At 66.7% G+C, this 57002-nt stretch carries 49 protein-coding genes (1 of these 49 running past the window's edge); 18 read left to right on the top strand and 31 right to left on the bottom strand.

The genetic code is table 11. From position 1 onward, the window contains the following. The first annotated feature begins 235 nt into the window (after positions 1-235). A complete protein-coding gene (locus GIW57_RS13595) occupies positions 236-1210 on the top strand; it encodes an MBL fold metallo-hydrolase (RefSeq protein WP_236511528.1) in 975 nt (324 codons plus the stop codon). 118 nt (positions 1211-1328) lie between these two features. Here GIW57_RS13595 and yihA read toward each other — a convergent pair whose 3' ends face one another. Then, a complete protein-coding gene (yihA, locus tag GIW57_RS13600) occupies positions 1329-1931 on the bottom strand; it encodes a ribosome biogenesis GTP-binding protein YihA/YsxC (protein ID WP_100462756.1) in 603 nt (200 codons plus the stop codon). Positions 1932-2086: 155 nt separating this feature from the next. Between yihA and GIW57_RS13605 the strand changes: the two genes are divergently transcribed. The 4 genes from GIW57_RS13605 (at position 2087) to GIW57_RS13620 (ending at position 5353) form a co-directional block, all read left to right on the top strand. After that, a complete protein-coding gene (locus GIW57_RS13605) occupies positions 2087-2884 on the top strand; it encodes a c-type cytochrome (protein ID WP_099820952.1) in 798 nt (265 codons plus the stop codon). 106 nt (positions 2885-2990) lie between these two features. Further along, on the top strand, positions 2991-3641 hold the full coding sequence (locus tag GIW57_RS13610; RefSeq protein WP_093818001.1) for a thiol:disulfide interchange protein DsbA/DsbL: 651 nt from the start codon (positions 2991-2993) through the stop codon (positions 3639-3641). Between the two features lie 106 nt (positions 3642-3747). Then, positions 3748-4563: a thiol:disulfide interchange protein DsbA/DsbL gene (locus GIW57_RS13615; protein WP_236511530.1), complete on the top strand. Its 816-nt coding sequence runs from the start codon at positions 3748-3750 to the stop codon at positions 4561-4563. Between the two features lie 52 nt (positions 4564-4615). Beyond that, positions 4616-5353 (top strand): endonuclease/exonuclease/phosphatase family protein, encoded by a 738-nt coding sequence (locus tag GIW57_RS13620; RefSeq protein WP_218946652.1) that lies wholly within the window; start codon positions 4616-4618, stop codon positions 5351-5353. Between the two features lie 91 nt (positions 5354-5444). Here the strand turns inward: GIW57_RS13620 and GIW57_RS13625 are convergent, their stop codons facing one another. Further along, positions 5445-6320 (bottom strand): EamA family transporter, encoded by an 876-nt coding sequence (locus GIW57_RS13625; RefSeq protein ID WP_089236864.1) that lies wholly within the window; start codon positions 6318-6320, stop codon positions 5445-5447. Between the two features lie 72 nt (positions 6321-6392). On the opposite strand from GIW57_RS13625, the gene GIW57_RS13630 reads away from it, so the two are divergent. The 3 genes from GIW57_RS13630 to fhuE all read left to right on the top strand — a co-directional run bounded on the left by GIW57_RS13630 (position 6393) and on the right by fhuE (position 9793). Beyond that, positions 6393-6866, top strand: a complete 474-nt coding sequence (locus GIW57_RS13630; protein ID WP_165378087.1) for an Lrp/AsnC family transcriptional regulator — start codon at positions 6393-6395, stop codon at positions 6864-6866. Between the two features lie 43 nt (positions 6867-6909). Continuing rightward, complete coding sequence (locus tag GIW57_RS13635) at positions 6910-7479, top strand: M23 family metallopeptidase (RefSeq protein WP_100462592.1); 570 nt, start codon at positions 6910-6912, stop codon at positions 7477-7479. A 178-nt stretch (positions 7480-7657) separates the two neighbouring features. Beyond that, positions 7658-9793 carry a ferric-rhodotorulic acid/ferric-coprogen receptor FhuE gene (fhuE, locus tag GIW57_RS13640; RefSeq protein ID WP_100462589.1) on the top strand — a complete coding sequence of 712 codons (2136 nt, stop codon included), beginning with the start codon at positions 7658-7660 and terminating at the stop codon, positions 9791-9793. A 150-nt stretch (positions 9794-9943) separates the two neighbouring features. Here fhuE and GIW57_RS13645 read toward each other — a convergent pair whose 3' ends face one another. Together GIW57_RS13645 and GIW57_RS13650 are read right to left on the bottom strand one after the other, a co-directional pair. Next, on the bottom strand, positions 9944-12808 hold the full coding sequence (locus tag GIW57_RS13645; protein ID WP_236511531.1) for a TonB-dependent receptor: 2865 nt from the start codon (positions 12806-12808) through the stop codon (positions 9944-9946). A gap of 258 nt (positions 12809-13066) precedes the next feature. Then, positions 13067-13474: a biopolymer transporter ExbD gene (locus GIW57_RS13650; RefSeq protein ID WP_099820943.1), complete on the bottom strand. Its 408-nt coding sequence runs from the start codon at positions 13472-13474 to the stop codon at positions 13067-13069. A 151-nt stretch (positions 13475-13625) separates the two neighbouring features. Here GIW57_RS13650 and GIW57_RS13655 point away from each other — a divergent pair, with 151 nt between their 5' ends. Together GIW57_RS13655 and GIW57_RS13660 are read left to right on the top strand one after the other, a co-directional pair. After that, complete coding sequence (locus GIW57_RS13655) at positions 13626-15611, top strand: transglycosylase SLT domain-containing protein (protein WP_100462578.1); 1986 nt, start codon at positions 13626-13628, stop codon at positions 15609-15611. A gap of 93 nt (positions 15612-15704) precedes the next feature. Beyond that, positions 15705-16925 carry a multifunctional CCA addition/repair protein gene (locus GIW57_RS13660; RefSeq protein WP_100462575.1) on the top strand — a complete coding sequence of 407 codons (1221 nt, stop codon included), beginning with the start codon at positions 15705-15707 and terminating at the stop codon, positions 16923-16925. Positions 16926-16968: 43 nt separating this feature from the next. On the opposite strand, the gene GIW57_RS13665 is transcribed toward GIW57_RS13660, so the two are convergent. The 5 genes from GIW57_RS13665 to GIW57_RS13685 all read right to left on the bottom strand — a co-directional run bounded on the left by GIW57_RS13665 (position 16969) and on the right by GIW57_RS13685 (position 19569). Continuing rightward, positions 16969-17403: an SseB family protein gene (locus GIW57_RS13665; protein WP_236511533.1), complete on the bottom strand. Its 435-nt coding sequence runs from the start codon at positions 17401-17403 to the stop codon at positions 16969-16971. Positions 17404-17490: 87 nt separating this feature from the next. After that, positions 17491-17850: a transcriptional regulator gene (locus tag GIW57_RS13670; protein WP_100462573.1), complete on the bottom strand. Its 360-nt coding sequence runs from the start codon at positions 17848-17850 to the stop codon at positions 17491-17493. Continuing rightward, positions 17847-18149 (bottom strand): type II toxin-antitoxin system HigB family toxin, encoded by a 303-nt coding sequence (locus tag GIW57_RS13675; protein WP_100462569.1) that lies wholly within the window; start codon positions 18147-18149, stop codon positions 17847-17849. Before GIW57_RS13675 ends, GIW57_RS13670 begins: the two co-directional genes overlap by 4 nt. Before the next feature lie 46 nt (positions 18150-18195). Next, positions 18196-18534 (bottom strand): hypothetical protein, encoded by a 339-nt coding sequence (locus GIW57_RS13680; protein ID WP_236511535.1) that lies wholly within the window; start codon positions 18532-18534, stop codon positions 18196-18198. Positions 18535-18537: 3 nt separating this feature from the next. After that, positions 18538-19569: a S41 family peptidase gene (locus tag GIW57_RS13685; protein ID WP_236511537.1), complete on the bottom strand. Its 1032-nt coding sequence runs from the start codon at positions 19567-19569 to the stop codon at positions 18538-18540. Positions 19570-19942: 373 nt separating this feature from the next. On the opposite strand from GIW57_RS13685, the gene GIW57_RS13690 reads away from it, so the two are divergent. After that, positions 19943-20365, top strand: a complete 423-nt coding sequence (locus tag GIW57_RS13690; RefSeq protein WP_236511540.1) for a hypothetical protein — start codon at positions 19943-19945, stop codon at positions 20363-20365. A gap of 190 nt (positions 20366-20555) precedes the next feature. Here the strand turns inward: GIW57_RS13690 and GIW57_RS13695 are convergent, their stop codons facing one another. The 6 genes from GIW57_RS13695 to GIW57_RS13720 all read right to left on the bottom strand — a co-directional run bounded on the left by GIW57_RS13695 (position 20556) and on the right by GIW57_RS13720 (position 29612). Next, positions 20556-23690 (bottom strand): autotransporter domain-containing protein, encoded by a 3135-nt coding sequence (locus GIW57_RS13695; protein ID WP_100462552.1) that lies wholly within the window; start codon positions 23688-23690, stop codon positions 20556-20558. 268 nt (positions 23691-23958) lie between these two features. After that, the gene (locus tag GIW57_RS13700; protein ID WP_236511542.1) at positions 23959-25026 is read right to left on the bottom strand and encodes a DUF5009 domain-containing protein; all 1068 of its coding nucleotides are present in this window, start codon (positions 25024-25026) and stop codon (positions 23959-23961) included. A 2-nt stretch (positions 25027-25028) separates the two neighbouring features. Next, positions 25029-26177, bottom strand: coding sequence for an N-acetylglucosamine-6-phosphate deacetylase (gene nagA / locus GIW57_RS13705; RefSeq protein WP_100462546.1), 1149 nt, complete (start codon positions 26175-26177; stop codon positions 25029-25031). Beyond that, positions 26177-27205: an SIS domain-containing protein gene (locus GIW57_RS13710; protein ID WP_100462542.1), complete on the bottom strand. Its 1029-nt coding sequence runs from the start codon at positions 27203-27205 to the stop codon at positions 26177-26179. The genes nagA and GIW57_RS13710 overlap by 1 nt, the downstream gene beginning before the upstream one ends. Positions 27206-27212: 7 nt before the next feature. Beyond that, positions 27213-28280 (bottom strand): LacI family DNA-binding transcriptional regulator, encoded by a 1068-nt coding sequence (locus tag GIW57_RS13715; protein WP_099821016.1) that lies wholly within the window; start codon positions 28278-28280, stop codon positions 27213-27215. A gap of 39 nt (positions 28281-28319) precedes the next feature. Further along, positions 28320-29612 (bottom strand): sugar MFS transporter, encoded by a 1293-nt coding sequence (locus GIW57_RS13720; protein WP_236511544.1) that lies wholly within the window; start codon positions 29610-29612, stop codon positions 28320-28322. 385 nt (positions 29613-29997) lie between these two features. Between GIW57_RS13720 and GIW57_RS13725 the strand changes: the two genes are divergently transcribed. The 3 genes from GIW57_RS13725 to GIW57_RS13735 all read left to right on the top strand — a co-directional run bounded on the left by GIW57_RS13725 (position 29998) and on the right by GIW57_RS13735 (position 36288). Next, positions 29998-31014 (top strand): glucokinase family protein, encoded by a 1017-nt coding sequence (locus GIW57_RS13725; protein WP_236511546.1) that lies wholly within the window; start codon positions 29998-30000, stop codon positions 31012-31014. 143 nt (positions 31015-31157) lie between these two features. Further along, positions 31158-33821, top strand: coding sequence for a TonB-dependent receptor (locus tag GIW57_RS13730; protein WP_100462530.1), 2664 nt, complete (start codon positions 31158-31160; stop codon positions 33819-33821). 112 nt (positions 33822-33933) lie between these two features. After that, positions 33934-36288 carry a family 20 glycosylhydrolase gene (locus GIW57_RS13735; RefSeq protein WP_236511548.1) on the top strand — a complete coding sequence of 785 codons (2355 nt, stop codon included), beginning with the start codon at positions 33934-33936 and terminating at the stop codon, positions 36286-36288. A 125-nt stretch (positions 36289-36413) separates the two neighbouring features. Here GIW57_RS13735 and GIW57_RS13740 read toward each other — a convergent pair whose 3' ends face one another. Both GIW57_RS13740 and GIW57_RS13745 read right to left on the bottom strand, forming a co-directional pair. After that, complete coding sequence (locus GIW57_RS13740) at positions 36414-36806, bottom strand: hypothetical protein (RefSeq protein ID WP_100462524.1); 393 nt, start codon at positions 36804-36806, stop codon at positions 36414-36416. Next, positions 36803-37987, bottom strand: coding sequence for an SAM-dependent methyltransferase (locus GIW57_RS13745; protein ID WP_236511550.1), 1185 nt, complete (start codon positions 37985-37987; stop codon positions 36803-36805). The genes GIW57_RS13740 and GIW57_RS13745 overlap by 4 nt, the downstream gene beginning before the upstream one ends. A gap of 59 nt (positions 37988-38046) precedes the next feature. Here GIW57_RS13745 and GIW57_RS13750 point away from each other — a divergent pair, with 59 nt between their 5' ends. Continuing rightward, entirely contained in the window at positions 38047-38784 is a 738-nt protein-coding gene (locus GIW57_RS13750; protein ID WP_089236904.1) for a pteridine reductase, read from the top strand. Between the two features lie 33 nt (positions 38785-38817). Here GIW57_RS13750 and folK read toward each other — a convergent pair whose 3' ends face one another. Next, positions 38818-39318, bottom strand: a complete 501-nt coding sequence (gene folK / locus GIW57_RS13755; RefSeq protein WP_236511552.1) for a 2-amino-4-hydroxy-6-hydroxymethyldihydropteridine diphosphokinase — start codon at positions 39316-39318, stop codon at positions 38818-38820. Between the two features lie 93 nt (positions 39319-39411). Here folK and GIW57_RS13760 point away from each other — a divergent pair, with 93 nt between their 5' ends. Continuing rightward, positions 39412-40161, top strand: coding sequence for a 20S proteasome subunit A/B (locus GIW57_RS13760; protein WP_089236908.1), 750 nt, complete (start codon positions 39412-39414; stop codon positions 40159-40161). Between the two features lie 103 nt (positions 40162-40264). Here the strand turns inward: GIW57_RS13760 and GIW57_RS13765 are convergent, their stop codons facing one another. From GIW57_RS13765 to GIW57_RS13780, 4 genes are all read right to left on the bottom strand, one after another. Beyond that, positions 40265-41776 carry a hybrid sensor histidine kinase/response regulator gene (locus tag GIW57_RS13765; RefSeq protein WP_100462512.1) on the bottom strand — a complete coding sequence of 504 codons (1512 nt, stop codon included), beginning with the start codon at positions 41774-41776 and terminating at the stop codon, positions 40265-40267. A gap of 4 nt (positions 41777-41780) precedes the next feature. Then, the gene (locus GIW57_RS13770; RefSeq protein WP_025878695.1) at positions 41781-42221 is read right to left on the bottom strand and encodes a response regulator; all 441 of its coding nucleotides are present in this window, start codon (positions 42219-42221) and stop codon (positions 41781-41783) included. Next, positions 42218-44035, bottom strand: a complete 1818-nt coding sequence (locus tag GIW57_RS13775) for an ATP-binding protein (protein ID WP_100462507.1) — start codon at positions 44033-44035, stop codon at positions 42218-42220. Before GIW57_RS13775 ends, GIW57_RS13770 begins: the two co-directional genes overlap by 4 nt. Positions 44036-44237: 202 nt before the next feature. Then, a complete protein-coding gene (locus tag GIW57_RS13780; protein ID WP_025878697.1) occupies positions 44238-44621 on the bottom strand; it encodes a BON domain-containing protein in 384 nt (127 codons plus the stop codon). 188 nt (positions 44622-44809) lie between these two features. Here GIW57_RS13780 and GIW57_RS13785 point away from each other — a divergent pair, with 188 nt between their 5' ends. After that, on the top strand, positions 44810-45853 hold the full coding sequence (locus GIW57_RS13785; protein ID WP_236511554.1) for an oxidoreductase: 1044 nt from the start codon (positions 44810-44812) through the stop codon (positions 45851-45853). Between the two features lie 269 nt (positions 45854-46122). On the opposite strand, the gene gnd is transcribed toward GIW57_RS13785, so the two are convergent. From gnd to GIW57_RS13820, 7 genes are all read right to left on the bottom strand, one after another. Further along, a complete protein-coding gene (gene gnd, locus GIW57_RS13790) occupies positions 46123-47028 on the bottom strand; it encodes a phosphogluconate dehydrogenase (NAD(+)-dependent, decarboxylating) (RefSeq protein WP_176019582.1) in 906 nt (301 codons plus the stop codon). Positions 47029-47038: 10 nt separating this feature from the next. Beyond that, on the bottom strand, positions 47039-48277 hold the full coding sequence (locus GIW57_RS13795) for a hypothetical protein (protein WP_236511556.1): 1239 nt from the start codon (positions 48275-48277) through the stop codon (positions 47039-47041). A gap of 17 nt (positions 48278-48294) precedes the next feature. Then, the gene (locus GIW57_RS13800) at positions 48295-48936 is read right to left on the bottom strand and encodes a DUF2242 domain-containing protein (protein WP_236511558.1); all 642 of its coding nucleotides are present in this window, start codon (positions 48934-48936) and stop codon (positions 48295-48297) included. A gap of 175 nt (positions 48937-49111) precedes the next feature. After that, positions 49112-51289: a carboxy terminal-processing peptidase gene (locus GIW57_RS13805; RefSeq protein WP_108266575.1), complete on the bottom strand. Its 2178-nt coding sequence runs from the start codon at positions 51287-51289 to the stop codon at positions 49112-49114. 277 nt (positions 51290-51566) lie between these two features. Then, positions 51567-52577 carry a lipoyl synthase gene (gene lipA, locus GIW57_RS13810; RefSeq protein ID WP_089236928.1) on the bottom strand — a complete coding sequence of 337 codons (1011 nt, stop codon included), beginning with the start codon at positions 52575-52577 and terminating at the stop codon, positions 51567-51569. A 17-nt stretch (positions 52578-52594) separates the two neighbouring features. After that, a complete protein-coding gene (gene lipB / locus GIW57_RS13815; protein ID WP_236511563.1) occupies positions 52595-53239 on the bottom strand; it encodes a lipoyl(octanoyl) transferase LipB in 645 nt (214 codons plus the stop codon). Between the two features lie 56 nt (positions 53240-53295). After that, on the bottom strand, positions 53296-53574 hold the full coding sequence (locus GIW57_RS13820; RefSeq protein ID WP_032975372.1) for a YbeD family protein: 279 nt from the start codon (positions 53572-53574) through the stop codon (positions 53296-53298). A 281-nt stretch (positions 53575-53855) separates the two neighbouring features. Here GIW57_RS13820 and GIW57_RS13825 point away from each other — a divergent pair, with 281 nt between their 5' ends. Further along, positions 53856-54929: a lipid A deacylase LpxR family protein gene (locus GIW57_RS13825; protein ID WP_100462486.1), complete on the top strand. Its 1074-nt coding sequence runs from the start codon at positions 53856-53858 to the stop codon at positions 54927-54929. Positions 54930-55033: 104 nt separating this feature from the next. On the opposite strand, the gene GIW57_RS13830 is transcribed toward GIW57_RS13825, so the two are convergent. Together GIW57_RS13830 and GIW57_RS13835 are read right to left on the bottom strand one after the other, a co-directional pair. Further along, complete coding sequence (locus GIW57_RS13830; protein WP_100462483.1) at positions 55034-56251, bottom strand: D-alanyl-D-alanine carboxypeptidase family protein; 1218 nt, start codon at positions 56249-56251, stop codon at positions 55034-55036. A gap of 102 nt (positions 56252-56353) precedes the next feature. Then, a protein-coding gene (locus GIW57_RS13835; protein ID WP_100462479.1) for a septal ring lytic transglycosylase RlpA family protein crosses the window boundary here: on the bottom strand, positions 56354-57002 show its 3' portion. Its footprint extends 602 nt past the window's final position; the window shows 649 of its 1251 coding nt (coding positions 603-1251); its start codon lies off the right edge, out of view; it ends in the stop codon at positions 56354-56356.

Consider the following 57002-nt stretch of genomic DNA (forward strand, 5'->3'; position numbering starts at 1 on the left):
CGTATTCACGGCGTCCCCCGCAACCGGACCCACCCCGCCTCCCCACAGGAAGCCAGCTTCTGCTGTTGCTCCGGCCGTTGCCGTTGCCGTTGCCGTTGCCTCTGCGGGTGCAGGGCGCAGCCCTGCCGATAACCCCCCTTGAGCATTCCGCGCAGTGGTTTGAGCGCCGCACGCACGCGCAACACGGCACGCTGTGCGCACCGGGCCTGCCCATCACTCATCGAGAAGAACCGCCATGACCCTGCGCCACCTGCCACTGCGCGCCGCCCTGCTGCTGGCCCTGTCCTCCCTGCCGTTGGCCGCGCTGGCCGAGGCCACCTCGCCCGCTCCCACCCAACAGGTGCCGGGTGTGCAGCACCAGCGCATCGGTGCGCTGCAGGTCACCGCCCTGTTCGACGGCGTGGTCGCGCTCGGCCGACAGGAAGTGGTCGATGTGCCGCCAACACTGGTCAGCCGCCTGCTCGAAGGCCGCTACGTGCCCGAAGACAAGAAAGGCCTGCAGACCGCGATCAACGCGTTCCTGGTGCGCCAGGGCAAGCACCTGACCCTGGTTGATGCCGGCACTGCGCAGTGCTTCGGCCCTGACCAGGGCCAGGTGCTGGGCAACCTGCGCGCGGCGGGCGTGGACCCGGCCGAGATCGATGAGGTGCTGCTGACCCACGCCCATCCCGATCACCTGTGCGGCATCCTCGATGCACAAGGCAAGCCGGCCTATCCGAATGCGACGGTGTGGCTGTCCAAGGCCGATGCCCGCTACTGGCTCGACCCGGCCAGTGAAGCCACGGCGCCGCAAGGCGTGCGCTTCGCCTTCGCGCTGGCGCGCAACGCGGTGGCACCGTACCAGGCCGCCGGTCGCCTGCACACCTTCCAGCCTGGTGATGCCCTGCCCGGCCCTGCGGTGGCGATGGATACCCACGGCCACACGCCGGGGCACGTGTCCTATCGCTTCGACAGCCAGGGCCAGTCACTGCTGGTGTGGGGCGATGTGCTGCATTTCCACGCGGTGCAGTTCGCGCACCCGGAAGCGGCATTCGAGGCCGATTCGGACCGCAAGGCGGCTACGGCCAGCCGTCGCAGCCTGTTGCAGGAAGCCACCGCCAAGGGCTGGTGGGTCGCCGGCGCACACCTGCCCTTCCCCGGGCTGGGTCACGTGCGCAGCGAAGGCAAGGCCTATGCGTGGGTGCCGGCGGAGTTCTCGCCGTTGAAATGACCCCGTGTAGAGCCGAGCCCATGCTCGGCCATCAGGGTCTCGCCGCGCCAGGCGCGGCAGCCGAGCGGGGGCTCGGCTCTACAAAAGTGTCGCCGGGCAAGGCCCGGCGCCCTGTTCCTTATTCCAGCCCCAGCCAGCCGCCGATGATGCCGCGGGCTTCATCCACGCCCGTACGGGCGGCGCCGGAGAACACCTGCACGCTCACCGTATCGCCGAACGACGAATGCAGTTCCTTGCGCACTTTCTGCAGGGTCTGCATCTGCTGGCTGCGGCTCAGCTTGTCGGCCTTGGTCAGCAGCGCATGCGCCGGCAGGCCACGCTGCACGGCGTAGGCCAGCATCTGCCGGTCGTAGTCCTTCAGCGGATGGCGGATGTCCATCACCACCACCAGGCCCTTCAAGGCCTCGCGGGTACGGAAGTAGCGGTCGATGAAGGCCTGCCAGTGCGCCTGCAGGTCCAGCGGCACCTTCGCGTAGCCGTAACCGGGCAGATCGACCAGATGGGCGTCCGGGGTGACCTGGAAGAACACCAGCTGCTGGGTGCGGCCAGGCGTCTTGGAGACCCGGGCCAGGCTGTTCTGGCGGGTCAGCGCGTTGAGCGCGCTGGACTTGCCGGCGTTGGAGCGACCCGCAAAGGCCACTTCGGATCCTTCATCGGGCGGCAGCTGCCCCATGTTGTGGGCAGAGAGGTGGTATTGGGCGCGTTCGATGAGCAATGACATGCGCATAGGATCGCATGTTGCGGCGCCGCGCGCCCGGCCCGGGGCCTTCCAGCGGGAAAATGCTGCACTGCTGCGTTGACCGTGTACGGAAACGGCGTTGATAATCCGGGCGATGCCGGCCGCCGCCGCCCGGCCGGTCCATACGGAGCTTCAGCATGCGCCACGCTCGCGTTCTTGCCGTATCCGCCCTTGCTACTGCCGTTGTTGCCGCTGCTGCCTTTGCGCAGACCACGCTGACCCCGCTGCCCGACAACGGCCCGATCAGGACCGCCTCGCTCGAGGTGGATTTCAGCAAGACCACCTGGGGCGATGCCAAGGCCGGCCAGACCAAGGCCACCGCGTGTGCCGCCTGCCATGGTGCCGATGGCAATTCCACGGTGGAGATGTATCCCAGCATCGCCGGCCAGAGCGAGCGCTACGTCGCCCAGCAGATGGCCCTGATCGCCAACGGCCAGCGCAGTTCCGGCGCTGCTGTGGCGATGGTGCCCTTCGTGCAGAACCTCACCCCGCAGGACATGCGCGATATCGGCGCGTTCTTCGCCACCCAGAAGGCCAACGCCGGCATCGCCGACGACACGCTGGTGGCCGAGGGCCCGTACAAGGGCATGAAGTTCTACCAGATCGGCCAGCAGCTTTACCGCGGCGGCGATGCCCAGCGCGGGCTGCCGGCCTGCATGGCCTGTCACGGCCCCAGCGGCGCCGGCAACCCGGGCCCGGCCTACCCGCACATCGGCGGCCAGCACGCCAGCTATGTCGCCCGGCGCCTGCAGGAGTACCAGGCCGGGCAGACCAACGAGACCGACAAGGCGCACTTCCAGATCATGGCCACGGTGGCGCAGAAGCTGACCGAGCAGGAGGTGCAGGCCCTTTCCAGCTACCTGCAGGGCCTGCACAACAAGGCCGACGACCTCGCCGCCGAGGGCGCTTCGACGCGACCGGCCGCCGCCCCCTGACCGCCACTGGTCGGCGCGGGTCGCCACGACGGCCCGTCGCTGCGGTATGTTTCCTTCACGCCGGCGGCTGCGCCGGCGTTGTCATTTTCAACGGAGATGCGTGTCGATGAGGTTGATTCCCCGCCTTCTGCTGTCCCTGCTGGTGCTGCTGCCGTTGGCGGCCTGCGCCGCCACCCCCGCCAACGCCCCGCTGGTCGAAGGCAAAGACTACGAGCGCATCGCCCAGCCTGGCCCGTTCCAGCCGCTGGCCGGCAAGATCGAAGTGGTCGAGGTGTTCGGCTACACCTGCCCGCACTGCGCCCATTTCGAACCGCAGCTGGCCGCGTGGGCCGCCAAGCTGCCGGCCGACGTGCGCTTCACCCCGGTCCCGGCCGCCTTCGGCGGTGCCTGGGATGCCTGGGCCCTGGCCTACTACGCCGCCGACGAAGTGGGCGTGGCCAAGCGCAGCCACGCCGCCGTGTTCAAGGCCCTGCACGATGACGGCACGCTGCCGATGCAGAACGTCTCGGCCGATGAGCTCGCCAGCTTCTACAAGGCCTACGGCGTGACCCCGGAGCGCTACACGCAGGCCCTGCGCGGCGAGGCAGTACAGAAGAAGGTCGATGCCGCCCGTGCCTTCGCCCAGCGCACCCAGGTGCCGGGCACCCCGGCCATCATCATCAACGGCCAGTACCTGGTCCGTGGCAAGAGCTTCGACGACCAGCTGCGCATCGCCTCGGCGCTGATCGCCCAGGCCCGCGCCGCCCGCGGCCGCTGAACCAACACACACCATCGACACGGCGCTGTCGCCGCCGCATGTCATCATTTCCCTCTGGCCGGTGCCTGACGCCGGCCCCACCTTTCCAGATGCTGGAGACGTTTCCATGAAGACCCGTTTCGCCGCCCTCGCCCTCGCAGCGCTGCTGCCGATCCTGGCGGCCTGCAAGGCCGACGACGGCACTACCAACACCTCCGCCCCGGCAGAACCGGCCGCGACCCCGGCCAGCACCGAACCGGCTGCGCCGGCCGCAGGCGGCGAAGCCGCTGCACCAGTTGCCGAAGGTGACAAGACCGCCGCCAGCGCCGCCCCTGCTCCGACCACCACCGCGCTGACCGGCCCGGCCCCGGTGGAAGGCGCCGACTACCAGCTGATCCCGAACGGCCAGCCGTTCCAGCCGGCGGCCGGCAAGGTCGAAGTGGTCGAGATCTTCGGTTACGTCTGCCCGGCCTGCGCCGCGTTCCAGCCGCTGGTCGGCCCGTGGAAGGCCGGCCTGCCGAGCGATGTGAACTTCGTCTACGTGCCGGCCATGTTCGGCGGCACCTGGGACAACTACGCCCGTGCCTTCTACGCCGCACAGACCCTGGGCGTGCAGGAGAAGACCCACGAAGCGCTGTACTCGGCCATCCACTCGCAGCAGACCCTGAAGGGCGAGCGCGGTGCAGATTCGGTCGATGACATCGCCAAGTTCTACGGTGCCTACGGGGTCGATCCGAAGCAGTTCGCCGCCACCATGGGCAGCTTCGCGGTCAATGCCAAGACCAACTCGGCCAAGCAGTTCGCCCAGCGCAGCCAGATCAGCGGCACCCCGTCGATCATCGTCAACGGCAAGTACCTGGTGAAGGGCAAGAGCTTCCCGGACATGCTGCGCATTGCCGACCACCTGATCGCCCGCGAACGCGGTGCGGCCCAGGCTCACTGATCAAAGAGACGTTTTCCCGGCCGTGACTTCCCCCACAACACGGACCCTGCGCTTGCTGACGGCCAACATCCAGGCCGGCTCGAGTACCCGCCGCTACAGCGACTATGTGACCCGCAGCTGGTCACATGCGCTGCCGGCGGGTCGCAAGCGCAGCAGCCTTGACGCGATTGCCACTTTGGCGCGCGGTCATGACATCGTCGGCCTACAGGAGGCCGACCCGGGCAGCCTGCGCTCGGGCTTCACCAACCAGACCCATTACCTGGCCCAGCGCGCCGGCTTCAATTACTGGAGCCACCAGCCGAACCGGCGCATGGGTGGTGTCGCCTCAAGTGCTAACGGCCTGCTGAGCAAACTGGAACCGGTGGAAGTGCAGGACCATGCCCTGCCCGGCCGTATCGGCGGGCGCGGTGTGCTGTTGGCCAAGTTCGGCGATGGTCGTGATGGCCTGGCCGTTGCGGTGGCCCATCTGTCGCTGGGCGCAGGCTCGCGGATGGCCCAGCTCGGTTTCATCGCCGAGCTGTTGTCGGACCATCCCAATGCGGTGCTGATGGGCGACTTCAACTGCCTGGCCGAACGTCCGGAAATGCAGGTGCTGTACCAGAAGACCCGCCTGCAGCCGCCTGGCTGCATCGTGCCGACCTTCCCCAGCTGGCGCCCCGACCGCGCCATCGACCACATCCTGGTCAGCAGCGGTCTGCAGACCCGCAACGTGGAAGCGGTACCGGCCGCGTTCTCCGACCATCTGGCCCTGGCGATGGCGATCGACGTCCCCGCCGACGCCCTGCGCTGACGCTTCTGGCAGGTGCCCACCTCGGTTGGCACGCTGATCTGGTGGGTGCGGACCGTTGGTCCGCACGCTCTTCGCCGGGCATGGTCCGGCGCTATCCCGCCTGCGCCACCGGCACCTTCAACCGCCTTGCCGTCATCGTGCTGCCCACCGAGGCCAGCACCGTGCAGCCGATCGCCAGCCACTGCAGGCCATGCAGGTGCTCGTGCAGCAACAGCATCGCCCACAGCGCGGCCACCGCCGGTTCCATGCTGATCAGGATCCCGAAGGTCTCCTTCGGCAGGCGCTTGAGCGCCATCATCTCCAGTGACATCGGGATTGCGCTGGACACCAGCGCCACCACCAGCCCGGCCAGCAGGATCTTCGGCTCCAGCAACGCCGCACCGGCATGCACCACGCCCACCGGCACCACCACCAGCGACGCAGCCAGCAACCCCAGCGACACCGAGTGCCCGGCGTGTAGGTGGCCGGCGCGTTTGCCGAACACGATGTACAGGCCCCAGCAGGCCGCCGCGCCCATGGCGTACAGCACGCCCACCGGGTCCAGTGCCGGGCCGCCGCCGATCGGCAGCAACAACAGCAGTCCCACGGCCGCACAGCCCACCCAGAGGAAATCGATCGGCCGCCGCGACGACAGCATCGCCACCGTCAACGGGCCGGTGAATTCGATGGCCACCGCAATGCCGAACGGGATCGTCCGCAAGGCCATGTAGAACAACAGGTTCATCAGGCCCAGGGTGAGGCCGTAGCGCAGGATGGTGATCGCATCCACGCGGCTGGTCTTCCAGCGCCATGGCCGCCAGAACAGCAGCAGCAACAGCGCCGAGAAGCCCACGCGCAGCGCGCTGGTGCCCTGCGCACCGATCAACGGGAACAGCTGCTTGGCGTAGGAGGTACCGATGGCCAGTGCGGTGACCGAGCCGAGCACCGCCAGCGCCGGCAACATCGGCGCGATTCGAGAAGTCTGCATGCCGCCAGTCTATTGCGCCGACGGCGAGCACTTGGCTCAATTGACGGCCCGTCCGTGCAACTTCTGCTCACCATGGCCACCGCCCCCGTGCTGGACAGCTTCGACCGCGCCATCCTCGCCCTGCTGCAGCAGGACAACACCCTGCCGCAGCGGCAGATCGCCGAGGCTGTGCACCTGTCGACCCCGGCCGTGCAGCGGCGGATCAAGCGCCTGCAGGACAGCGGGGTGATCGCCGCCAATGTGGCGGTGATCGATGCCGCGAAGATCGGCCGGCCGCTGACCATCATCGTCGAGGTGCGCGTGGTCAGCGAACAGCGCGAGAAGGTCGCCCCGTTCCGCCGCCGCGTGCAGGATGATCCTGCCGTGCAGCAGTGTTACTCGATCACCGGTGATGGTGATTTCCTGCTGCTGCTCTCGGCGGCATCGATGGAAGAGTACGAGGCGATCACCGAGCGCTTGTTCGGTGCGGATGACAACATCGAGCGCTTCCGGACGTCGGTGGCGCTGGGCACGTTGAAACGTGGCTTCGACGTGCCGTTGTCATAGCGTAGATGTGTTCGAGCATGGCCTGCTCCTACACTGGCAACGCATGAATACCCCCGCCCCCTCCAATGCCAGACGCCTGCGCCGCTGGCTCCTGCGTGGCGCCATCCTGCTGATCCTGGTCATCGCGGCGATGGCCTTCTGGAACAGCCCGTGGGCCGCCGCACCGAAGATGCTGTGGACGCTCTCGCGCATGCCGCCGGCCACGCAGCTGCCGGTGCCGGTGGAAGGCGTGCGCCCGCGCCAGATCGCCGATACCTTCGGTGCGCCGCGCGGTCGCGACCGCAGCCATGCCGGCATCGACATCTTCGGCAAGCGCGGCACGCCGGTGCGCAGTGCCACCCTCGGCGTCATCGCCGACATCCGCGACGGCGGCCTCGGTGGCCGCCAGGTCTGGGTCATCGGCCCGGGACGCGAGCGCTATTACTACGCACACCTGGAAGACTGGGCCGATGGCCTGGCGCGCGGACAGGTAGTGCAACCCGGCGACCTGCTCGGCCATGTCGGCGACAGCGGCAACGCCAAGGGCACGCCGCCCCATCTGCATTGGGGCATCTACGGCGCCGATGGTGCCCGTGACCCACTGCCGCTGCTGCAGGGGCGGGACAGCCGCTGACTGCGGCGCGGGCCTCGCTCTGGATCCCCGCGTTCACGATTTGTAAATAGGAATAGTTCGTATTACCATTTCTTTCGTTTCCGGTGGTGCCAGGACGGCCTGCCCGCCCTTCCCCTACCCGTAGCGCCTCGCCTCCTGGATGCCGGCCGAACGCGCGTGCCCGCCCAGGAATCCCCCGATGATCCGTCCCGCCCTCCGTCCCCTGCAGCCGCAGCGGCTGTCCACCGCCGTGTTCGCCGCCCTCTGCCTGGCGGCCGCCCCCGCTGCCTTCGCCGAAACCGCCGCCGACCCGACCACCCTCGACAAGGTCGTGGTGAAGGGCGAGCGCGCCGAAGGCTATTCGGTGCGCCGTACCTCGGCCGGTACCCGCTTCGACCTGGCGCCGCGCGAAATCCCGCAGTCGGTCAGCATCATCAGCCACCAGCGCATCGAAGATCAGAAGCTGGACGACATCATCGACGTGCTGGGCAACACCACCGGCGTGACCAGCACGCAGTCGGACAGCGAGCGCACCGAGTTCTACGCGCGCGGCTTCTACATCGACAGCTACCAGTTCGATGGCCTGCCCACGCAGATGGTGCAGAACTGGAGCTACGGCGACTCCGGCCTGGACCTGGCCCTGTACGACCGCGTGGAAGTGGTGCGCGGCGCCACCGGCCTGCTCAGTGGCGCCGGCAACCCGTCGGCATCGGTGAACCTGATCCGCAAGCACGCCGACAGCGCCGAGCTGACCGGCAGCGTGTCGGTGAACGTCGGCAGCTGGGGCCGCACCCGCACCACCGTGGACGTGGGCAGCGCGCTCAATGCCAGCGGCACCGTACGCGGCCGCGTGATCGGCAGCTACCTGGACACCGACGCGCAGATGGACCGCTACAACCAGCGCAAGACCCTCGGTTATGCGGTGATCGATGCCGACCTGACCGCCGATACCCAGCTCAGCGTGGGCTACGACTACCAGCACAAGAAGGCCAGCGGCGCGACCTGGGGCGGCTTCCCGATGTGGTACGCGGACGGTAGTTCAACCCACTACCCGACGTCGTTCAATCCCTCGCCGGACTGGACCTACTGGGACACCACCAGCAAGCGCGCCTTCGCCACCCTGCAGCACGCGTTCGGCAATGGCTGGAAGTTCAAGATCGGCGCCACCCACGATCGCACCCAGGCCGATGACAAGCTGTTCTATCCGTCGTACACCGCCTTCGACAAGACCACCGGCGCAGGTGTAACGCCGATGGCCGGCTTCTACAACACCGAGCGCAAGGTCGATGGCATCGACGGCTACATCGATGGTCCGTTCCAGCTGTTCGGTCGCGAGCACCAGTTCATGGCCGGCCTGAGCTACAACAAGCGCGAGTTCGCCAACTACGGCGATTTCCAGATGGGTGGCCCGGGCTGGAACCCGTTCGATACCTACCTCAACTGGACCGGCAACATCCCCCAGCCGAACTGGAACCCACTGGCACTGGCCAGCGAAGGCACCATCACCCAGAAGGCCGGCTACGTGGCCGCGCGGTTGTCACTGGCGGATCCGCTGAAGCTGATCGTCGGTGCGCGCTACACCGACTGGAAGAGCGAAGACGAAGGCAATGATCGCTCGCACAAGGTCACCACGCCGTACGCCGGCCTGGTCTACGACATCAACGACACCTACTCGGCGTACACCAGCTACACCGAAATCTTCCAGCCGCAGACGCTGCGCAACAAGCAGGGCAGCTACCTGGACCCGGTGGATGGCAAGAGCTACGAAGTGGGCGTCAAGGGTGCTTGGTTCGACAGCCGCCTGAATGCCTCGCTGGCCGTGTTCCGCATCGAACAGGACAACGTCGGCCAGGCCACCATGGACAAGGTGGATGGGCAGCAGAATGAAACGGCCTATGTGGCCGCACGCGGCACGGTCAGCCGTGGCTTCGAGTTCGAGTTGAACGGCGAACTGGCGCCGGGCTGGAATGCCACCTTCGGTGCGTCGCGCTATGTGGCCAAGGACATCAACGACGCCGACATCAACACCAACCTGCCGCAGACCGCGCTGAAGCTGTTCACCAGCTACACCCCGCAGTCGCTGCAGGAACTGACCGTCGGTGGCGGCGCCAACTGGCAGAACCGCATCTACTACGCAGCGCCGGTGGTGGGTCGTTTCGAACAGGAAGGCTATGCGCTGGTCAGTGCGTTCGTGCGCTACCGCATCTCGCAGGAATTCAGCGTGCAGGCCAACCTCAACAATCTGCTGGACAAGAAGTACTACTCGCAGATCACCGGCTACGGTGCGTATGGCGATGGCCGCAACGGTTCGCTGACCTTTACCTGGTCGTTCTGAGCAGGCGCGGGGCACGATCGCCCCGCACCTGTAGAGCCGAGCCCATGCTCGGCTGCCTTTCGCAACGTTGTGGGCGATCGAGCCGAGCATGGGCTCGGCTCTACATCCACATGGGGACGCCGGGCTGAGCCCGGCGCCGCCGTCCTCACATCAGAACCGCAGGTCCGCGCGCAGGTACCAGTAACGGCCACGCGGAATGTCGTAGGTCGAGGCGTCATAGCCGTTCAACGAGCACGACAGGCAGATCGGCGGATCCTTGTCGAACACGTTGTTCAGGCCGGCCGTCAGCTGCAGCCCCTTCATCCAGTCGATCTTGTAGCCCACCTGCGCATCGTGGAAGGTGGTCGCTGACAGCGTGTTGGTGCCGGCAGCCTGGTTGCTGCACACCGGGAACGCCACGGCGTCACCGCAGTCTTCGGTCAGTTCGGAAATGTGGCGTACCGTCCAGTTGGCACTCCAGTTGTCCAGCGTCCAACCGATGCTGGCGTTGCTGGTCCATTCCGGAATCGAACTGTCGGCCACTTCCACGCCGGGCTTCTGCGGCTGCCGCTGGCCGGCCGCGCCGGTGGCTTCGTAACGGCCCACAAAGGTGTTCTTCCAGCCCAGCTTGAACTGGCCAATCGAACTCTGCGGCAACGTCCAGAACAGATCCACATCCCAACCGTCGGTCTTGATCGATCCCAGGTTGGTCAGGCGGTTGTTGAAGCTGCTGACCGCACCGGTGCTGGCACGGGTGATGCCATCGCAGTAGATCGGGTCCAGCGTATCCACGCACAGGTCCAGCTGGGTCTGCGCGTTGATCGCCTGGATCGCGCCATCGATGTTGTGGCGATAGAAGGTCACTTCCACGTCGAAGCGTTCCGACCACGACGCATCGTTGCCGAACCAGGGGCTCCACACGAAGCCGGCACTGAAGCTGCGCGACCGCTCCGGTTCCAGCTCGCGGTTGCCGCCGGTGGTCACCGAGATCTGCGAGTTGGCCTGCTGGAAGCCCGTAGGCACGCCCAGCGAGGCACAGTTGGCCGCGCTGCCACGCGGCGGTGTGCCACCCAGGCCCACTGAGCAGGGATCGAACAACTGCAGGTCAGCGCGCGCAGCCGAACCGTACAGCTCACCGATCGACGGTGCGCGGAAGCCTTCGGCGTAGGTGGTGCGCAGCACGAAGTCATCGGTCACCTGCCAGCGCAGGCCGTACTTGGGCGTGAACTCACCGCCGAAGGTCGAGTAATCCGAGTAGCGGCCGGCAAGGCTCAGGTCCAGCTTCTTGCCCAGTGCCGAGTCGGCGAAGATCGGCACGCTCAACTCCAGGTACGCTTCGTTGACGTCGTAGGAACCGGACGTCGGCTGCGACGGTACGCCGTTGTAGTGGCCGATCACCGTCAGCGGGTCAGGCTGGTACGAGCCTTTGTACTTGCGGTGTTCGAGGCCGGTGGCGAAGGACACCGGACCGGCCGGCAGGGTGAACAGATCGCTGGACAGATTGGCGGTGAACAGGCTCAGCTCGTTCTGGCTGCGGTCGCGCACCACCGGCTGGATCCAGCGCAGCATGTCCGGGGTGATCGAACCTGCACCACCGAAGATGTTCAGCGGCACGCAGCCTGGCGTGGCCGCGCACACGGCCGGATCGCCCAGCGCCATGTTGACGTTGTAGATGTTGTAGCTGCCGTAGTTGGTCTGCTCGGCCTTGTTCTTGCTGTACATGCCGTTGACGTCCCAGTACCAGCTGCGGTCGGCCGCCTGGAAGTTGCCGACCAGACCGGTGGCGAAGTACGTGGTGTCCACTTCCTGCTTGAACACGCGCGCGCCGCCTTCCACCGGGCGGCGGCCGATCAGGCTCATGTTGTCACCCGAGACCAGGTCGAAGCCGAACGGGTTGTATGGATTGAGCGCGGACACGGTGATGTTGTCGGCCAGCGGATTGCCGGTGGCACCATCGGGGCCGAAGAACAGCGGCTCCGGGCCGGCCTGGTTGGTCGACTCGCGGCGGTTGCCCAGTGCCTTGACGTACCACTGCACGTTGTCGGTGATGTCGAAGCGGAACTGGCCGAACAGACCCTTACGCTCCGACGGCGTCAGCACCATGTTGTACTCGGCGAAGTTGAAGCGGTCGGCGCTGGTGAAGCAGTGATAGTCATCGGTGCGCGCGCAGCCGGCGCTGCCGTCGTAGCGCGGGTTGCTCACGCCGGTATTGGGCACGATGTTCTGCACCGCGCCGGTGTTCGGGTCGGTGAACATGAAACGGCCCTGCGGAATGCCACCGCTGCCGAACGCCAGCCCGGTGCCGGGAATCGGGAAGCGCGACTGCTCGCGGTCCTTGGCAAACACCGGATCCTGCTTGGTCCAGCTGGCGCCCAGGAACAGGCTGAAGCGGTCGCCGCTCTTGCCCCAGGCCAGGTCCACGCCCTTCTGCGTGCCATCGCCCTTGCTGTATTCACCGTAATTCAGCGTCACCTGGCCGCCATCGAAATCGCGGCGGGTGATGATGTTGACCACACCGGCGATGGCATCGGAGCCGTACAGCGAGGACGCGCCGTCTTCCAGCACTTCGATGCGTTCAACGATCGCCAGCGGAATGGTGTTGAGGTCGGTGGCCGAGCCCACGCCCGAGGCCGAGGATTCGTTGACCCAGCGGATGCCATCGACCAGCACCAGTACACGCTTGGCACCCAGATGGCGCAGGTCCACCTGCGCCGAACCCGCGCCGACGCCACTACCGTCGGGCGGGAAACCGAAGTTGCCCGACGAATTGAATTTGGCATTGAGCGCCGAGCCGGAACCGGTGAGCTGTTGCAGCACTTCACCGATCGAGGTCAGGCCGGTGCGTTCGATGTCGGCGCGATTGAGGGTCTGGACCGGCACCTGGCCTTCCACTTCAGCGCGCTTGATGCGGGTGCCGGTGACTTCGATCGCGTCCAGATTGGTGGTGGTCGATTGGGCAGCAGCGCCCATCGGTGCCAGGGCGGTCACGCACAGCGCGACGGCAACCGCCAAGGGGCGGTGGTGCAGGTAATTCATTCGCTCTCTCTCCAAAGGAATGTCGGGACATGGACTGCCGCGCTCCCCCCTGCATGGCGGCAGCGTCTCCTTTGTAAACAAGCGGTAAAGATCGCGGCGTGATGCCCGACACTCTTTCACGCGGATTTGACGATTCTGAAAGCAGATAACGTCATTTGGCTACGTATTCACCGAAGGCGGTGATCTACATCGGCGCCCTTCCCAGCGCCTGCTGCCCAAGTGCGGCCCTCCATCAGGAAGGCCGCACCGGTGACCCGCTCACTGCACGAACGCAATGCGTTCCATGCCGGTGGCCTCGGCAGCAGCCAGGATCTTGGCCATGCCGTCGTACTCGGCCGACGGATCGGTGCTGATGCGCAGCTCCGGCAGGTTGCCGGCATGCTCGCTGGCCTGCGCCTGCAGGCGCGACTGCAGATCGCCGATGGCCATCGGCTGCCCGTCCCAGCTCAACTGGCTGGACGCATCCAGGCGCAGCTCGATCGGCGGTGGTGGCTCGGGGCGATCAACCACGCGATCGGTGGCCTGCGGCAACTGCACGTTGATCGGCCGCGACAACATCGGCGCGGTCACGATGAAGATGATCAACAACACCAGCATCACATCCACCAGTGGCGTGACGTTGATGTCCGCCAGTGGGCCGCTTCTTCCTGCGCTACTGAATGCCATGTGCCGCTCCCTGCAGCAGGGCCGGTCGCCCCAGCCCAAACCTACGCCGGGCAGCTGCCCTCGCGGCAGTGCGGATCACAACTTCATTCAGCTGTCGTTGCCCTCTGCTGCCGTGTACGCAATGAGAAACTGAATTCAGCCACTGCCCGCTATGCTGGTCGCCATGACCCGACGATCTTCGACCGCCCTGTCCCTGCTCCCGCTGGCCACCACGCTGCTGATCGGCTGCGCGAGTGCCCAGTCCCTCGATGCCCAGAACGCCCAGCTGAAGGCCGCCATCGCGGCCGCCGAACGTGGCCAGTTCGATCCCGGCCAGGCCGCCGCGCTCAGCCGCCATCCAGCGTATGGCTGGCTGGAGTTCGCCAACCTGCGGCGCAACATCGACACCGTGGATACGGCGCAGGCACAGGCCTTCCTCAAGCGCTACCAGGGCCAGGCCGTGGCCAACAGCTTCCGCAGCGCTTGGCTGCCCTCCGTGGCGCGCCGGCAGGACTGGCCGACGCTGCTGGCCAACTGGGTGCCGACCGACAACCTCGGCCTGCGTTGTGCGCAGCTGACGGCGCGGCAGGCCACCGGCAAGGTGGACCCGCAGTGGATTGGCGAGGCACAGGATCTGTGGCGCAAGAACGGCAAGTCACTGCCTGATGCCTGCGACGCCGTGTTCGCCGTGCTGCAGGCGCAGGGTGGCATGAGCGATGCACTGCGCTGGGAGCGCATCGATGCCGCTGCCGATGCCCAGCAACCGGCGGTGATGCGTTCGGCCGCCCGCGGCCTGCAGGCTGGCGATCTGGCGCTGGCCAACACCTACGCCGCCTTCGTCGACAAGCCCAATGCCAGTGCCCTGAACTGGCCGCGCAACGAGCGCAGCCGGCGCATCGCCACCGATGGCCTGGCCAAGCTGGCCAAGGCCGACCCGGACGCCACCGAACAGCAGCTGCCGCAATACGCGCAGGCGCTGGGCCTGAGCGCCGAACAGCAGGGCCAGGTGCGTTACCAGATCGCCCTGTGGACGGTGGCATCCTACCTGCCCGACTCTGCCCGCCGCTTGAATGCGGTACCCGATGCGGCCTACGACGAACGCCTGCACGAATGGCGAGCACGCGAAGCGATGTCGCGCGGGGATTGGCCGGCGACGCTGGCAGCGATCCGCAAGATGGGCCCGACCCAGCGCAACGATTCGCGGTGGCGCTATTTCGAAGGCCGCATGCTGGAAAAGACCGGCCAGGCACAGCAGGCGCAACCGCTGTTCCGCGAAGCTGCACGTGCGCCGACCTTCCATGGTTTCCTGGCGGCGGACAAGCTGCAGCAGCCGTACACGCTGTGCCCGTGGAAGCCCAACGACAGCGCGCAGGCGCAGGCCGTGGTGGCCCGCGATCCGGCCATCCAGCGCGCGATGGCGCTGTACCAGATCGACCGCGCCGGCTGGGCGGTGGCCGAATGGAACAACGCACTGTCGCGCTTCGATGACACCCAGCGTCGTCTCGCGGTGCGCGTGGCGCAGGACAACGGCTGGTTCGACCGCGCGGTGTTCTCGCTCGGTAAGCAGAAGCAGGAGCAGCGCCTGTACGACCTGCGCTTCCCGCTGCACCACGACGCCACGATCCGCCGCGAGTCGGCGCGCAATGCGCTGGACCCTGCCTGGGTGGCCGCTGAGATCCGTGCGGAAAGCGTGTTCAGCCCGCGCGCGCGTTCGCCTGCCAACGCCATGGGCCTGATGCAGGTGCTGCCGGCGACCGGTGCCGGCGTGGCCAAGTCCATCGGCCTGACCGGCTACGGCGGCGCTGACAGCCTGTACGACCCGGACACCAACATCGCCATCGGTACCGCGTACCTGCGGCAGTTGATGAACAAGTACGAGGGCCTGCCCTACGTAACCATCGCCGCGTACAACGCGGGCCCGACGCCGACTGCACGCTGGCAGACCCAGCGCCCGGGCTTCGATCCGGACCTGTGGATCGAGACCATCAGCTACAAGGAAACGCGCGAGTACGTTGCCCGTGTGCTTGCCTTCAGCGTGATCTACGACTGGCGACTCAATGGCGACGCACTGCCGCTGAGCGACCGCCTGATGGGCCGCCTGGTGGACAAGCGCAAGAGCTTCACCTGCGCCGCCGACGCCGACCAGGGCGGCGACTGATCGCCCGGTGACAGTAGCGCCGGGCCATGCCCGGCGGACGCCGCGATGTATCCCGCCGGGCATGGCCCGGCGCTACCGTGCCATCATCCCCCCATGAAGATCTATCTTGTCGGCGGCGCCGTGCGCGACCGCCTGCTGCAGCGCCCTGCCGGCGACCGTGACTGGGTCGTCGTCGGCGCCACGCCCGCGCAGATGGAAGCGCAGGGCTTTACCGCCGTAGGCCGCGATTTCCCCGTCTTCCTGCACCCGAAGACCGGCGAGGAATACGCGCTGGCGCGCACCGAACGCAAATCCGGCCGCGGCTACCGCGGCTTCGTGGTCGATGCCGATCCGGCGGTGACGCTGGAAGAAGACCTGCAGCGCCGCGACTTCACCATCAACGCCATTGCCTGCGATGAAGACAGCGGCGCGCTGGTCGACCCCTATGGCGGCGCACGCGACATCGAGCAGCGCGTGCTGCGCCATGTCGGTCCCGCCTTCGTCGAAGATCCGCTGCGCGTGCTGCGTGCGGCGCGCTTCATGGCCCGCTTCGCCTCGCTCGGCTTCACCGTCGCGCCGGAAACCATGGAACTGATGCGCGAGATTGCCGCCAGTGGCGAGCTCGACGCACTGGTGCCGGAACGTGTATGGCAGGAACTGCGCAAGGCACTGGTGTGCGAACGCCCGTCCGCGTTCCTGCGCACCCTGCACGACGCGCACGCGCTGGGCCCGATATTGCCGGAGCTGGAAGCGTTGTACGGCGTGCCGCAGCGCGCGGAATTCCATCCGGAAGTCGATACCGGTGTCCACCAGGAAATGGTCAGCGACATGGCCGCGAAGCTGGCGCCCGGCGATGATCTGGTCGGCTTCGCCGCACTGACCCACGACCTCGGCAAGGGCCTGACCCCGCCCGAGGAATGGCCGCGCCACATCATGCACGAACAGCGCGGCATCAAGCCGCTGAAAGCACTGTGCGCGCGCCTGAAGATTCCGGCCGAGCACCAGCAGTTGGCCGAGGCCGTATGTCGTGAGCACTTGAACGTGCATCGCATCGACGAACTGCGCGATGCCACCGTGCTGGAACTGCTGGGCCGCTGCGATGCACTGCGCCGGCCGGAACGGGTGGCCCGCATCGCGCTGTGCTGCGAGGCCGACAAGCGCGGCCGGCTCGGTTTCGAGGACAGCGACTACCCGCAGGGCGAAACGCTCAAGCGCCTGCACCAGGCCGCGTTGTCAGTGCAGGCACGTGATCTGGATACCACGCACCTGAAGGGGCCGGCCATTGGCGAGGCGCTGGCCAAGGCGCGAGTGAAGGCGATCGCCGCCGCCCGCTGAAGCATCTGGTAGTGCCGGCCGCTGGCCGGCAACCACAGCTTTATCAGTGCGCCATCCCACGTGTGATCGCCGCAGCACGTTCCTTCAGCTGCGCCACCGCGTCGGGGATCATCTCCATGCCCACGTCCAGACCCGGGTTCAGCACCAGGCCGACGCCCTCGCCGATGCCCGACAGCAGCGCATGCACCGCGATGGGCATGGCATGGGCGAACTGCGGCAACTGCTCGTGCCAGATTTCCGCGCGCTCGGGCGCAGTGAACACCGCGAACATCGGCTCGCCGCCCTCGCTGGTCAGCACCAGCGGCGAAATGCTCTCGTCCCAGGCACCGTCTTCGCCGATGGCCTTGTCCAGCAGCACGAACACCGGCGCGGTCAGCAGGCCGTCGAGGAACTGAGAAGCCGTAAGGGTTCCGTCCTGGGCCTGCAGCAGGCGCACTTCCAGGTCGTTGGCGGGTTCGAACGGCATTTCGTGGTCCATGGTCGGTTCCGGTACGTGATTGCTGGCTGCAACTTTAGCAGGCCCTGCACGAGGCTACGCACACCCCATCCCGCATCGGGATGGACCTCAGCGGCCGATCAGGCTTTCCGCCGGAATACCCAGGTTGCGGTGCAGGTTGCGGATCATCTCCAGGGTCAATCCACGCTTGCGATTCAACACCTCATACACGCGGTTGAGCTGACCAATGGAGGGCACCAGGTCCTTGACGGTCAGACCGCCCTGCTCCATGCGAAAGCGGATTGCCTCGATGGGGTCCGGCAGTTCGATCGGGTAATGCTTCGCTTCGTAGGCCTCCACCAAGGTGGCGAGAATCTCGAACCGGTCGCCTTCTTCACTGTCTAGTGCGGGTTCGTTGTCGAAATAGGCCTCCAGCTCGCGCAACGCGTTCTGGTAGTCATCTTCAGTGCGAATGGGACGAATGTTCATTTTTCCTCCACGGTCGCTACGTCAACCCGGTCGTATTCGGCATGGGTGCCGATGAACTTGATGTAGACCATCTGACGCTGATAAGTAACGTCGACAATCAACCTGTGGCTGTTGCCTTTGATGTTGAAAACCACGCGACTGCTACCGATGAAACTCGCACTCGCATAGCAACTGCGGATGTCATGCGGACTCGCCCAGGTGGCGCGCCTCGCTTCGTCGTGCCAAGCCTTCAGCGGCTGCTCGCACTCTGGAAACCTCTCCCAGTAGCGCCTGAGCGTAGACAGCGCGAAGACTCTCACGGGCGCATCCTAGTCCCAATATGGGACATATGCAAATCATGACCCATCAGATGCCTCCGTGTCCCATCCGCCACATCCACCCTGCCACTGCCAGCCCGGCCACCACCACCAGCATCACCGGCAGGCCGAAGCGATGCCGCCAGGGGATCGGCACCCCGCCAAGCTGCTGGTCCATGCTTTCGGTATCCAGCACCCAGCCGTGCTCGCAGCCGGTGCAGGCCAGCTCGTAGCGGCGCTGGTAGACGAAGCCGAACAGCAGGTCGATGCGCGCCATCTTGTAGCGCAGCTGCGGGGCGAACTCGGTTTCAGCCTGGCAGCGCAGGCAGTGGTGTGCTTCGGTGGGGCCGACCACCACTACCCGTTCCTGTTGGCCGATCAGGATCATGGATCAGCTGCCCTGGCAGGCGGGTTGGGCCAGCAGCCATTGCTGGGCCGCCGCGACGGTTTCAGCATCGCCTTCGATGGGTCGGTCCGGCGCGATCTTCAGCCCATCGCCACGTCCGTTGCGATCCCGCATCACGCTGGTGGTCAGCACCAGCGAACTGCCATCGACCAACGGCCGCACCACGTTGGCAGTGGACATGCCGGCGGTGGGTAGACCGAAGCTGCGTGTCTGCGGCCGGCCACGGAAAGCGAGCACGGTGGCTTCACCGGAACTGGCGGTGCGCGGACCGGTCAGCACGGCTACCGGCGCACCTGGGTTCTTCAAACGGTAGCCGGGTGCACCGAGATCCACGATTGCACGCGAACCCAGGCGCACGCCGGACGCAGTCGATTGCCAGCCTTGCGCCCCCTCGGCGGTGGCGAAGGAGCCGACGTCTTCGTCATCGTTCGCCGAGGTACGCAGCAACGGCGCTGCACCCACCAGCATCGGCCACATGTTGCCACCGGTGTTGCCGCGCAGATCAACGATCCAACCGCAGCGGTTGCCGTTGTCCTTGTCACCGATGATCGCCTGCCAGCGTGCGGCACGTGCCTTCATCTGTTCGCGCGCGGCTGGGCCCGGGGCGGCGGAATAGCCTTCGATCCCCATCCAGCCGATGCGCCGATCCAGTAAATCGACCGGCACAGGCGCTTCCGGCGCGGTGGCCACTGCGGCATTGGAGCGATCAAGACGCCGCGCCTCCAATTGCAGCCGCTGGGAACTGATCCAGCGGCCATGACCACCGGAGCTGCGGTCAATCGCCTCGCGTAGAACGTCACGCGTCCTGCCCGGATCGCCCTGCGCGGTCTTCAGGCGCGCGCGGATGGCTGGCCATTCCACGCGGTCACGGTACAAGGCCTCGCGCTCCAGCATATCCAGCAGTTCGGCTTGCGCCTGCGGCGTTGGCAGTTCGATGGGCTCCCCTGCCACCGCTGGCATCGCGATGAAGAAAAGCGCCCCCAGTGCAGCGACCATCGGGCGGATATCAAGGTGCATTTGACGTTCCTTCGTCATTGGTGGGTACCGCAGCATACCGCCTCGGGATACGCGCAGCGTGTCGCATCAGGCACATTTGTATCGGATTGCGATTTACAACTTTGCTCATGTCATCGCGCGGGTGAAAGCACGAAGGTTGTTCTGCCACCGCGCTTTGCGTTGGCCGGGATTGGCGTCCCGAATCAAATATTCAAGCGATCAGATTGCCGTTCCAGCGGCAATCACGACAATGCACCTGCTCGCCCATGGCGGGCGGTGCGTGGGGATCCTCGCGATCCGTCGGCTTTTTCGCTTGGATTTTGACCGGCACGCCAACCCGCACCGCCCGCCACCTTGCATCCCGCAGGTGGCCCAGCCCTGTGAGGTTGTTGCCATGACCGAGCTCTACCCCACCTATCCGCGCCTGCACACACTGCTGGGTGATGCCCTGCCCGACCTGCAGCTGTCCAACGCCACTGCCGAGGCACTGGAAGACGCGCTGACCGAAGCGGATGAAGCCGCTCCCACGCCGGCCTTTTTCAAGCGGTTACGCGACGTCACGCGCTGCCACGCCGCCGACGGCGAGCCGTGGACGGAACTGCGCATCACGCCGGCGCGTGCGCGCGATCTGGCCGGGACCACGCGCTGCCTGCTGGCATTGTCGGCATTGGGTGGTGTGTTGCTGGCCACACAGGCCGCGCGTGAACTGGACGACGCGGAGGCGCAGTGCCCGCCGCTGACGGAGGAAGGGTTGCTGCATGCGGTGCAGCTGCTGGCCGATCACGCAGGTACGTTGCTGGGTCGATCGCCGTTGTGATGCAGGTGTGTGGGAATTGATTGACTGCTGCCAAGGCGTGTCGACCAAGGTCGACACCTACCAGAGCGGGTCATGGCGCCGGTTGGATTCGTGTCGACCAAGGTCGACACCTACCAGAGCGGGTCATTACGCCTGAGGGATTCGTGCCGACCAAGGTCGGCACCCACCAAAGCAGCCAAAGCGGCGGGCGTCACCAATCCGCGCGCAGGCCGATGTTGCCTTCGATGATGCGGCGCTTGCCGTTGTCGCTGCCACCCACCTCGCGGGTGTAGTCGGCGACGGCATACGCACTGATCGTGCGGTTGAAGCGCCCGACCACGCCGACACCGGCTTCCAGTGCGCGCGAACGTTGCGAATTGATGATCGCGTCGTTGTCGAACAGGATGCGGTCCTCGCCCGAGCGACCGTGCCAGTAATTCAACTTGAAGTACGGCTGCCAGCCGTTGTCAGACAGTTGATAGTCGCCCGCCAGGCGCAGGCCGACGCGGCCGGTCCAGGCGTTGTCGTTGTCGAAGGAAATGGTGGACACCAGATCACGCTGGTCATCCAGCGAACTGCGTTGCCAGATCACCTGCAGCTGCGGCTCCAACCACCACGATGACTGTCCGAACTGCAGCAGTGGCTTGCCCGCTTCCAGCGACAGCGTGGTGCCATCGCCCTCGAGGTCGATGCCCAGCCCGCGCGACGAACGCGTGCGGCCGTCGTAGCGGCTCTGCATCGCCACCGCGTCGATGTAGCCGCCGCTGCTGTCAGTCAACGTCCAGTACAGGCCCACGTGCTTGTCGTCCAACCGGCTCTGGCCGACCAGCACGTTGTCCCAGCCCACGGCCAGGCCGGTGACCTTGCCATCGGCGCGGGTGCGGCCGACGAACACGCCAATCTGGTTGCGATGGCTGTCGGCGGCAGCGGCCCATACGTCCAGGCCCGCCTGCACGCCCATCACGTCGCCATCGAAGCCGGGCCGTGCATCGCCCTTCCAGTGGATCTCGCTGCTCTGCCCCACCAGCCGCCCCCATGCGGTGCGGAACGCGCCCTGGCTGTACAGCAGGCGCTGTTCGCCCTGGCGCTCGTGGAAGGTACCCAGGCTGGCCAGCGAGGTCTCGCGCAGCAGCGGGGGCACCACGGCGTAGGCAGCGGTTTCCAGACGGTACAGCGGCACCAGGCCGTTCTCGTCCGGTGCGGCGGGCGTTGCTCCCGCATTGGGCGGCGCCGCACCGGTGCCGGGCAGGCTGCCCCCGGCCACCGGCACGTCCGGCACCGGTGGATCGCTGGGCGGGGCCACGGGCGGCGGTTCCGGCGGCGGCGGCGGTGGCGCTGTCTCACCGGCGGTCAGGTTCGGATCGATGGCACCTTCCGGTGGCGGTGGTGGTGCCGGTGGAATCGGCGGCGGTGGCGCCACCGGCGGTGTCGGCGGTGGCGGTGGAACCACTTCGCCGCCACCGTTCGGTGCGGGGGCCGGCCCGACCGCAACTGTCGAACGCAGGTACCAGTTCTCGCCGGTGCCGGCGCTGACGCCGCCCTTGAACAGGAAATACTCGTAGGCGCCGGCCGAGACCGGTGCGAACAACGAGAAGGCACCGGGCGCCGTGGTGGCACCGTTCAGCGCCTGCACCACCAGGATGCCGTCGACCAGCGTGGCTGCCCCGCTGCCGCCCGCGTTGAGGATGCCGATGCCGGTGCTGCCGGTGGCCGTGCCGCCATCGATCACCAGCCGGTCGCTGGTGGCGTTGTCCGCCGCCAGCACGGTACGCAGGTACAGCCCGCCGCCATCGCCACGGTAGTTGCCGCGCACGGTGAACACATCGCCCGGCGCGGAGCCGGTCAGATCGATGCGCCCGGCGTTGACCACATTGGCCAACGCGCTGCCGCTGAAAGGACGCACTGCATGCGTACCGCTGCCTGCATAGATCGTGCTGGTGTCATCCACGGTAAGTGAACCGGTACCGCTGACACTGTCACCGAGCACCAGATCACCATCGAAGGTGAGCTCGGTGCTGCTGGCCAGGCTGATCGCTTCCCAGTTCTGGAAGCGCGCGACGCCGCTGCCTTTGACGTTGCTGAAGCTGAGACGATCATTGCCGCTGCCGCCGTCGAACAGCGGTACCGCGCCGATGTTGCCCTGGTTGAGGTTGCTCAGCGTGGCCACGTCGTCGTCGGCGCCTGCGTCGATGGCGCCGTACACGATGCCGCCACCGCTCCAGTTGAAGGTGTCGTTGCCGGTGCTCAACAGCACCTGGCCACGCACGGTGCCATCGGTGATGGTCACGCTGTCATTGCCGCCGCTGACGCTGATGTTGCCGCCGATATAGGCGGTGCCGGATATGATGATGGTGTCGGTGTCGAAGCCGGTAACCACGTTGCCGTCGACGGTGCCGCCGGACATGTCCCACAGGTTCTTGTCCAGCTTCATGTTGACCCGGCCGATGCGGCCACCGGTCATCCACGCCTGGTCGCCATCTTCGAACGCGCCGACGATGCGGCCACCGCTCATGCGGAAGGTATCGATGTTGTCGCCCTGCTGCAGGGCACCGATGGTGCCGCCGGTCATGACGAAATCATCGCGACCACTGAACTGCGTCACCAGCCCGGTGATGGTGCCGCCGTTGACGGTCAGCTGGTCATCACCGCTGCCCTGATCGAGGCTGCCGATCGTGCCGCCGTTGAGCAGCAGCACGTCGTTGCCGTCGCCCTGCTGGACGGCGCCAGTGATGCTGCCGGCCAGCATCTGCAGGCGATCGTTGCCGGCGCCGAACTGCACGCCGCCGGTGCCGCCGCTGATGGTGCCGCGGTTGACCACGCTGCTGTCGCCTGCACCTTTGAAGGCGATGCCCCAGCCAGCAGCTGCGCTGATCTGGCCGTCGTTGACCACGCCGCTGCCGCCCTGCAGATACAGCGCGTACCCCTGTGCCGAGGAAATGCTGCCACTGGCGGCATTGTTGACCGTCACCACCGCATCGGCATTGATGCCACCGGCGGTGCCGCTGCCGACGGTGCCGCTGGCCGCGATGCTGCCCTGGTTGTTGATGGTGCCGCCGGCCGTAGGGGCGACGTAGATGGCGTTGGCGTTGCTGGTACTCAGCTGCGCGCCGCTCTGTACGTTCACGGTAACGCCGCTGGCTCCAGCGCCAAGGGTGACCGGCGTTGCATCGGGGTTGGGCGCGGCCGCACTACAGGTGACGGTCTGCCCGGCGACGGGGGCGGAGGCATCGCATCCCGCCCAGGCTGCCGGGGCGGCCAGTGCGAGCAGCGACGGCGCCGCCAGGATCTGTACCAGGGAAACGGTCAAACGGCGCCGGCGGAACCCGGGCGGGACGACATGGGACATACGGCACTCCTGGGTCGGGGATCAGGAACTGCGGATGCTATGTACGGCGCTGCTGACGCAGTCTGCCACTGCCATGAATGATTTCGATAGGTGAAATTGCAGGCAAGCGGTCACGTTTTCGATGTGAAACCGGGAAGTGCTCACGCGGCCCGCATATCGATGAATGCGTTCACCATCATTGGCTCGCCAAGAGCATCCACGCAGCCCACCAGCACAGTAGATCCACGCCATGCGTGGATGAGCCGTTCGCTACGACCTTTGCCCGCACTCAGATCTTCAGATAAATGCGACGTCGGTCCAGCCACCACGCCACACCCCACCACAGCGCAACGAACACCAACGCCTGCAGCATCGAGGCCAGCTCCAGCGCTTGTGGCATCGCCGCGGCCAATTGCTGCCAGACCCACCCCCAGGCACCGGTCGCCAGCAGGATCACCGACATCACCGAAGCCCCCAGATAGGCAGTGATTGCATTGACGCCGAAGCGCCGGCCCAGCGCCGGCCATCCCTTGCGGTCGATCAGCACGTGACCCAGCCACAACGCCAGCGCGGCCAGGCCCCCGGTCCACAGCACGTAGCTGGGCGTCCACAGCTGCTTGTTGAGCGGCAGCACCGTCGCCAGCAGCAGGCCGAGCACGGCGGTGATCGCACCCAGCGCAGCCAATGCACCGGCGCGGCCACTGCGCAGCAGGCCGCCGGCCAGCAGGCCCAGCACGGTGCTGGCCAACGCGCCGAGACTGCTCAGCAATCCTTCCGGGTCATGGCCCAGACCGGTATCGGCCTGCCATTGATAGATCCATGGCGCGAACAAGGTGGTATCCAGACGGCTGGCCGGATTGGTCCACGGCGCCAGGTCACCCACGCCCAGCAGCAGCGCCGCATACCCCACCAGCAACGCGACCAGCACGGCCACCTGCACGCGCGGGCGCGCATACACCGCCAGCACGCCCACCACTGCCGCGCACAATGCAATGCGCTGCAGCACACCCCATATGCGGAAGTGATGGGTATGCAGTGCCCACCACACCAGCAAGTGCAGCAGCACACCGGCGATGGCGATGCGCAGTGCGCGTTCCAGCACGCCACGTGCAAGTGCCGGCCGTGCAGCTGGATCCAGCGCGCGCGGTGCGACGCTGAAGGCCATCGACACGCCCACCAGGAACAGGAAGAACGGGAACACCAGGTCGGTCGGTGTGCAACCGTGCCATTCGGAATGGCGCAGCGGTGCGAACACCGCACTCCAGTCACCGGGGTTGTTGACCAGCAGCATCGCCGCCACGGTCATGCCGCGCAGGGCGTCGATCGAGCCCAACCGGCGTGGCGGCGTGCTGCTCATCGTCAAGCCGCCTCGTACTGGCCGGCGATCCACGTACCACGCACCTGCAGTGCATCGTCCAGCAGCACCAGGTCGGCCTGGTAGCCCTCGGCGATATGACCCAGGCGATCATCGACATTGAGGAACTGCGCCGGATAGGTCGAGGCCATGCGCGCGGCTTCGGCCAGCGGCTGCCGCAGCAGCTGCACGGTGTTGCGCACGGCGGTGGCCATGTCCAGCGCCGAACCGGCCAGCGAGCCCGCCGCGTTGCGCACTACGCCATCGATGGCGGTGATGGTTTCGCCATACAGCACGTAGCTGGGATCGTCCGCACCGACCGGCGGCATCGCATCGGTCACCAGCAGCAGGCGGCCGCGCGGCTTGGCCGCCAGCGCCACGCGCAGGCTGGCCGGATGCACGTGCACGCCATCGACGATGATGCCGATCCAGCTGTCGCGATCTTCCAGCGCCGCGCCGACCGCACCGGGCTCGCGCCCCTGCAGCGGCGACATCGCGTTGTACAGATGGGTGAAGCCGCGCACGCCGGCATCAAGACCGGCACGGATCTCTTCATAGGTGCCGGCGGTGTGGCCAGCGGCGACGATCACCCCGCGTTCGACCAGCGCGCGGATGGTCTCCAGCGGCACGCGCTCCGGCGCGAGGGTCAGCAGGGTCACGCCGTTGTCCAGCGACGACGCCAGGTCGATCTCTTCCGCGTCCGGCACGCGGAACTTGCTGGCGTCGTGCGTGCCTTTGCGCGCCGGTGCGATGTACGGCCCTTCCAGGTGGATGCCGATCACGCCCGGCACGCCCTGTGCAATGGCCTCGCGCAGCGCACCGATTGCCTCGCGCATCACACCGAGGTCATCGCTGATCAGGGTCGGCAGCATCGCGGTGGTGCCGAAGCGGCGATGCGCACGCGCAATCGTACGCAACGCCTCTACGTCGGGCGTGTTGTTGAACAGCGCGCCACCACCGCCATTGACCTGTACGTCGATGAAGCCGGGCAGCAGCCAGCCGCCCCCCAGGTCCACCTGCTCGTCGGCCGTGCCCAGCTGCGGTGCAGCGTCGGGCAGCAGCGCGCTGATGTGGCCGTCTTCGATCACGACCGCAAGATCGTCGCGGAACTCATCGCCGGCAAGAATGCGGGCATTGCGCAGGACGGTTGCCATCACACCGTCTCCGTAACCTTGTTCAGATGCGGCGGCAGATCCGGGTTGAAGCCGCGGCGCAGCGCCAGTGCATTGATCGCGCGGTAGAAGCTCTGCACCGTCAGCAGCGGCGCACACAGCGGATGCGGCGCGGCAGCGACCGGCAGGTTGCCGCCGGCACCGGCCAGCCACACCTGGGCGCCGCGTGCGGTGAATTCTTCGGCCACGGCGCGGGTGCCGGCACCGGTTTCATCAGGCTGGGCGAAGGCCAGCACCGGGAAGCCGCGATCGACCAGCGCCATCGGCCCGTGCTTGACCTCAGCCGAGCTGTAGGCCTCGGCGTGCAGGCTGCAGGTTTCCTTGAACTTCAGCGCCGCCTCCTGCGCTGCGCCGAGGCCCAGGCCACGGCCGAGCACGAACAGGTTGTTGGCCTCAACCAGGCCATCGGTCACTGCGCTCCAGTCGCACTGCCAGGCCTCGCGCATCGCATCGGGCAGCAGGTCCAGGGCATTGCGGAGCGCGCTGTCCTGCTTCCAGTACGCCGCCAGCTGCAGCAGCGCGGACAACGAGGCGAGGTAACTCTTGGTCGCCGCCACGCTTTTCTCCACGCCGGCATGCAGCGGGATGACCGTATCGGCAAGCAGTGCCAGCGGCGAATCCTCGACGTTGACCAGCGCCACCACGCGCGCGCCAGCAGCCTTGGCAGCTTCGGCATTACGCAGCAGGTCCGGGCTCTTGCCGGACTGCGAAATGACGATGAACAACGCACCGCGCAACTGCAACGGTGCGGCGTAGACCGAACCCACCGACGGTGAGGCCGAGGCAACGACCAGGCCCAGCTGGGTCTCCAGCAGGTACTTGCCGTAGGTCGCAGCATGGTCGGAGCTGCCACGTGCGCAGGTCACCACGAACGGCGGCGGTGCAGCGCGCAGGCTGGCTGCCAGCGTTTCCATCACGGCATGGTTGCGGGCGAACTGGCGGGCAACGACGTCGGCCGCTTCGGCGGCCTCGGCGAACATCAGGGTGGCGGTGGGGTCGGACAGCGACATGGCAGGCTCAGGAAGGATCGGAAGGAAGGGGACGGGCAGCGGCAGGCCGCATCGGTGCGGTCGAGCCGCGCACCACCAGCTGTGGCACGAAGCCCTGGTTGTGCAGCGGCGCCGGCGCGTCGTCGTAGGCATCACTGCGCAGCTGCGCGATCAGCAGGCGCGCGGCATGGCGGGCGATGTCTTCGGTGGCCTGCTTGGCGGTGGTCAGCGGCGGCCACGACTGGCGCGAGAACGGGCTGTCCTCGAAGCCGGCGATGGACAGGTCGTAGGGCACGTTCATGCCGGCCGACTTCGCGGCGGCCAGCACGCCGGCGGCGATTTCATCGTTGGAACCGAAGATGGCGGTGGGCGGTTCGCGCAGTGCCAGCAGGCGCCGCGCACCGCGGAAGCCATCGTCGAAGGTGTAGTCGCCCTGCACCACCAGATGCTTGTCCACGGTCATGCCGTAGTCCTTCAGCGCAGCCTCGTAACCGGCGTAGCGCTCGCCCGACGACCGGTGCGAGGTGCCACCCCAGAGGAAGCCGATGCGCTGGTGGCCCAGCTGGATCAGGTGTTCGGTGATTTCGTAGGCGGCTTCGCGGTCGTCAACGAACACGCAGGCGCCATCGGCCGGATCTTCGGTGGCCGCGATGATCCGCACCAGCTTGATGCCACGCGCGGTCAGCGCCTGGATCAGGTCGCGGCGTTCGGACATCGGTGCGGTCAACACCAGCCCGGCCAGGCGCGAACGCTGCACCCAGTCGGCCAGCTCATCGGCCAGCAGCGGCGAACTGGAATCGCACGGATGGATCTGCAGGCCGAAGCCGGTTTCACGGCAGGCGGCGAGCACGCCGTTCTGCACGCCGATGATGTGGTACGGGTTCGGGTTGTCGTACACCAGCCCGATCACGAAGGTGGTGCCGCTGCGCAGGTTGCGCGCGGAGGGATCGGGTTCGTAATCGAGCTCGGCAATGGCACGCAGCACCCGCGCACGGGTGGCCTGCATCACCGAGGGCTCGTTGTTGATCACCCGCGACACCGTCTTCAGCGAGACCTTGGCCTTTTCGGCAACGTCCTTGATGGTCGCTCTGCGCATCGGCTTTTCCTGGGGTTGGCTGCCGTCCATCATCGCCGATCAGCCCTTGTCCTGCGGCAGGCCGACGCGATGGCCGACCACCGAGTAGAACAGGATGTACAGGTAGCAGGGCACCATCAGCAGCAGGAACACCAGCTGGAAGTCGATGTGCTGCTTGAGCACGGCGAACAGCTGCGGAATGATCGCGCCGCCGGCGATGCCCATCACCAGCAGCGCCGAACCGGTTTCGGTAAAGCGGCCCAGGCCACGGATCGCCAGCGGGAAGATCGCCGGCCACATCATCGCGTTGGCAAAGCCCAGCAGCGCCACGAAGGCGACCGACACATAGCCATGGGTGAAGAAGGCGCCCAGGCAGAACACCACGCCCAGTACCGCGGAGATGGTCAGATAGCGCGACTGCGAGACCACTCGCGGGATCAACGCCAGGCCGACCACGTAGCCGATGAGCATGGCGAACAGGGTGACCGCGGTGAACATCTTGGTCTGGTCCAGCGGCAGGTCGAAGCCATGACCGTAGGTACCGATGGCATCACCGGCCATCACTTCCACGCCGACGTAGACGAACAGGCACAGCACGCCCAGCCACAGGTGCGGGAACTGGAAGATGCTGCTGCGCTCGGCCTTGCCCGGTGCGCCGGCCGGGGTGGCATTGGCCTCGGAGGCCTTGATTTCAGGCAGCGGCGAGAACAATACCGCCACCGCCAGCACCACCAGCAAGCCGGCCATGGCCAGGTACGGCGCGTGGATCTTGGCCGCGAACTGGTTGAGCAGCGTGGTCTTGGTGGCCGCATCGGCGGCCTGCACCTGAGCGTCGAGGTCACCGATGCCATGCAGCACCAGGGTGCCGATCAATATCGGCGCCAGGATGCCGGCGATCTTGTTGCAGATGCCCATCATCGCGATGCGCCGTGCGGCGGTTTCAATCGGGCCGAGGATGGAGATGTACGGGTTGATCGCGGTCTGCAGCAAGGCAAGTCCACTGCCGATCACGAACAGGCCGCCGAGCGCGCCGGGATACCAGCGCTGGGTGGCGAATTCACCGAACAACGCCGCGCCGCCGGCCATCACCAGCAGGCTCAGGCTCAGGCCCTTCTTCATGCCGGTGCGGCGCAGGATCCACGACGCCGGCAGGGCCAGGAAGAAGTAGGACAGGTAGAACACCATCAGCACCAGGAAGGCGCCGACCTCGCTGAGCTCGAAGGCGAGTTTGACGAAGGTGATCAACGGGCCGTTGAGCCAGGTGAAGAAGCCGATCAGGAAAAACAGCACGCCGACGATGGCGATGGACGAGGCCACGTTCGGGCGTGCGCTTGCAGCGGGGACGGCTGACATCAGGAAGGCTCCTGCGGCGACGGCCGCAGAACACGGCGTCGGAGAGTGGCTGGGAACAACGTTGTCACATTCTTTCGGTGGACGACGACCGTTTGTCAACTTCCATGCACGGCCCACCACACCGGATGCTGCACTGCGCAAGCCCGCTGCACGGCCATCCGCTGAATGCGCTTCGCCCTTGAAGCCCCTTGCTGCAACGGTTCTGCCATGGATGCCGCACTCACGCCATGTAAACGTTTACGGCGATCTGCATTCGCTGCGGCGCAGCAACGAAAGTGTCACGAACTCGTTGACATCGTTGTCAACGCGGTTACAGACTCCGCCCCAATCGCCGGCTTCATCGTTGCCCTTCCCGGGGCCGGCCCCACCTGCTGCAGGAGCCCGCGTGACCGCCAGCCATCCCGCCCCGGCCCATGTCCTGTCCCGCGTCGCGCCCTCGTTCCTGGCTGCCGACGTTGGCGGCACCCATGTGCGTGTTGCCCGGGTCCAGGCCAGTGGCGACGATGCCCATCCGGTGCAGGTGCTCGATTACCGCAAGTACCGCAATGCCGACCATGCCGGGCTCAGCGCGATCCTCGCCGACTTCCTGGCCGACGGCCCGCGCCCGTCGCACTGCGTGGTCGCCACCGCTGGCTATGCCCGCGAAGACGGCACGGTGATCACCGCCAACGTGCCATGGCCGTTGTCGGCCCGGCAGATCGAGGCCGATGTCGGCCTGCAGCGGGTGCACATCGTCAACGACTTCGAAGCCGTGGCCTATGCAGCCGCGCAGGTCGATGCCAGTGGCGTGCTGCACCTGTGTGGCCCGGACAGTGCACCGCGCGGCCCGACCCTGGTGGTCGGCCCCGGCACCGGCCTGGGTGCCGCGTTGTGGATTCCCACGGCCAACGGCCCGGTGGTGCTGGCCACCGAAGCCGGCCAGCCGACCCTGGCCGCCAGCACCGAACTGGAAATGGCGATCGTCCGCCACATGCAGCGCGACCGCGCGCATGTGTCCATCGAACATGCGATCTCCGGCCCCGGCCTGATGAACCTGTACCGCGCGATCTGCGCACTGCAGGACCAGGCGCCGGCGCTGGCCATCCCCGATGCGGTCACCGCCGCAGCAATGGCCGGTAGCGATCCGCTGGCACGGCAGGCGCTGGATGTGTTCTGCGGCCTGCTCGGCAGCACCATCGGCGACATGGCCCTGTTCTATGGCGCCCACGGCGGGGTCTACCTGGCCGGTGGAATCCTGCCGCAGATCCGCGAGTACCTGCGTACCAGCACCTTCGTCGAACGCTACCTGCAGAAGGGGCCGATGGGCGAGGCGCTGGCACGCATCCCGGTGAAGGTGGTCGAACACGGACAGCTGGGCGTGATCGGCGCTGCCAGCTGGTACCTGCTCCACGCCGACGCCTGAACCTGCAAACGGCTTCAACGCAATCGCAGCACGCAGTACGTGGCACGCCAATGCCCGGGACATCGCCGCCGCCCCGCGCACGTCATCGCAACCGCAATCCCATATCGCCGCCGGCATCCAATCGAGTGATGAGGAGAGACATCATGAATACCCGCAAGACCTTGCTTTCGGCCGCCATCGTCAGCTGCATCGCCTTCAGTGCGCACGCGCAGCAGGCCGCCCCGACCGCCACCGATCTGGACACCGTCACCGTTACCGGTATCCGCGGTTCGATGGAGAAGTCGCTGGACACCAAGCGCGAAGCCAATGCGCGCGTGGAAGTGGTCACCGCCGAAGACGTGGGCAAGCTGCCGGCGCACAACGTTGCCGACACCCTGCAGCGCCTGCCGGGCGTCAACATCAGCTCGTCCAGCGCCGATGAAGGCGGCTTCGACGAAGCCGACCGTGTCAGCCTGCGCGGCACCAGCCCCAGCCTCACCCAGACCCTGATCAACGGCCACACCGTCGGTTCGGCCGACTGGTTCGTGCTCAGCCAGGGCAACAACGTCGGCCGCAGCGTCAGCTACTCGCTGCTGCCGTCGGAACTGGTCAGCTCGGTGGAAGTGAACAAGTCCTCGCAGGCCAAGCTGCAGGACGGCGGCACCACCGGTACCGTCAACATCATCACCCGCAAGCCGCTGGAGTTCTCCAAGCAGTTCACCGCTGAAGGGTCGATCGGCATGGTGCGTTCGGACCAGGCCAAGTCGAACGACCCGCAGTACTCGGCATTGTTCAACTACAAGAACGAAGAAAACACCTTCGGCGTGATGGTGCAGGGCTTCAGCCAGAAGCGCGAACTGCGCCGTGAAGCGCAGGAAATTCCGGGCGGCTTCTTCAAGATCGGCGCCGGCGATCCGGTTGCCAAGACCAATCCGGACCTGATCGGCGTCAACGTTCCCGGCCTGCTGGGTTCGACCCTGTTCGAACAGACCCGTGAGCGCAAGGGTGGCCTGGTCTCGCTGCAGTTCAAGCCGACCGATACCCTTACCCTGGGCCTGAACGGTTTCAGCTCCAAGCTGGAAGCCAACAACTACAACCGCAACTTCATGATGTTCGGCAACAGCTTCGCCAAGTCGCAGGCGCCGAATCCGGGCTATGTGGTCAAGGATGGCGTGCTGACCAACGCCACCTACGCGGGCGTGCCGGGCACCAATTACGCGGTGTACGACATGATCTACCGCGAGTCGACGGCCAAGTCGAGCTACGTCACCTTCGATGCCGACTGGCAGATCAGCGACAGCCTGACCGCCAAGTTCCAGGCCGGCAGCACCAAGGGCACCGGTGAGACCCCGCGCCAGTACATCGCCGAGGTCACCGTGGGCAGCGGCGGTGGCGCCAGCTGGGCCACGCACGGCAGCGGCTCGCCGATCGACTGGAACGTCGGCGGCGACCTCTCGCCCAACGGCGTGACCAGCTTCGGCACCTGGGGCAACCAGCAGGTCACCGCCGAGGACAAAGAGAAGTGGGCCACGCTCGACTTCAACCAGTACTTCAACGACGGCGGCGTGCTGAGCTCCATCGACTTCGGTCTGCGCTTCGCCGACCACAAGCGCGAAGCACTGTCGCCGGAAGGTGCAACCCCGGGTGACATCTGGAGTGCGCTGAAGAACGGTGCCACCTCCAACTATCCGAACGGTTTCGCTGGCGATATCGGCGGCACCTTCCCGCGCAACATCTGGTACTTCACCCCGGGTGCGCTGAAGGATGCGGTGACCAATAACTCCACCTGGCTGGCGGGCAACGACGGCCCGACCGGTCGCCACAACTACGGTGCCGAGTGGCAGGTGAAGGAAAAGAACTTCGCCGGCTACGTGCAGGCCAACTTCCGCGGTGACTGGTGGAGCGGCAACCTGGGCCTGCGCTACGTCAACATCAAGCAGGACATCAACACCTACAACGCCGTAAGCAAGGCCGCCGACGCAGATGTCAGCAGCCTGTTCGGCATGTGGGAGAGCGTGGCCTTCCAGAACAAGCGCAACCGCGTGCTGCCCAGCGCCAACATCAAGTTCGACCTGGACGACAACCTCGTGCTGCGCGTGGCCGCTTCGCAGACCCAGACCCTGCCGGACTACTCGGCGCTGGGCGCATCGTCGTACGGTTCGGACCTGAACCGGACCGGCGGCGGCGGCAACCCGAACCTCAAGCCGACCCTGTCCACCAACCTGGATGCCAACCTGGAGTGGTACTTCATGCCGCGCGGCCTGCTGTCGGTCGGCGCCTACCACATGGACCTGAAGGACTACATCGCCTTCGACGTGGTCTCGCGCCAACTGTACAGCGAACTGACCAACCAGCTTGAGACCTACCAGATCTCCACCCCGATCAATGCCGACGGCAAGGTCACCGGCGTGGAAGTGGCCTACGAGCAGCCGATCGGCGAGTACTTCGGCGTCAATGCCAACTACACCTACGCCAACGGCAGCACCGCGCACACCTGGTCCGATGGTTCGCACAACCTGCTGGGCACCTCGAAGAACACCTACAACGTGGGTGCCTACTTCGAGAACGAGCGCTTCGGTGCACGGGTCAGCTACACCCACCGTTCTTCGTTCCTGATCAGCCTGTCGGGCACCAACCCGTACTACCAGGATGACTTCGGCACGCTGTCGGCGTCGCTGAGCTTCAAGGCCACCGACTGGCTGAGCATCAGCCTGGATGGCCTGAACCTCAACAACCCGACCTACAAGTACTACCAGACCGCGGCCATTCCGACCTCGTTCTACAGCAACGGTCGCCAGTACTACCTGAACTTCCGCTTCAAGTACTGATCCAGCGGCAGCTTCATCGCCGAGTCGTGCACGCACGCCGGGCCTGGGTCATTCCGGGCCCGGCGTTTTTCATGTATAGCGAACATCGCACCCGATCCAAGGAGTCCTTCCGATGACGAAGCCCACCCGCGCCAGGATGCGCAGCCTTCTGTTGCTGGGCAGCCTGCTGGCCGCCCTGCCCGTGCTGCCGGCACTGGCCGCCGATGCCCCGGCACTCGATACCGGCCCCGGCCCGCAGCTGCGCGCCGGCAGCCTGATGTTGATTCCCGCACCGGCCAACGTGCAGCGCGGCAACGGCGCGGGCATCACCGTCGGCGCGGCCACCGTGTTGCAGGCCGATGGCGAAGCCGCACAGCGTGTCGCCGCTCAGTTCGCCGACCTGCTGGCGCGCAGTGGTGGGCCGCGCCTGGCGGTGGCCAACGGCAAGGCCGCCGCCAAGAGCGGCAGCATCCGCTTCCAGATCGTGCCGACCTTCCGCGACAGTGGCGAGGGCTACACGCTGGAAAGCACCGCGCAGGGCGTGCTGGTGCAGGCCGGCAACGAGACCGGCCTGTTCTACGGCGCCACCACCCTGGCCCAGCTCGCCACCGGCGGCAGCAACGGCGTGCTGCCGGCCGTGCAGATCCAGGATGCGCCGCGTTTCAGCTGGCGTGGCTTCATGCTCGACTCGGCGCGGCACTTCCAGAGCCTGGACGAGATCAAGCGCGTGCTCGATGCGATGGCCGCGCACAAGCTCAACACGTTCCATTGGCACCTGACCGACGACCAGGGCTGGCGTATGGAGATCAAGCGCTACCCGAAGCTGACCGGCGTCGGCAGCTGCCGCCTGCCGGCCGGTGACGGTGGCATCGATCCGGTCAGCGGCAAGGAGCATCCGTACTGCGGCTTCTACACGCAGGATCAGATCCGCGAAGTGATCGCCTACGCCGCCAAGCTGCACATCCAGGTGATTCCGGAGATCGATGTCCCCGGCCACGCCACCGCTGCCATCGCTGCCTATCCGGAACTGGGCACGATCGACACGCCACTGAAGCCGTTGAGCGAATGGGGTGTGTTCCCGAATCTGTTCAACGTCGAGGACGGCACCGTCACTTTCCTGGAAAACGTGCTGGAAGAAGTCATCGCCCTGTTCCCTGCCAGGTACGTGCACGTGGGTGGCGACGAGGCAGTGAAGGACCAGTGGGAGGCCTCAAAGCAGGTGCAGCAGCGCATGCGCGCGCTCGGCATCAAGGATGAGATGGCCATGCAGAGCCACGTCATCAAGCGCTTGGAAACCTTCCTGGAAGAACACGACCGTCGCTTGATCGGCTGGGACGAAATCCTTGAAGGCGGCCTGCCGCCGCAGGCCACGGTGATGTCCTGGCGCGGTACCGAGGGTGGGTTGGCCGCGGCCAGCGCGGGCCACGATGTGGTGATGTCGCCGGTCAGCCATCTGTACCTGGATTACCTGCAGACCGCATCGCCGAACGAGCCGCCGGGCCGGCCGACGCAGGTGAACCTGGCCAAGCTCTACAACTACGAACCGGTGCCGGCCGAACTGGCCGCCGACAAGCGCGGTCACATCCTCGGCCTGCAGGCAAACATGTTCACCGAGCACACGCGCACCTACGCGCGCCTGCAGCACAACCTGTTCCCGCGACTGGCCGCCGTGGCCGAGACCGGCTGGAGCACGCCGGAGCAGCGTGATTTCCGCGACTTCCTGGCCCGCCTGCCCTCGCAGCTGCAGCGCTACCGGGCCTGGGGCCTGGCATATGCGCAGACGCCGTTCGAAGTAGGTGTGGCCTACACCGATGACCGCGCGGCAAACACGGTGACCGTGTCGCTGGCCAACCCGCTGGGCTATGAAGTGCGCTACAGCAGCGACGGAACGCCAGTGACCGCACAGTCGCCGCTGTACCAGCAGCCGCTGACGTCCACGCTGCCAGCGACAGTGCAGGCGGCTGCGTTCTACCAGGGCCAGCCGCTGGCTGCGAAGCCGACGGTGGCGTCGTACACCGCGCAGTCGCTGCTGTCGCGGCACAGCGAAGAACTGCGCAGCTGTGTGGGCGAGAAGGGCCTGGTGCTGCGCCTGGAAGACGATGGCCCGCGCGAAGGTGCGCGCGCGGTATTCACCGTAGATATCTTCCAGCCCTGCTGGCGTTGGCCGCAGGCACAGTTCGATGGCATCGGCAGCGTGGAAGTGCGCGCGGGCCGCATTCCGTACTACTTCCAGCTGGCCCACGACGAGCCGAAGCGCCGCTTCGAGAAAGCCCGGAGCGCGCACGGCGAAATGCTGATCCGTCGCGGTGACTGCGCGGGCAAGGTACTGGCGCAGGTGCCACTGCCGGCGCAGACCGATGCCGACGGCTTCGTGACCCTGCGTGCAGCGCTGCCGAAGGGCACCTCGGGTACGGAGGATCTGTGCATCAACTTCACCGGCGATACGCGCCCGGCGATGTGGGTGCTGGATGAGGTGACACTCCGGTAGATGCCAACCCTGGTTGGCGCCGTGGAGATTCATCCACGCATGGCGTGGATCTACTGTAGAGCCGAGCCCATGCTCGGCTGCTTTTCAATCGGCAAGCCGAGCATGGGCTCGGCTCTACAGGAACGTTACCCCCGCCAGCGCAGCAGGATGTCGCGCAGCGGGGTCAATGCGGTGGCCATCCCCGCCAGCACGCCAATGGTGTTGGCCACCGCATCCATCGGATCGGCCATGCGGTTGCTGGTCAATGCGCCCTGCGCAAATTCGATGCCGATGCCCATCAGCACCAGGCCAGCCCCAACCCACAGCAGCGGGCGGCCCCGCTGGAACAACTGCACCGCGCTGCCGGCCAGGATGAAATAGGCCAGGAAATGCTCGCCCTTGTCGCTGTTTTCCGGCAGCGGGATCGGCGGCGGCGGAATCAGGCAGACCACGATCACCGTCAGCACCGCCAACACCCACAACGCGCTCCACAAGCGCGGCCGCCGCAGCGGCTTGATCACCGGCAACGCTGCACTCACAGGCGCCAGCTCAGGTCGCCCAGTTCGAAGGCCGGTTCGAAATCAACGTCGCGCTGCAGGCCTATGGCCTGGAAACGCTCACCCATCTCGGTTGGCAGGGTCAGCTTCTTCACCTGGTCGCGCAGCTGGATGCGGCCCACTTCATCGGTGCGCTCCTCGGCCAGGGTCAGTACCTGGTCCAGGCCGTTGCCAAGCAGGAAACTGGCCTGGCTGCAGTAGCCAGCCAGGTCGAAACCGCCGTGCAGGCCGGCCTCGGCCATGGCGGTGAAATCAACCGATGCAGTGATGTCCTGCAGTCCCGGCCAACGATGGATCTCGTTGTGCACGTGGTGGCGGTAGAACGCGCGCACGGTGCCGTCATCGCGCTCTTCCTGGTAGAACTCGCCCCGGTTGTAGCCGTAATCCACGAACAGCATCGCACCACGGCGCAGGCCTCCGGCCACTGCCTGCAACCAATACGGCAGCTGCGGCAGCACCTCGGAACGGTAGCCGTCGGCAAAGGGCTTTTCCAGGTAGCGTTCGAGATGGCGCACCGCGCCGTTGAGCAGCAGGTCGGCCGGCTGCGCGCCACGGATGAAGTTGCCCTGCCCGTCCAGTTCGACGGTTTCCTCGTACACCTCGCCGTCCTTGATGAGGAAGCGCGGTGTCGGCAGCGCATCGATCACCTCGTTGGCGAACACCACGCCGTCCCACTCGTCCTCGAACGGGCGATCAAGCCACTCCACCCGGCTGGCCAGCTCAGGCGGCAGGTTCTGCTGCAGGCGCTCCTGCTGGCGCTGGCGCAGGTCCGCGCTGGGTTCGAGAATCGCGTAACGGGCAGGCAGTGCGTCCAGCTCGGCCAGGCGCAGCAGCACCGCCTCGGCGAAGGCGCCCGTGCCGCCGCCCAGTTCCAGCATCCGTGCCTGCGCATCGAGCTGGCCGAACACCGGCGCCAGCGCATTGGCCACGCTGCCGGCGAACAGGCCGCCCAGCTCGGGGGCGGTGGTGAAATCGCCGCTGCCGCCGAATTTGCTGGCACCGGCGCTGTAGTAGCCCCAGCCCGGCGTGTACAGGCACAGCTCCATGAAGCGGGAGAACAGCATCGCCCCGCCCAGTGCGAGGATCTCGGCACGCAGGGCGGCGGCCAGCTGGTCGCTGTGGGCCAGGGCATCGGCTTCGGGCAGGGGGAAGGTAGGCTGCATGGCGTCTTCGAATGCGGTGACAATGGTGCACAGGATAGCCGAGCCTTGGAGGACCCTCGATGAGTGACACCGCCCCCGTGGCCCTGATCACCGGCAGCGCACGCCGGATCGGCGCGGCCATCGCCCGCCAGTTCCACGCCTGTGGCTGGTCGGTGGTGCTGCACGCCAATACCTCCAGCGCCGAGCTGCAGCAGGCCGCCTTCAACCTGGACAACGAGCGCCCCGGCAGCGTGCTGGCGTTGCAGGCCGACCTGCGCGACGCCGACGCCCTGGCCGATCTGGTCGAGCAGGCGGTGACCCACTTCGGCCGCCTCGATGCGCTGGTCAACAACGCCTCCAACTTCTTCCCCACCCCGCTCGGCCAGGTCACCGCCGAGGCGATGGACGAGCTGTATGCGGTCAACGCGCGCGCACCGCTGCTGCTGGCCCAGGCCGCCGCGCCGTACCTGCGCCGCCAGCACGGCTGCATCGTCAACCTGACCGACCTGCACGGCACCGACCCGATGCGCGACCACATCGCCTACACCATGGCCAAGGCCGCGCTGGAGATGGCGACCCGCTCGCTGGCGCTGGAACTGGCGCCGAAGGTGCGGGTGAATGCGGTGGCGCCCGGTGCGATCCTGTGGCCGGAACAAGGCAAGGACGATTTCGCCCGCGAGGCGCTGCTGGCGCGCACGCCGCTGGCGCGGATCGGCACGGTCGAGGAAATCGCCGAAGCGGTGTACTGGCTGGCGGCCGAGGCCAGCTTCGTCACCGGCCATACCCTGCGTGTGGATGGTGGGCGTACGGTGAGTTGATCGTTCAGCCACCCGTGGGGTGGCTGCGTCGGGTCAATCCACCGCGTCGGGGTCCAGCTCGACCGTCTCGAACGCTTCGCCGTACTGCTTGTGCGCGCGCCACAGCGTGGCCAGATCCAGGCCGCTGACCGGATCGATGAAACCCGGGGCGATATCAGCCAGCGGCTTCAGCACGAACGCATGCTTCAGTTCCGGGCGCGGAATGCGCAGATGGCCGGGGCCTTCCACCACCAGGTCGCCATAGAACACCACATCGACGTCCAGGGTCCGGTCGGAGAAACGCGGACCGCTGCGGTCACGACCGTGTGCATCTTCCAGCGCATGCAGCCAGTCATCCAGCTCCCGCAGCGGCAGCTCGGTCTCGATGGCAACGCCGTTGTTGAGGAAGGCCGGACCGTCGAAACCGACGGCGGCGGTGCGGTAGGCGGCAGACACCTGCAGCGCACCAAAGCGCTCGCGCAGGGCCGCCACCGCAGCGTGGAGGTAGCGGCGGGGGTGGACGTTGCTGCCCAGGCTCAGGAGCACGGTGGTCATGCGGTTCCGGTGACGGCAATCAGGTGGAGCGCGGGCATGCCATCGTCACAACGGCCTGCCTACAATCCGGGACGCATATGATAGGGCACCGACATGACCTATTGCGTTGGAATCGAGGTGGACGAGGGCCTGGTCTTCGCCGCCGACACCCGTACCAATGCCGCGCTGGACGATGTCCGCGTGCACCGCAAACTGCACGTGTTCGAATACCCCGGCCAGGCCGCCTACGTGGTGATGGCCGCCGGCAACCTGGCCACGACGCAGTTGCTGGTGTCGCGGCTGAAGCGCGATGCAGACGAGCGGCGCACGCCGAACCTGCGCGACATGGCCCACCTGTTCGAGGCTGCGGCCTACGTCGGCTCCCTGCTGGTGGACAGCCAGGTGCAGAACCAGCACACCGAACACGGCCATGACGGGGTGAACACCCAGGCGACGCTGATCTTCGGCGGGCAGATTGCCGGCGAACAGCCTGGCCTGTACATGGTCTACCCGCTGGGCAACGCCATCGCTGCCTCGCCGGAAACGCCCTATCTGCAGATCGGTGAATCCAAGTACGGCAAGCCGATCCTGGACCGCATCCTGACCCCATCCACGCATCTGGAAGACGCCGCACGCACGGCAATCGTTTCGCTCGATTCGACCATCCGGTCCAATCTGTCGGTGGGCCTGCCAGTGGACCTGGCGCTACTGCGCGCCGGCGAACTGCGGATCAGCCAGCAGCTGCGGCTGGGCGCCGATTCAGCGCTGTACGCCGACATCCATCAGAACTGGTCGCGGCGGCTGGAACAGGCGGTGGAAAGCCTGCCACGGTTTCCGTGGGAAACGACGGATCGCCCGGGCTGAAACGCCGCCGCTGCACACTGTAGAGCCGAGCCCATGCTCGGCTGACGCAGCCGATGCAGACAGCAGCCGAGCATGGGCTCGGCTCTACGGCGTTCCCTCGACGTCAGCCCAGCGCGTCGGCCACCGCGCGGAACACCTGCTGCATCTGCAGCGGCTTGCGCAGCAGGTGCACCTCGATGCCGGCGGGGAACACATCTGCCGGCATTTCCCCGGCAGCCTCTTCCAGCACAAGCGCCGGGCCGCGGTAGCCGAGCGTGGCCATCTCGCCCAGCAGCTGGCTGGCCGACAACAGCTTGGAGCCGGCATCGGCGATCACCAGCGCCGGCATCGCCTCCTGCTGCATCCAGCGCAGCGCCGCCGGGCCATCGGAGGCCAGCTGCAGCTGGTAGCCTTGGCTGGACAACGCATTGCCCAGCAGCGACAGGCGCGTGGCTTCACCATCGACCACCAGGATCGACTGGCCACTGCCCAGCGCCACCAGTTGTTCGATCGGTTCACCGCCCTCGGCGCTGGCATGCATCGGCAAGCGCAGCTCGAAGCAGGTGCCCTGCCCCAGCTGGCTGTTGACGTGGATGCTGCCACCGGCGCCTTCCACGATGCGCTTGCAGGAAATCAGGCCCAGCCCGGTGCCATCGGCCTTGGTGGTGAAGAACGGATTGAACAGATGCGACAGCGTGTCCGCATCCATGCCGGTGCCTTCATCGACCACCGCGATGCGCAGCCAGTCCTCACCATCGCGCTGGCCACCGTGGCTGGCGGTCAGGCTCAGGTTGCCACCATTGGGCATCGCCTGGATCGCGTTGAGCGCCAGGTTCAACAACACCTGCTGCAGCTCGGTGTAGTTGGCATCGACCACCAGCCCCTCATCCTCGACCACAAGGTCCAGGCGGACCCCATCGGGCACGTTGCTGCGCAACAGCAGCGCCACGGCCTGGAACAGGTCATCGATGTGGATGCGCTCGCTGGCCTTGCGCGACCCACGCACGAACGACAGCATCGATTCGGCCATCTCATGGCCACGGCGACCGCACTCGGCGATCACGTCGGCCAGGTGATGCAGTTGCGGATCCTGGGTACGCGCCTTCAGCAGGTCCGGCATGATCAGCAGCGGCTGCAGGATGTTACGCAGATCGTGGCTGAGGCCTGCGGCCAGCAATGACAGGCTTTCCAGCCGTTGCGCGCGCATCAGCTCGGTTTCCACCCGCGAGCGCTCGATGGCGCTGCGTGCCTCACGCACCGCGCGCGCCACTGCGGACGGCAGGCGTGCCGGCTGGTGCTTGATGATGTAATCGTTGGCGCCCTTCTGCAGGGCCGCCACCGCATTCTCCTCACCCATGGTGCCGGAGACGAAGATGAAGGGCACCTCCGGCAACGCGTCGCGCACGATGCGCAGCGCGTCGTCGCCGGAGAAGCCAGGCATGCTCAGGTCGGACAGCACGATGTCCGGCTGGAAGCGCGCCAGCGCATGGCGCAGGTCGTCCGCACTCTCGACGCGCTCGAACGTGGCCTCAAGGCCTGCATCGAGCATCTGTTCAGACATCAGCTCGGCATCCTCGGGGGAATCTTCCACCAGCAGGATGCGCAATGCGCCGAGCGCGGGACCGGTCAGGGGCATGGGCCTACTCGATCTCCGGAGCCTGGTTGATCAGTGCCCAGAACTTGCCCAGGGTCTGCACTGCGCCGAAGAACTGGTCCACGTCCACCGGCTTGACCACATATGCGTTCACGCCCATGTCCCAGCTGCGGGCCAGGTCGCTTTCCTCGCGTGAGGAAGACAGGATCACCACCGGCAACCGCTTCAGCTCATCGTGTTCGCGGATCTGCCGCAGTACTTCCAGGCCATCCATGCGCGGCATCTTGATGTCCAGCAGCAGCACCGCCGGCAGGCCTTCCTCGCGGCTGGCGAAGGCGCCACGGCGCAGCAGGTAGTCCATCACTTCCACGCCGTCTTCGACGTGCACGATGGGATTGGCCAGGCGTGCTTCCTGCAGCGCATCGATCGCCATTTCGGCGTCGGCCGGGCTGTCTTCGGCAAGGAGGATGGTGCGCAGCGTCGTCATGCGATGGGGCCCTGTTTGTCCGCGTCGAGCACGGGGGGAAGATAGAAGTGGAAGGTGGCGCCGGCATCCGGTGCGGCTTCGGCCCAGATGCGGCCGCCATGGCGGGTCAGCACCCGGCGTACGCTGGCCAGGCCGATACCGGTGCCGGGGTAGTCGCTGGCCTTGTGCAGGCGCTGGAATACGCCGAACAGCTTGCCAGCGTAGGCCATGTCAAAGCCTGCACCATTGTCGCTGACCGTGAACTGATGACCGCCATCGGGCTGCTGCTGGTAGTCCACGCGGACCTTCGCCGGCTCGCGGTTGGCCGAATACTTCACCGCGTTGCCCAGCAGGTTCAGCCAAACCTGGCGCAGCATGTTTTCGTCGCCCACCACTATCGGCAGCGGCGCGATGCTCCACTCCACCTGATGGGCGTGACCGCTGCTCTCGGCCTCGCTCTGCACGTTCGCGTCGAGCATCGCGCGCGTATCGGCCACCAGCGACTGCATGTCCACGGTCTGTTGGCGCATCGCTGCGCGGCCCAGGCGCGAATAGACCAGCAGGTCATCGATCAACGTGGCCATGCGCCGCGCTGAACCGGAGATCACCCCCAGATAGTGCTGACTCTTCTCGTCGGCGGCCTCGCCCAGGTGCCGCGACAGCTTGTCCGAGAAACCGGCGACATGGCGCAGCGGCGCGCGCAGGTCGTGCGACACCGAGTAGCTGAATGCTTCCAGCTCGCGGTTGACCTCCGAAACCTGGGCGACCTTGCCTTCCAGCTGCCGGTTCAACTCTTCGACGCGTGTCTGTACCGCGCGCTGCACGGTCACGTCGCTGACGGTCAGCAGCACCACTTCATCGTCGGTGTCAGGCAGCGGCATGCGCCGCGCGTTGAGCAGCATGTAACGGGACATGCCGTCGGCGCCGCGTTGTTCGTGTTCGAAATCCCACAGTTCGCGGCCGCGCAGCAATACGTCGGCCAGACGCTGGCGAACCACCGGATCACGCCATGCGCCCTCGCCTACGTTCTCCAGCAGCAGGCCATCGGCGCGCTCATCCTGCAGCCCGTACAACTCGGAGAACGCGGGATTGTGCAGCTGCACACGCAGCTCGCGATCCAACAGCACGATCGGTTCGCGCACGGTCTGCAGCACCGACGCCGCGCGCGCAGCCGCACGCTGCGACTGCCGTTCAGCCTGCAGGCGGCGGCCGATCTGTCGTTGCAGCAGCCACAGCACCAGGCCGAGCAGCGCCAGCTGCACCAGCAGCGAGCTCCACGATACAAAGTTGGTCTGCCGCTTCTGTCGCTCCGCCTGGGCGGCGCGCTGGGCCAGCAGCGCTTCCTCGCTGGCCTGCAGCTCTTCCACCAGGCCGCGGATCGGGTAGCGCGTGCTCAGGTCCTGCACCAGCTCGCGCTGGTCGCTGTTCGGCTCGGACCTGGCCAGCTCACGCGCAACCCCCATACGACCTTCCAGCATCGACTGGATGCGGCCGATGCGGATCAGCTGGTCGGGATTGTCGCGGGTCATCCGGCCCAGTTCGGCCAGCCGCTCGGGGATGTCGTTGGCCTTGGCCATGCGCTCGCGCAGGCCCGGCGCATCCACGCCCTTGGACAGCGTCAATGCAGCCGATTCGATGTCGCGCACATCGGTCTGCAGCTGCTGCAGGGCCACGGTCACCTGCTGGGTATGGGTCACCCAGCCCATGGCCAGCTCGTTGTCCTGCTGCAGTTTGCGCAGGGTCAACCACGGGACCACGATGATGGCTGCCGCTGCCAATGCCAGAGCAGGCAGTCGCCAGCGATCCCAGATGTCATCACTGAAAACCAGCGCCATAGTTCCTCGTCAGCCCAGCTGTGGGAGTGCGATCCGGACAGGATCGGCCGCAGCGGAACCGGCAATATAGCGCAGCCGGTCACATCTCTGGGGTAATCGTTCCATCAGGCGGGCCGCCCACCAGCACGCGTGGAGCAGGCCCCACAGCACAAAAGAGGGGCGCCCCCCTGGGAGCGCCCCTGCTGGCAACCTGCGGTGTCGATCAACGCTTGGCGGCACTGACCTTCAGCGCGGCGGCATCAACGCGGGTCACGCCCTTGATGCCCTTGGCGGTGGCGATGGCCTTGTCATGCTCGGCCTTGGTGGCGACGGTGCCGCTCAGGCTGACCACGCCATTGACCGTTTCCACCTTCACTTCGGTACCCGGCACATTGCTGCTGGCGAGCAGATCGGCCTTGACCTTGGTGGTGATCCAGCTGTCGGTGACCGGCTCGTTGGAATCATGGCGGTCGGCATGGGTCATCGCCGAATGATCAGTTTTCGGCGGGCTCTTCGCTGCGGCGTCCTGGGCGAATGCGGCCGAGGAGGACAGCGCCAGGCCCAGGGTGAGGGCGGAAGCCAACAGCGTACGGGTCGTGGTGCTCATCGTGTGGTTCTCCTACTGGTTGGTGCGCCCAGTGTCGCCAACTGCTTGTAGTGCAGGCGTGGCGCTACGGTCATGCTCACGTGAATGGGCGCAACTGCAGCGGGAATGGTTCAGCTTCCGGGCGCGCAGTCATCTCGTTTACCCTGAGGTTCCTGTCCTGCACTTTCCGATCCGCGCGGAGTCTTCCCATGCGCCCCGAGCTGCAACTGGCCCTGATCGGCTACGGCCTGGCCGGCCGCGTCTTCCACGCCCCGCTGATCCAGCACACGCCGGGGTTGGCCCTGCACAGCGTCGTCAGTTCGCAGCGCGATACGTTGCTGCGCACCTTCAGTGACGTACACATACGCGCTACGGCGCAGGAGGTCTTCGATGACCCCGCGGTGGATGCGGTGGTCATCGCCACCCCGAACGAACAGCACGCGCCGTTGGCCATCGCCGCGCTGGCCGCCGGCAAGCATGTGCTGGTGGACAAACCGTTCGCGGTGAACGTGGACGAAGCCGAGCAGGTACTGGCTGCAGCGCGCAGCGCCGGACGCATCGCCACCGTGTTCCAGAACCGGCGCTTCGATGCGGACTTCCTGACCCTGCAGGCACTGCTTGCCAACGGCACGCTCGGTGACATCGCCGAGTGCCACGCCCATTTCGACCGCTACCGCCCGCAGGTGCGCGAGCGCTGGCGCGAGCAGGATGGGCCGGGCAGCGGCCTGTGGTACGACCTGGGGCCGCACCTGCTGGACCAGATGCTGGTGCTGTTCGGCTGTCCGCAGGCGATCGACGCGGACCTTGCCGTGCAGCGCGAAGGCGGCAGCGGCGTCGACTATTTCCACGCGGTACTGCATTACCCGCGCCATCGCGCGATCGTGCATGCCGGCTCACTGGTCGCTGCGCCTGCACCCCGTTTCGCCGTGCATGGCACGCGAGCCAGCTGGATCAAGCACGGCCTGGACGTGCAGGAAGCGCAGCTGCGTCGCGGCGTCGCGCCAGGCGCGCCGGGATGGGGCATCGATCCGCGCCACGGCGAACTGCTGCACTGCGATGCGGAGGACAACGTGCAGCGCAGCACCGTGGACAACCTGCCCGGCGACTATCGGCGCCTGTATGCCGACTTCGCAGCGGCGATGCAGGGCGAGGGTGAGCCGACGGTCAGCGCGCAGCAGGCGCTGCAGGTGATGCGGTTGCTGCAGGCGGGGGTGGACAGTGCGCGCGAAGGGCGGCGGGTGCAGGTGGGGTGATCGGCAGGGCTGCGCCCTGCACCTGCCGAGGCAACGGCAACGGCAACGGCAACGTCAAAAGCGGGCATTCCGTGGGATGGCGGGGTAGGTCCGGTTGCGGGGGACGCTGCAAGTACGTCCATGTAAGCTCGGTCGCCGCATCCATGCGGCTCACGCCCCCGCAACCGGACCCACCCCGCCTTCGACAGGTTCACGCGGCTGTTGGTGGGTGTCGACCTTGGTCGACACAGTAGATCCACGCCATGCGTGGATCTACGTCAAACCGGTGCTTACGACTTCTTGATGGCGTGGCCGCCGAATTCGTTGCGCATCGCCGACAGCAGGCGGTCGGTGAACGAGTTCGATTCACGCGAACGCAGGCGTTCGAGCAGCGACAGGGTGATCACCGGTGCCGGCACGTCCAGCGCAATCGCTTCGGCGACGGTCCAGCGGCCTTCGCCGGAATCCTCCACGTACGGTGCGATGCCATCCAGCGACGGGTTGCGCTTGAGTGCTTCGGTGCTCAGGTCCAGCAACCACGAACGCACCACGCTGCCGTGGCGCCATACCTCGGCCACCTGCGCCAGGTCCAGTTCCATCTCCTGCTTGCGCTCCATCAACGCGAAGCCTTCGGCGTAGGCCTGCATCATTCCGTACTCGATGCCGTTGTGGACCATCTTGGTGAAGTGGCCTGCGCCGGACGGGCCGACCCGCGCCCAGCCGCGGTCCTCGGCCGGTGCCAGCGTGCGCAGCAGCGGTGCGATCTGTTCGACCACTGCTGCATCGCCACCCACCATCAGGCTGTAGCCTTCCTGCAGGCCCCACACGCCGCCACTGGTGCCACAGTCCACGTAGCCCAGGTCATCTTCGGCCAGCGCCTTGGCGCGACGGATCGAGTCCTGGTAGTTGGAGTTGCCACCGTCGATGACGACGTCTCCTTCGGCCAGGTGCGGGGTCAACTGGCCCAGCGTCTGGTCCACGGTCTCGCCGGCCGGCACCATCAGCCACACCACGCGCGGCACCGGCAGCGCGGCCACTGCGGCGGCCAGCGAATCCACCACCTCCAGGCCGGCCTCGGCGGCGCGCTGGCGGGCGCCCTCGCCCGGGTCGTAGCCGACCACGCGGTGGCCACCGCGGTGCAGGCGCTGGGCCATGTTGGCGCCCATGCGGCCGAGGCCGATCATTGCAATATCCATTGTTTCACCTTCAGTTGGGGTCTAGGGTCAGGCTGCCTGGCCTGCCGGTGGCTGCGCAGTGGCGCAACTGCGCCTCGCGCCAACGCCGGTAGAGCGTGGTATGCAGATTGTGCAACGCCAGGTCGATGGAAAACGGCGTGCGCGGATTGCGGTCGAGCAGGCGGATGACGTGATAACCGACAGGACGTATACCGCGTGGGTGCGCGTAGATCACGAACTGCTGGTAGAACGCATCGTCCAGCAACTGGTCCATCTGCTGCACGGCGTCACGATAGCGCGGGGCCAACTGCGCACGCAGCACCGGATCGCGCTCGTACAGCAGCCGCTCGAAATAGCGTTGGCCGACACGCGGAATGCCCTGTGCCAACTGCCACAGGGCACGATTGCGCTGGTCGTACCAGGCCAGGCCGCCGTGTTCTGCCAAGGCCCGCGCGGCACCCTCGCCCACCGCCACCACGACGAAGTTCTCCGCCTGGTTGCTGAGATCGTCCAGCGTGCCTTTGTCGAATACATGTTCGATGAAGCCAGGCAGCCCGACGAATGCCTGCCGCCCCATCGCCGAGGTGCGCACGGCCTTGCCGTCGGCCAGGAACTGGCCAGCCTGTGCGCCCAGCAGGATGCTGTCGGTGTCGTGCAGACCTAGGAAAGTGCCGATGGACAGCTCCCCCGGCGCGAACTCCGCATCGAAGGCCGCATCGCCATACAGCTCGCGCTGCGTAGCCAGCTGCGCGACCTGACGGCCGACACCGCACTCGGCACGCACCCGGCCGGTGTAGAACGCATCCAGTGCGCGGCTGTTGCTGGCGGCCGGTACATAGCCGCGGCCGAAGCTGCGCACCCGCTGCCAACCCTGTGCCGGGGCGCCGCGTGCGCCAAAGCCGATCCAGCCCAGCTGCACACCGGTGAAGCGGAAGGATTCATTGTCCTGCAGTGCCTGCGTAGCGCGTTGCACGGCACCGCCCAGTTCAAAGGCGTAGGCACAGACCGTGGCCGGGTCATCCAACAACTGCTGCAACAGGGCCTGCCGGTCGGCCTCGGCCAGCGTTCCCGGCCAACGCACACGCAGATCACCGGCTGCCTGCGCCTCGGCCAGCGAGGCTCGCGTACAGACCGGCCCACCGTGTACCTGCGGTGCGGTGACCGCGGTGGTGTCGAAGCGCCACCCCAGCCGCTGCAGCAGGCCCTGGGTGCACTCGGCCGTAGCGGCCAGCGCGCTCAAGGGCCAGCCCAACAGCAGGGCCCATGCCATCACCCTGCCGCGCACGTTCAGCCCTGGTCCGTTGTTGCCGGCGCGGGTTCGGGTGCAGGCTCGGCAGGAGGCGGCGACGACGCGGCCGGTGGTGGTTGTGGTTGTGGTTGTGGTTGTGGTTGCGGCTCCGCTTTCGCTGTCGCCGGCAGGTACTGCTGCAGGCGCTGGAAGAAGCGCCGGTAGAACTCGGCATCGGTGATCGTGCTGCTGGCCACTTTCACCAGCGAATCGTCATTGCTGCCGAACGGCAATGACACCGAGCCCAGCGCGCCCACGCCGACACTGGCCGAGGTCGGGCTCTTCTTCAGTGCATAGCGGTCCTGCACGGCGCTGACGAACACCAACGCCTGGCTGCCGCGCGGCGCGCACGAGATACGCAGCACCAGTTGTTCGTGGTCATCCTCGCGCGGCTGGAAATTCTTGCTGCCTTCCACCTGCGCGTCGTCCGACCGTGCGATGGCATAGCCCTGGCTGAGCAGCGTGCGCCGTGCCGCCTCGCAGGCGTCGGCCGGACGCCCATCGACGGTGCGCGAGAAGGTGTCGCCGGAGTCGAAGGACTCCCGCAACAGACTGCTGTCGGCGGCGCGGCCACCGCACGCGGTCAATGCCAGGGCACTGGTAGCGGCCAACAGGGAAGCGGAGAGGAGGGAGGCCCGCATGGGTACTCCTGCAAAGACGATAGCCCCGAGGGTAGCCCCCTGCCCGTGTGCGCCGGGTCGATACTGCTTGGCCCGGCCCCCACCGTTGCTCCCGGTTCATGCAAAAAGGGGACGGAGGGGCTTAAGTCGTTTGTGGCACCAACGACTTAAAGCCCTCCATCCCCTCCTCAGTCAATCAGTCGGCCCAGCGGCCTGCGGCGGTGGACTGCGGCAGCACCTGTGCCGACAGCGGACGGTCGGCCTCGAGCAGGTTCACCGCGTCGGCCAGGATCGAGGCCGATTCACGCAGCAGCGGATCCGGGCGCTTCTCGGCGGCCTTCTCGCGGGCGGCATCCTTGACGATGTCGCGCTCGTTGCCGGTCAGGCCGTCATCGCTGCTGTCATCGGCCAGCGGGTCCAGGGCCAGGCCCAGTTCCTTGCGCACGATCTGGCGCTGCTTGCGCTGGGTGTCCTGGCGCTCGCGCTCGGCACGGCGGGTCGCTTCATTCAGCGAGACGTACTTCTTCGCCGCTTCGGTACGGAACTGCTCGACGTCCTCGTTCCACCACTGGAATTCCTTGTCGGTGGCGATGCGCGAGTCGTGGCGCGTTTCCAGCTTCGGCAGCAGCGGCGCGAAGTTGCCGTACTGGGTGTGCGGCACCGCGGCGATGCGGGTCCACGGCAGTGCGTTGTCGTAGGTGCTTTCGCCGAATTCGGTGGCATCGACGCTGGCCGGGAACGCCAGGTCCGGCACCACACCCTTGTGCTGGGTGCTGCTGCCACTGATGCGGAAGAACTGGGCGATGGTCAGTTTCACCTGGCCAAAGCGCTGGGTTTCGCCGCTCGGCCAACGGTCCAGGTCGACGATGTTCTGCACGGTGCCCTTGCCGAAGCTGGTTTCACCGATGACCAGGCCGCGACCGTAGTCCTGGATGGCACCGGCGAAGATTTCCGATGCCGACGCCGAACCACGGTTGATCAGCACGGCCAGCGGGCCGTCCCATGCCACGCCCTGGTTGCGGTCGCTGTTGACGGTGACACGTCCACCGGATTCGCGCACCTGCACCACTGGACCCTGCTCGATGAACAGACCGGTCAGCTCGATGGCTTCATCAAGCGAGCCACCCCCGTTGTTGCGCAGGTCCAGCACCACGCCGTCCAGCTTGTCGGTCTTGAAACCGGCCAGCAGCTTGGCCACGTCGCGGGTGGCCGACGCGTAGTCGGCGGCGTTGCGACGACGGCCTTCGAAGTCCTGGTAGAAGGTCGGCAGCTTGATCACGCCAACCTTGCGTGCCGGCTCGCCATTGGCGGCCGGAATGGTCATGGTCTCGCCCTTGGCGGCCTGTTCGGCCAGGCGCACCTTCTGCCGGGTCAGCACCAGGGTGTGGTGCTTGCCGTCGACGCCCGCTTCGGCCGGAATGAATTCCAGCTTGACGTCGGTGTCCTTGGCGCCACGGATCTTGGCCACCACATCATCGATGCGCCAGCCGATCACATCTTCCACCAGCCCGGACTTGCCCTGGCCGACACCGACGATGCGGTCGCCCGGCTTCAGCGTGCCGTCCACGGCAGCCGGACCACCGGCGATGATCTCGCGGATCACCACCACATCGTCCTGGCGCTGCAGCTGCGCACCGATGCCTTCCAGCGACAGCGACATCGCCTGGTTGAAGTTCTCGGCGGTACGCGGGGTGAAGTAATCGGTGTGCGGATCAACCGCGCTGGTATAGGCGTTCATGAAGAACTGGAAGGTGTCTTCGCCCTTCAGCTCGTTGACCGACTTTTCCAGGGTGGCGTAACGCTTGTCCAGCGTCTTGCGGATGTCATCGGACTTCTTGCCGGCCAGCTTCAGGCGCAGCCAGTCGTTCTTCACCGACTTGCGCCACAGCTCGTCGAGTTCGGCATTGGAAGCGGCCCACGGCACCTCCTTGCGGTCGTACTCGAAGCGCTCGTCGGTGGTGAAATCCGGTTCCTGCTTGAGCAGCTTGCGCGCATAGGCCACACGCTCGCCGACGCGCTGCTTGTAGATCGCGAACACCTGGAAGGCCGGCTCCAGTTCGCCGCCGCGGATGGCATTGGCAATGCCGGCCTGGAACGGTGCGAAGCGGGTGATGTCGGCCTGGGTGAAGTACTGCTTGCCGCCGTCCAGCGTCTCCAGGTAGCGCTTGAACACATCCTTGGAGGTGGCTTCATCGAGCGCACGCGGGCGGTAGGCGTAGCGGCTGTCGGACAACAGGCCGTAGACCAGCTTGGAGGTGGTCACCTGATCGGCGGTGGCGGCAGCCGGCAACGCCGGTGAGTCGGCCTTGGCCGCGAGCGCCAGCGGCGCGACCAGCGCCAGGGCCATCAGGAATGCGGGGGCTTTGAATTTCATTGACGTGCTCGAAGGCGCCTTGCCAAGGGGGAGACTGCAGGGTGTTCAGACACCGCGACAGTGCCGAAAGTTGCCGGGTTTGTCACCCGCCCACGTTCGGTGGAAAACCAGCCTAGCGGGGCCGGTGTAGCAAATTGTGAATGCATGTAGAGCCGAGCCCATGCTCGGCTGGCCGGCAGCAAGCAGCCGAGCATGGGCTCGGCTCTACGGCAGGCAGAGGTGTGCGGACCAACGGTCCGCACCCACAGGAGAAGCAGCTCCCACCCATCAGCGGGTGTCAGGAAACGCCGGCGCCCTTGGCCTGCACGTCGGCGTGGTACGACGAGCGCACCATCGGGCCGGAGGCCACGTGGCTGAAGCCCAGCTCGTAACCGTAGACTTCCAGCGCCTTGTAGTCTTCCGGGGTCCAGTACTTCAGCACCGGGTGGTGATGCGCGGTCGGCTGCAGGTACTGGCCGATGGTGATCATGTCCACGTTGTGCGCACGCAGGTCGCGCATGGTGGCCTTGATCTGTTCGAAGTCTTCGCCCAGGCCCAGCATGATGCCCGACTTGGTCGGCACGTCAGGGTGCTGCGCCTTGAAGTTCTTCAGCAGGTTCAACGACCACTGGTAATCGGCACCCGGGCGCACGTTGCGGTACAGGTCCGGCACGGTTTCGATGTTGTGGTTGAACACGTCCGGCGGGTTCTGCGCCAGGATCTCCAGCGCGCGCTCCATGCGACCCTTGCCGCGGAAGTCCGGGGTCAGCACTTCGATGCGGGTGCCCGGCGACTTCTCGCGGATGGCGGTGATGCAGTCGACGAAGTGCTGGGCACCGCCGTCGCGCAGGTCATCACGGTCGACGCTGGTCACCACCACGTACTTCAAGCCCATGTCGGCCACGGTCTGGCCGAGGCTGGCCGGCTCGTTGGCATCGGGCGGCTTCGGCCGGCCGTGTGCCACGTCGCAGAACGAGCAGCGGCGGGTGCAGACCTCGCCCAGGATCATGAAGGTGGCGGTGCCGTGGCCGAAGCATTCGTGGATGTTCGGGCAGCTGGCTTCCTCGCACACGGTCACCAGACGGTTCTCGCGCAGCTTGGCTTTCAGGTTCTGCACGGCATTGCCCGACGGAATGCGTACGCGGATCCAGGAGGGCTTGCGCAGCACCGGCACGTCGGCGAACTGCACCGGCGAGCGGTTGATCTTGTCCCCACCCATCTGCTTGACCCCGGCCTGCAACGGCGCGGTGGACGGAAGCTCGGCCTGCACGATCTGCAGGGGAATGGTGCGGGCAGTGGTTTCAGTCATGGCGTTTCCGGGGGCGGTCAGGCGGCCGCAGAGAGATCAGGCAGTTCAGGCACGGGCTGCAGCAGCAGGCCGAACTGGCGGGCCAGGTGGTCCAGCAGCACCGGCTTGACGGCGTCCATCCCGGACGGACCGCCCAAGTCTAGCACCGTGGTCACCTGCAACCCCTCGTAACCACAGGGGTTGATGCGGTGGAAAGGATCCAGGTCCATGGCCACGTTGAAGGCCAGGCCATGGAAGGTGCAGCCGCGGCGCACGCGGATGCCGAGCGCGGCGATCTTGGCGCCGCCGACATAGACGCCCGGGGCGCCGTCGAGCCGTTCGGCACCGATGTTCCACTCGGCCAGCGTGTCGATGATGGCCTGCTCGATGCGGCACACGTAGTCGCGCACGCCGATACCCAGCCGCGGCAGGCGCAGCAGCGGGTAGATCACGATCTGGCCGGGGCCGTGGTAGGTCACCTGGCCGCCACGATCGACGTGGACAACCGGGATCTCGCCCGGCGCCAGCACGTGTTCGACCTTGCCGGCCTGGCCCAGGGTGAACACCGGATCGTGCTCGACCACCCACAGCTCGTCGAGCGTGTCGTCGTCGCGCTGGTCGGTGAAACGCTGCATGGCGTGCCAGACCGGTTCGTAGGGCTGGCGCCCCAGGTCACGGACCACCGCCGGGCGCGGCGGACGCGCCTCGGGGGCCGCCGCTTCGGCAGGGCAGCTGACGGCTACACCGTCCACTTCACTTCCGGGTGGTCGCGCAGGGCCTGGTGGGCCACGTCGTACTGTTCACGGTTCTCGGCCCGGAAGACCAGGCGCACCGAGACGTACTTGCCGTTGGACGAATGCTTCCAGCTGATGCGCTCGTTCACCACGTCGACGCCAGCAGCCAGCAGCAGGCGGGGGAGTTCATGCTCCAGGCCGCGGTTGGCCGGGCCCATCGCGCTGAGCTCGAACTGACCGGGGAACTGGAAGCCGTGTTCGGGATTGTCGGACTTGATTTCCATGCGCCCATTATCGGGCCGCAGGGCAACAAACCCAAGAGTATTCATAAAGCTCGGCGGCACCGCAGGCGGGCCGCTGCGTTGCAGCTGAACATCCATTCAGGCAGGGCCCCCGCTCCGTGGACCCTGCCCCCGACCCGATGCCCGCTGTCTGCGGTAACCAATTGTGTCGATCAGACAATGTTGTTTTCGGAACAGACAAGTGATCCCAGCGCGCTCGTTCCATCACATCGCCGGGAGTAACGTGTCGTTGCATAAAACGACAAACAAAAGCCCCCTTCCCGATGATCATCCCATCCATGCGTCACCTCGCAGCCTTCGGGCTGTCCGGCCTGCTGGCCACCGCCCTCCCCCTTTCCGCCCAGGCAGCCGAACAATGCGGCCCGGACGCGATGCGCGAGCATCCGCCGCAGGTCAATTTCCGCGTCGACAACGACCTGTTCGGCGGCCGCCACCAGGACCAGGGCTACACCAATGGCGCCCAGCTGACCCTGGTCTCGCCCAACCTGGTGGACTACACCGATGACCCGTGCCTGCCGCGCCTGGCGCGCTGGGTGAACAGCCACCTGGAAGCATTGCACCCGGGCAAGTTCGAACAGCAGAACATGATTTTCAGCCTGGCCCAGGGCATCTTCACCCCCACCGACCCGACCCGCAGCGACCTGATCGAGGATGACCGGCCGTATGCCGGCGTGCTGCTGGTCAGTTTCGGCTTCAACGCGCGCAGTGGCGATCGCCTGCAGACCACCCAGCTCTCGCTGGGCGTGGTCGGGCCGTGGGCACAGGGCAAGCAGGTGCAGGACGCCGTGCACAGCGTGCTGGGCGATGAGAAGTTCAAGGGCTGGGACAACCAGCTGCACAACGAACCGGTGTTCATGCTGACCCACGAGCGCATGCGCCGCTGGCCGGGCGATGCCAGCATCAATGCCGACGGCTGGGGCTGGGATGCGATCAGCCACTACGGCGGTTCGATCGGCAACCTGGAAACCAAGGCGAACCTCGGCGGCGAAGTGCGCTTCGGCTGGAAGCTGCCGGACGATTTCGGCAGCACCCCGCTGCGCCCGGCAGGCGAGAACACCGCGCCGACCCGGGGCGGCAAGCCGTCCGGCTGGTCCTGGCACCTGTTCGCCACCACCGACGCGGCGTGGGTGATCCGCGACATCACCCTGGACGGCAACACCTTCCGCAACAGCCATAGCGTGGACAAGCGTCATGTGGTTGCCCAGGGCGGTTATGGTATCGCGGTGATGCGCGGCCGCTGGAAGTTCGCGATGGCGCGTTACCACAGCACCCGCGAATTCGATGGCCAGCGCCAGTCGCCGGTGTTCGGCAGTTTCACCGTCAGCCGCTCGCTGTAAGCGATCGGGCTGGTAGTGCCGGCGGGATTCATGCGGAGCCGGCTCCCGAAACAGAAAAGGCCGGCATTCGCCGGCCTTTTCCGTTCACCGCAGCACGCTGCGGATCATTCCGATTCCCACCACATCCAGAAGCTGTCCCACAGGCGCTTGAAGAAGCCGGCCTGCTCGACCGCGGCCACCGCCACCAGCGGCGCTTCGGCCACCAGCTTGCCATCCAGGGTGACCTTGACGGTGCCGATCTGCTGGCCAGCGGTGAACGGCGCTTCCAGGGTCTTGGGCACGTCGATGCTCGGCTTCAGGTCGTTGTAGCGACCGCGCGGCACGCTGACCAGCATCGGCTGGGCGACGCCCAGCTGCACCTTGTCGGTGGTGCCCTTCCAGACCTTGTGCTCGGCCACGGCCTTGCCCGGCTCGTACAGGCGGTGGGTTTCGAAGAAGCGGAAGCCCCAGTTCAACAGAGCCAGGCTGTCATCGGCGCGCTGCTTTTCCGACGCGCCGCCCAGCACCACGGCGACCAGACGCTGGTCACCGCGCTGGGCCGAACTCATCAGGCAGTAGCCGGCTTCGGAGGTGTGGCCGGTCTTGATGCCGTCCACGCTGCCATCGCGCCACAACAGCAGGTTGCGGTTGGGCTGCTTGATGGTGCCGACCTGGAATTCCTTGATCTTGTTGTACGCGTAGGTTTCCGGGTAATCACGCACCATCGCGCGACCCAGCAGGGCCAGGTCGTAGGCGCTGCTGTGGTGGCCCGGGGCGGTCAGGCCGTGGGCGTTCACGAAATGCGAGTTCTTCATGCCGATCTTGGCGGCGTAGCTGTTCATCAGCGAAGCGAAGGCTTCTTCGCTGCCGGCCACGTGCTCGGCCAGGGCGATCGCGGCGTCATTGCCGGACTGGATCGCCATGCCCTTTTCCATGTCTTCCAGACGTGCAGTCTGGTTGACCGGGAAGCCACTGTAGCTGCCATCGGTGCCGGCGCCACCTTCGCGCCAGGCGCGTTCGCTCATCATCACCTGGTCGTCCGGACGGACCTTGCCGTTCTTGACCTCGGCGGCGATCACGTAGGACGTCATCACCTTGGTGATGCTGGCCGGGGCCAGCTGTTCGTTGATGTTCTCGCCTGCCAGCACCTGGCCGGTGGCGTAGTCCATCAGCACCCAGGCCTTGGACACGCTGGGTGCGGGCGCCGGCGGCGTGGCCACGGTGGCGGGGGCAGCAGCGGCGGCAGGCGTCGGGGTGGCCGGGGTCGGCAGCGTCGTCTGGGCGGAGGCCAGGCCCACCACCAGGGTGGCGGCCAGGGCAGTGGCGGCGGAACGGAAATTCATGGGACAGCAGGCTCCAGGGGACGGCCGGAAAATGAAGGATGGTACGAGGTGGCCATTGTAAGGCCGGGGTGGCAAGGGCCGGCAGCACCGGCCCGGGCGGAATCAGTCCTTGACGATCTGTGGCGAGCCAAAGCCCAGACCCGAGATGCGCCCGGCAAGTTCCGCCGCGCTGGCATGGTCGCTGGCGGGAACCCGCAGGCGCCACAGGGTACGACCACCGGCAGCGATGTCGCTGATGGTGGCACCGACGATACCGGCGGCGTTGAGCTGGCCCATCGCCCGGTTGGCATTGTCGCGGTTGGAGAAGCTGGCAACCTGCAGCATCACCGCGCCCACCACCTTCTGCGACAGGCTGGGGCTGCTGACCGGGGCCGGGGCCGGGCTGCGCGGCATGGCGGTGGCCACGACCGGCGCGGCGGGACGCGGCGCGGGTGCGCTGGGTGGCAGGCTGCTGACCGCCACCTCCGGCATCGTGCTGACGGCGGCCTGGGTGGTGGCCGGCTGGCCACGCGCCGGCGCCCCGTCGGCAGGCAGGCGGTTGACCAGGCGATCGATGTCACTGTCGGCGACCGCACGCGCGGCAGGTGCGGGGCGTGCGCTGGCGACGGCAGCGGTGGCCGCCGCCGCTTCAGCAGCACGGCGTTCGCGGCGCGACGGCTTCTGCGCCATCAGGTTGGTTTCACCCGGCTGCACCGCGCGCACTTCCACGTTGCCGGTACCGCGCTGGGTGATGCCCAGGCGCACAGCGGCG

The organism is Stenotrophomonas sp. PA-6-5C (assembly GCF_021605635.1).
Lineage (GTDB): Bacteria > Pseudomonadota > Gammaproteobacteria > Xanthomonadales > Xanthomonadaceae > Stenotrophomonas > Stenotrophomonas lactitubi.

What these genes read in the sequence shown, in the direction of transcription:
- GIW57_RS13595 (WP_236511528.1), top strand. Translation starts at nt 236, where the DNA reads ATGACCCTGCGCCACCTGCCACTGCGCGCCGCCCTGCTGCTGGCCCTG.
- yihA (WP_100462756.1), bottom strand. Translation starts at nt 1,931, where the DNA reads ATGTCATTGCTCATCGAACGCGCCCAATACCACCTCTCTGCCCACAAC.
- GIW57_RS13605 (WP_099820952.1), top strand. Translation starts at nt 2,087, where the DNA reads ATGCGCCACGCTCGCGTTCTTGCCGTATCCGCCCTTGCTACTGCCGTT.
- GIW57_RS13610 (WP_093818001.1), top strand. Translation starts at nt 2,991, where the DNA reads ATGAGGTTGATTCCCCGCCTTCTGCTGTCCCTGCTGGTGCTGCTGCCG.
- GIW57_RS13615 (WP_236511530.1), top strand. Translation starts at nt 3,748, where the DNA reads ATGAAGACCCGTTTCGCCGCCCTCGCCCTCGCAGCGCTGCTGCCGATC.
- GIW57_RS13625 (WP_089236864.1), bottom strand. Translation starts at nt 6,320, where the DNA reads ATGCAGACTTCTCGAATCGCGCCGATGTTGCCGGCGCTGGCGGTGCTC.
- GIW57_RS13630 (WP_165378087.1), top strand. Translation starts at nt 6,393, where the DNA reads ATGGCCACCGCCCCCGTGCTGGACAGCTTCGACCGCGCCATCCTCGCC.
- GIW57_RS13635 (WP_100462592.1), top strand. Translation starts at nt 6,910, where the DNA reads ATGAATACCCCCGCCCCCTCCAATGCCAGACGCCTGCGCCGCTGGCTC.
- fhuE (WP_100462589.1), top strand. Translation starts at nt 7,658, where the DNA reads ATGATCCGTCCCGCCCTCCGTCCCCTGCAGCCGCAGCGGCTGTCCACC.
- GIW57_RS13645 (WP_236511531.1), bottom strand. Translation starts at nt 12,808, where the DNA reads ATGAATTACCTGCACCACCGCCCCTTGGCGGTTGCCGTCGCGCTGTGC.
- GIW57_RS13650 (WP_099820943.1), bottom strand. Translation starts at nt 13,474, where the DNA reads ATGGCATTCAGTAGCGCAGGAAGAAGCGGCCCACTGGCGGACATCAAC.
- GIW57_RS13655 (WP_100462578.1), top strand. Translation starts at nt 13,626, where the DNA reads ATGCTGGTCGCCATGACCCGACGATCTTCGACCGCCCTGTCCCTGCTC.
- GIW57_RS13660 (WP_100462575.1), top strand. Translation starts at nt 15,705, where the DNA reads ATGAAGATCTATCTTGTCGGCGGCGCCGTGCGCGACCGCCTGCTGCAG.
- GIW57_RS13665 (WP_236511533.1), bottom strand. Translation starts at nt 17,403, where the DNA reads ATGGACCACGAAATGCCGTTCGAACCCGCCAACGACCTGGAAGTGCGC.
- GIW57_RS13670 (WP_100462573.1), bottom strand. Translation starts at nt 17,850, where the DNA reads ATGAACATTCGTCCCATTCGCACTGAAGATGACTACCAGAACGCGTTG.
- GIW57_RS13680 (WP_236511535.1), bottom strand. Translation starts at nt 18,534, where the DNA reads ATGATCCTGATCGGCCAACAGGAACGGGTAGTGGTGGTCGGCCCCACC.
- GIW57_RS13685 (WP_236511537.1), bottom strand. Translation starts at nt 19,569, where the DNA reads ATGCACCTTGATATCCGCCCGATGGTCGCTGCACTGGGGGCGCTTTTC.
- GIW57_RS13690 (WP_236511540.1), top strand. Translation starts at nt 19,943, where the DNA reads ATGACCGAGCTCTACCCCACCTATCCGCGCCTGCACACACTGCTGGGT.
- GIW57_RS13695 (WP_100462552.1), bottom strand. Translation starts at nt 23,690, where the DNA reads ATGTCCCATGTCGTCCCGCCCGGGTTCCGCCGGCGCCGTTTGACCGTT.
- GIW57_RS13700 (WP_236511542.1), bottom strand. Translation starts at nt 25,026, where the DNA reads ATGAGCAGCACGCCGCCACGCCGGTTGGGCTCGATCGACGCCCTGCGC.
- nagA (WP_100462546.1), bottom strand. Translation starts at nt 26,177, where the DNA reads ATGGCAACCGTCCTGCGCAATGCCCGCATTCTTGCCGGCGATGAGTTC.
- GIW57_RS13710 (WP_100462542.1), bottom strand. Translation starts at nt 27,205, where the DNA reads ATGTCGCTGTCCGACCCCACCGCCACCCTGATGTTCGCCGAGGCCGCC.
- GIW57_RS13715 (WP_099821016.1), bottom strand. Translation starts at nt 28,280, where the DNA reads ATGCGCAGAGCGACCATCAAGGACGTTGCCGAAAAGGCCAAGGTCTCG.
- GIW57_RS13720 (WP_236511544.1), bottom strand. Translation starts at nt 29,612, where the DNA reads ATGTCAGCCGTCCCCGCTGCAAGCGCACGCCCGAACGTGGCCTCGTCC.
- GIW57_RS13730 (WP_100462530.1), top strand. Translation starts at nt 31,158, where the DNA reads ATGAATACCCGCAAGACCTTGCTTTCGGCCGCCATCGTCAGCTGCATC.
- GIW57_RS13735 (WP_236511548.1), top strand. Translation starts at nt 33,934, where the DNA reads ATGACGAAGCCCACCCGCGCCAGGATGCGCAGCCTTCTGTTGCTGGGC.
- GIW57_RS13745 (WP_236511550.1), bottom strand. Translation starts at nt 37,987, where the DNA reads ATGCAGCCTACCTTCCCCCTGCCCGAAGCCGATGCCCTGGCCCACAGC.
- GIW57_RS13750 (WP_089236904.1), top strand. Translation starts at nt 38,047, where the DNA reads ATGAGTGACACCGCCCCCGTGGCCCTGATCACCGGCAGCGCACGCCGG.
- folK (WP_236511552.1), bottom strand. Translation starts at nt 39,318, where the DNA reads ATGACCACCGTGCTCCTGAGCCTGGGCAGCAACGTCCACCCCCGCCGC.
- GIW57_RS13760 (WP_089236908.1), top strand. Translation starts at nt 39,412, where the DNA reads ATGACCTATTGCGTTGGAATCGAGGTGGACGAGGGCCTGGTCTTCGCC.
- GIW57_RS13765 (WP_100462512.1), bottom strand. Translation starts at nt 41,776, where the DNA reads ATGCCCCTGACCGGTCCCGCGCTCGGCGCATTGCGCATCCTGCTGGTG.
- GIW57_RS13770 (WP_025878695.1), bottom strand. Translation starts at nt 42,221, where the DNA reads ATGACGACGCTGCGCACCATCCTCCTTGCCGAAGACAGCCCGGCCGAC.
- GIW57_RS13775 (WP_100462507.1), bottom strand. Translation starts at nt 44,035, where the DNA reads ATGGCGCTGGTTTTCAGTGATGACATCTGGGATCGCTGGCGACTGCCT.
- GIW57_RS13780 (WP_025878697.1), bottom strand. Translation starts at nt 44,621, where the DNA reads ATGAGCACCACGACCCGTACGCTGTTGGCTTCCGCCCTCACCCTGGGC.
- GIW57_RS13785 (WP_236511554.1), top strand. Translation starts at nt 44,810, where the DNA reads ATGCGCCCCGAGCTGCAACTGGCCCTGATCGGCTACGGCCTGGCCGGC.
- gnd (WP_176019582.1), bottom strand. Translation starts at nt 47,028, where the DNA reads ATGGATATTGCAATGATCGGCCTCGGCCGCATGGGCGCCAACATGGCC.
- GIW57_RS13795 (WP_236511556.1), bottom strand. Translation starts at nt 48,277, where the DNA reads ATGGCATGGGCCCTGCTGTTGGGCTGGCCCTTGAGCGCGCTGGCCGCT.
- GIW57_RS13800 (WP_236511558.1), bottom strand. Translation starts at nt 48,936, where the DNA reads ATGCGGGCCTCCCTCCTCTCCGCTTCCCTGTTGGCCGCTACCAGTGCC.
- GIW57_RS13805 (WP_108266575.1), bottom strand. Translation starts at nt 51,289, where the DNA reads ATGAAATTCAAAGCCCCCGCATTCCTGATGGCCCTGGCGCTGGTCGCG.
- lipA (WP_089236928.1), bottom strand. Translation starts at nt 52,577, where the DNA reads ATGACTGAAACCACTGCCCGCACCATTCCCCTGCAGATCGTGCAGGCC.
- GIW57_RS13820 (WP_032975372.1), bottom strand. Translation starts at nt 53,574, where the DNA reads ATGGAAATCAAGTCCGACAATCCCGAACACGGCTTCCAGTTCCCCGGT.
- GIW57_RS13825 (WP_100462486.1), top strand. Translation starts at nt 53,856, where the DNA reads ATGATCATCCCATCCATGCGTCACCTCGCAGCCTTCGGGCTGTCCGGC.
- GIW57_RS13830 (WP_100462483.1), bottom strand. Translation starts at nt 56,251, where the DNA reads ATGAATTTCCGTTCCGCCGCCACTGCCCTGGCCGCCACCCTGGTGGTG.